This window comes from Nocardia sp. NBC_00403 (genome assembly GCF_036046055.1).
In the GTDB taxonomy this organism is placed as follows: domain Bacteria; phylum Actinomycetota; class Actinomycetes; order Mycobacteriales; family Mycobacteriaceae; genus Nocardia.
Genome location: NZ_CP107939.1, coordinates 6,253,423 through 6,311,093 on the forward strand (window position 1 = coordinate 6,253,423; position 57,671 = coordinate 6,311,093).

46 protein-coding genes and 2 pseudogenes (2 of these 48 only partly in view) are annotated in these 57,671 nt (G+C 65.8%); 22 read left to right on the forward strand and 26 right to left on the reverse strand.

What is annotated here, in order from left to right; genetic code table 11:
* From nuoE to nuoN, 10 genes and pseudogenes are all read left to right on the forward strand, one after another.
* A protein-coding gene (gene nuoE, locus OHQ90_RS27765; RefSeq protein WP_328402378.1) for an NADH-quinone oxidoreductase subunit NuoE crosses the window boundary here: on the forward strand, nucleotides 1-24 show its 3' portion. It extends 690 nt beyond the left edge of the window; the window shows 24 of its 714 coding nt (coding positions 691-714); the start codon falls outside the window, past its left edge; it ends in the stop codon at nucleotides 22-24.
* Nucleotide 25: 1 nt separating this feature from the next.
* Nucleotides 26-1,339, forward strand: a complete 1,314-nt coding sequence (gene nuoF, locus OHQ90_RS27770) for an NADH-quinone oxidoreductase subunit NuoF (protein WP_328402380.1) — start codon at nucleotides 26-28, stop codon at nucleotides 1,337-1,339.
* Between the two features lie 23 nt (nucleotides 1,340-1,362).
* A complete protein-coding gene (locus OHQ90_RS27775; RefSeq protein WP_328413136.1) occupies nucleotides 1,363-3,873 on the forward strand; it encodes an NADH-quinone oxidoreductase subunit G in 2,511 nt (836 codons plus the stop codon).
* Nucleotides 3,866-5,173 (forward strand): annotated as a pseudogene (gene nuoH, locus OHQ90_RS27780) (NADH-quinone oxidoreductase subunit NuoH); the annotation flags it as partial. The gene OHQ90_RS27775 and the pseudogene nuoH, both read left to right, overlap by 8 nt.
* Before the next feature lie 66 nt (nucleotides 5,174-5,239).
* Nucleotides 5,240-5,764 (forward strand): NADH-quinone oxidoreductase subunit NuoI, encoded by a 525-nt coding sequence (gene nuoI, locus OHQ90_RS27785; protein ID WP_328413138.1) that lies wholly within the window; start codon nucleotides 5,240-5,242, stop codon nucleotides 5,762-5,764.
* Entirely contained in the window at nucleotides 5,761-6,615 is an 855-nt protein-coding gene (locus tag OHQ90_RS27790) for an NADH-quinone oxidoreductase subunit J (protein WP_328402382.1), read from the forward strand. The genes nuoI and OHQ90_RS27790 overlap by 4 nt, the downstream gene beginning before the upstream one ends.
* 15 nt (nucleotides 6,616-6,630) lie before the next feature.
* Nucleotides 6,631-6,930: an NADH-quinone oxidoreductase subunit NuoK gene (nuoK, locus tag OHQ90_RS27795; RefSeq protein WP_107656630.1), complete on the forward strand. Its 300-nt coding sequence runs from the start codon at nucleotides 6,631-6,633 to the stop codon at nucleotides 6,928-6,930.
* Nucleotide 6,931: 1 nt separating this feature from the next.
* Nucleotides 6,932-8,821, forward strand: a complete 1,890-nt coding sequence (gene nuoL / locus OHQ90_RS27800) for an NADH-quinone oxidoreductase subunit L (RefSeq protein WP_328402390.1) — start codon at nucleotides 6,932-6,934, stop codon at nucleotides 8,819-8,821.
* Complete coding sequence (locus tag OHQ90_RS27805) at nucleotides 8,818-10,443, forward strand: NADH-quinone oxidoreductase subunit M (protein WP_328402392.1); 1,626 nt, start codon at nucleotides 8,818-8,820, stop codon at nucleotides 10,441-10,443. Before nuoL ends, OHQ90_RS27805 begins: the two co-directional genes overlap by 4 nt.
* 104 nt (nucleotides 10,444-10,547) lie before the next feature.
* Complete coding sequence (gene nuoN / locus OHQ90_RS27810; protein ID WP_328402394.1) at nucleotides 10,548-12,173, forward strand: NADH-quinone oxidoreductase subunit NuoN; 1,626 nt, start codon at nucleotides 10,548-10,550, stop codon at nucleotides 12,171-12,173.
* Between the two features lie 81 nt (nucleotides 12,174-12,254).
* Here the strand turns inward: nuoN and OHQ90_RS27815 are convergent, their stop codons facing one another.
* On the reverse strand, nucleotides 12,255-12,992 hold the full coding sequence (locus OHQ90_RS27815; RefSeq protein WP_328402396.1) for an SDR family NAD(P)-dependent oxidoreductase: 738 nt from the start codon (nucleotides 12,990-12,992) through the stop codon (nucleotides 12,255-12,257).
* Nucleotides 12,993-13,529: 537 nt separating this feature from the next.
* Between OHQ90_RS27815 and OHQ90_RS27820 the strand changes: the two genes are divergently transcribed.
* The 3 genes from OHQ90_RS27820 (at nucleotide 13,530) to OHQ90_RS27830 (ending at nucleotide 16,693) form a co-directional block, all read left to right on the forward strand.
* Nucleotides 13,530-14,807, forward strand: a complete 1,278-nt coding sequence (locus OHQ90_RS27820) for a cytochrome P450 (protein WP_328402398.1) — start codon at nucleotides 13,530-13,532, stop codon at nucleotides 14,805-14,807.
* Between the two features lie 10 nt (nucleotides 14,808-14,817).
* Nucleotides 14,818-16,050, forward strand: coding sequence for a cytochrome P450 family protein (locus tag OHQ90_RS27825; protein WP_328402400.1), 1,233 nt, complete (start codon nucleotides 14,818-14,820; stop codon nucleotides 16,048-16,050).
* A 388-nt stretch (nucleotides 16,051-16,438) separates the two neighbouring features.
* Nucleotides 16,439-16,693 (forward strand): hypothetical protein, encoded by a 255-nt coding sequence (locus tag OHQ90_RS27830; RefSeq protein ID WP_328402402.1) that lies wholly within the window; start codon nucleotides 16,439-16,441, stop codon nucleotides 16,691-16,693.
* A 115-nt stretch (nucleotides 16,694-16,808) separates the two neighbouring features.
* On the opposite strand, the gene OHQ90_RS27835 is transcribed toward OHQ90_RS27830, so the two are convergent.
* Nucleotides 16,809-17,639 carry an alpha/beta fold hydrolase gene (locus OHQ90_RS27835; RefSeq protein WP_328402404.1) on the reverse strand — a complete coding sequence of 277 codons (831 nt, stop codon included), beginning with the start codon at nucleotides 17,637-17,639 and terminating at the stop codon, nucleotides 16,809-16,811.
* 160 nt (nucleotides 17,640-17,799) lie between these two features.
* On the opposite strand from OHQ90_RS27835, the gene OHQ90_RS27840 reads away from it, so the two are divergent.
* Genes OHQ90_RS27840 through OHQ90_RS27850 form a run of 3 tightly spaced genes read left to right on the forward strand, consistent with a single transcriptional unit; the run spans nucleotide 17,800 to nucleotide 20,298 of the window.
* Nucleotides 17,800-18,384 (forward strand): TetR/AcrR family transcriptional regulator, encoded by a 585-nt coding sequence (locus tag OHQ90_RS27840; RefSeq protein WP_328402406.1) that lies wholly within the window; start codon nucleotides 17,800-17,802, stop codon nucleotides 18,382-18,384.
* 5 nt (nucleotides 18,385-18,389) lie between these two features.
* Nucleotides 18,390-19,235 (forward strand): alpha/beta hydrolase, encoded by an 846-nt coding sequence (locus tag OHQ90_RS27845; RefSeq protein WP_328402408.1) that lies wholly within the window; start codon nucleotides 18,390-18,392, stop codon nucleotides 19,233-19,235.
* Nucleotides 19,236-19,290: 55 nt separating this feature from the next.
* Entirely contained in the window at nucleotides 19,291-20,298 is a 1,008-nt protein-coding gene (locus tag OHQ90_RS27850) for a hypothetical protein (protein WP_328402410.1), read from the forward strand.
* Nucleotides 20,299-20,945: 647 nt separating this feature from the next.
* Here the strand turns inward: OHQ90_RS27850 and OHQ90_RS27855 are convergent.
* The 3 genes and pseudogenes from OHQ90_RS27855 to OHQ90_RS27865 all read right to left on the reverse strand — a co-directional run bounded on the left by OHQ90_RS27855 (nucleotide 20,946) and on the right by OHQ90_RS27865 (nucleotide 24,056).
* Nucleotides 20,946-21,793, reverse strand: a pseudogene (locus OHQ90_RS27855) (carbohydrate ABC transporter permease).
* The gene (locus OHQ90_RS27860; RefSeq protein WP_328402412.1) at nucleotides 21,793-22,737 is read right to left on the reverse strand and encodes a carbohydrate ABC transporter permease; all 945 of its coding nucleotides are present in this window, start codon (nucleotides 22,735-22,737) and stop codon (nucleotides 21,793-21,795) included. The pseudogene OHQ90_RS27855 and the gene OHQ90_RS27860 overlap by 1 nt, the downstream one beginning before the upstream one ends.
* Complete coding sequence (locus OHQ90_RS27865) at nucleotides 22,734-24,056, reverse strand: ABC transporter substrate-binding protein (RefSeq protein ID WP_328402414.1); 1,323 nt, start codon at nucleotides 24,054-24,056, stop codon at nucleotides 22,734-22,736. The genes OHQ90_RS27860 and OHQ90_RS27865 overlap by 4 nt, the downstream gene beginning before the upstream one ends.
* A gap of 558 nt (nucleotides 24,057-24,614) precedes the next feature.
* On the opposite strand from OHQ90_RS27865, the gene OHQ90_RS27870 reads away from it, so the two are divergent.
* The 4 genes from OHQ90_RS27870 to OHQ90_RS27885 all read left to right on the forward strand — a co-directional run bounded on the left by OHQ90_RS27870 (nucleotide 24,615) and on the right by OHQ90_RS27885 (nucleotide 26,505).
* A complete protein-coding gene (locus tag OHQ90_RS27870) occupies nucleotides 24,615-25,067 on the forward strand; it encodes an SRPBCC family protein (RefSeq protein WP_328413140.1) in 453 nt (150 codons plus the stop codon).
* A complete protein-coding gene (locus tag OHQ90_RS27875) occupies nucleotides 25,064-25,411 on the forward strand; it encodes an ArsR/SmtB family transcription factor (protein WP_328402416.1) in 348 nt (115 codons plus the stop codon). Before OHQ90_RS27870 ends, OHQ90_RS27875 begins: the two co-directional genes overlap by 4 nt.
* 53 nt (nucleotides 25,412-25,464) lie before the next feature.
* Nucleotides 25,465-25,908: an SRPBCC family protein gene (locus tag OHQ90_RS27880; RefSeq protein ID WP_328402418.1), complete on the forward strand. Its 444-nt coding sequence runs from the start codon at nucleotides 25,465-25,467 to the stop codon at nucleotides 25,906-25,908.
* A gap of 444 nt (nucleotides 25,909-26,352) precedes the next feature.
* Nucleotides 26,353-26,505: a hypothetical protein gene (locus OHQ90_RS27885; protein ID WP_328402420.1), complete on the forward strand. Its 153-nt coding sequence runs from the start codon at nucleotides 26,353-26,355 to the stop codon at nucleotides 26,503-26,505.
* A gap of 25 nt (nucleotides 26,506-26,530) precedes the next feature.
* Here OHQ90_RS27885 and OHQ90_RS27890 read toward each other — a convergent pair whose 3' ends face one another.
* The 9 genes from OHQ90_RS27890 to OHQ90_RS27930 form a co-directional block, all read right to left on the reverse strand.
* On the reverse strand, nucleotides 26,531-27,745 hold the full coding sequence (locus OHQ90_RS27890) for a DUF418 domain-containing protein (RefSeq protein WP_328402422.1): 1,215 nt from the start codon (nucleotides 27,743-27,745) through the stop codon (nucleotides 26,531-26,533).
* A gap of 111 nt (nucleotides 27,746-27,856) precedes the next feature.
* The gene (locus tag OHQ90_RS27895) at nucleotides 27,857-28,624 is read right to left on the reverse strand and encodes a hypothetical protein (RefSeq protein WP_328402424.1); all 768 of its coding nucleotides are present in this window, start codon (nucleotides 28,622-28,624) and stop codon (nucleotides 27,857-27,859) included.
* Between the two features lie 174 nt (nucleotides 28,625-28,798).
* Nucleotides 28,799-30,214: a three-helix bundle dimerization domain-containing protein gene (locus OHQ90_RS27900; RefSeq protein WP_328402426.1), complete on the reverse strand. Its 1,416-nt coding sequence runs from the start codon at nucleotides 30,212-30,214 to the stop codon at nucleotides 28,799-28,801.
* A gap of 562 nt (nucleotides 30,215-30,776) precedes the next feature.
* Nucleotides 30,777-32,252: a S8 family peptidase gene (locus tag OHQ90_RS27905; RefSeq protein ID WP_328402428.1), complete on the reverse strand. Its 1,476-nt coding sequence runs from the start codon at nucleotides 32,250-32,252 to the stop codon at nucleotides 30,777-30,779.
* Between the two features lie 37 nt (nucleotides 32,253-32,289).
* Nucleotides 32,290-32,886, reverse strand: a complete 597-nt coding sequence (locus tag OHQ90_RS27910; RefSeq protein WP_328402430.1) for a DUF308 domain-containing protein — start codon at nucleotides 32,884-32,886, stop codon at nucleotides 32,290-32,292.
* A 46-nt stretch (nucleotides 32,887-32,932) separates the two neighbouring features.
* A complete protein-coding gene (locus OHQ90_RS27915; protein ID WP_328402432.1) occupies nucleotides 32,933-33,562 on the reverse strand; it encodes a maltokinase N-terminal cap-like domain-containing protein in 630 nt (209 codons plus the stop codon).
* 31 nt (nucleotides 33,563-33,593) lie between these two features.
* Entirely contained in the window at nucleotides 33,594-34,262 is a 669-nt protein-coding gene (locus OHQ90_RS27920; protein WP_328402434.1) for a hypothetical protein, read from the reverse strand.
* A gap of 321 nt (nucleotides 34,263-34,583) precedes the next feature.
* The gene (locus tag OHQ90_RS27925; protein WP_328402436.1) at nucleotides 34,584-35,591 is read right to left on the reverse strand and encodes an LLM class flavin-dependent oxidoreductase; all 1,008 of its coding nucleotides are present in this window, start codon (nucleotides 35,589-35,591) and stop codon (nucleotides 34,584-34,586) included.
* A gap of 18 nt (nucleotides 35,592-35,609) precedes the next feature.
* Entirely contained in the window at nucleotides 35,610-35,903 is a 294-nt protein-coding gene (locus OHQ90_RS27930) for an ArsR/SmtB family transcription factor (protein WP_328402439.1), read from the reverse strand.
* A gap of 376 nt (nucleotides 35,904-36,279) precedes the next feature.
* Here OHQ90_RS27930 and OHQ90_RS27935 point away from each other — a divergent pair, with 376 nt between their 5' ends.
* On the forward strand, nucleotides 36,280-37,281 hold the full coding sequence (locus OHQ90_RS27935; protein WP_328402441.1) for a methyltransferase domain-containing protein: 1,002 nt from the start codon (nucleotides 36,280-36,282) through the stop codon (nucleotides 37,279-37,281).
* Between the two features lie 357 nt (nucleotides 37,282-37,638).
* Here the strand turns inward: OHQ90_RS27935 and OHQ90_RS27940 are convergent, their stop codons facing one another.
* The 4 genes from OHQ90_RS27940 to OHQ90_RS27955 form a co-directional block, all read right to left on the reverse strand.
* Nucleotides 37,639-38,115 carry an HAD-IIIC family phosphatase gene (locus tag OHQ90_RS27940; RefSeq protein ID WP_328402443.1) on the reverse strand — a complete coding sequence of 159 codons (477 nt, stop codon included), beginning with the start codon at nucleotides 38,113-38,115 and terminating at the stop codon, nucleotides 37,639-37,641.
* A 163-nt stretch (nucleotides 38,116-38,278) separates the two neighbouring features.
* Nucleotides 38,279-39,055, reverse strand: a complete 777-nt coding sequence (locus tag OHQ90_RS27945; protein ID WP_328402445.1) for an SDR family NAD(P)-dependent oxidoreductase — start codon at nucleotides 39,053-39,055, stop codon at nucleotides 38,279-38,281.
* A complete protein-coding gene (locus OHQ90_RS27950; protein ID WP_328402447.1) occupies nucleotides 39,052-40,005 on the reverse strand; it encodes a diacylglycerol/lipid kinase family protein in 954 nt (317 codons plus the stop codon). The genes OHQ90_RS27945 and OHQ90_RS27950 overlap by 4 nt, the downstream gene beginning before the upstream one ends.
* The gene (locus OHQ90_RS27955; RefSeq protein WP_328402449.1) at nucleotides 39,990-40,724 is read right to left on the reverse strand and encodes an HAD family hydrolase; all 735 of its coding nucleotides are present in this window, start codon (nucleotides 40,722-40,724) and stop codon (nucleotides 39,990-39,992) included. Before OHQ90_RS27955 ends, OHQ90_RS27950 begins: the two co-directional genes overlap by 16 nt.
* 110 nt (nucleotides 40,725-40,834) lie before the next feature.
* Here OHQ90_RS27955 and OHQ90_RS27960 point away from each other — a divergent pair, with 110 nt between their 5' ends.
* Nucleotides 40,835-41,986: an RNA-guided endonuclease InsQ/TnpB family protein gene (locus OHQ90_RS27960; protein WP_328402451.1), complete on the forward strand. Its 1,152-nt coding sequence runs from the start codon at nucleotides 40,835-40,837 to the stop codon at nucleotides 41,984-41,986.
* A 34-nt stretch (nucleotides 41,987-42,020) separates the two neighbouring features.
* On the opposite strand, the gene OHQ90_RS27965 is transcribed toward OHQ90_RS27960, so the two are convergent.
* The 8 genes in view from OHQ90_RS27965 to OHQ90_RS28000 are tightly spaced (each overlapping or abutting the next) and all read right to left on the reverse strand, a layout consistent with a single transcriptional unit that may run on beyond the window.
* Nucleotides 42,021-43,427 carry a nucleotidyltransferase domain-containing protein gene (locus OHQ90_RS27965; RefSeq protein WP_328402453.1) on the reverse strand — a complete coding sequence of 469 codons (1,407 nt, stop codon included), beginning with the start codon at nucleotides 43,425-43,427 and terminating at the stop codon, nucleotides 42,021-42,023.
* Nucleotides 43,424-44,716: an aminotransferase class I/II-fold pyridoxal phosphate-dependent enzyme gene (locus tag OHQ90_RS27970; protein ID WP_328402455.1), complete on the reverse strand. Its 1,293-nt coding sequence runs from the start codon at nucleotides 44,714-44,716 to the stop codon at nucleotides 43,424-43,426. Before OHQ90_RS27970 ends, OHQ90_RS27965 begins: the two co-directional genes overlap by 4 nt.
* The gene (locus OHQ90_RS27975; RefSeq protein WP_328402456.1) at nucleotides 44,713-47,610 is read right to left on the reverse strand and encodes a PEP/pyruvate-binding domain-containing protein; all 2,898 of its coding nucleotides are present in this window, start codon (nucleotides 47,608-47,610) and stop codon (nucleotides 44,713-44,715) included. The genes OHQ90_RS27970 and OHQ90_RS27975 overlap by 4 nt, the downstream gene beginning before the upstream one ends.
* Nucleotides 47,607-49,184 (reverse strand): cytochrome P450, encoded by a 1,578-nt coding sequence (locus OHQ90_RS27980; RefSeq protein WP_328402458.1) that lies wholly within the window; start codon nucleotides 49,182-49,184, stop codon nucleotides 47,607-47,609. Before OHQ90_RS27980 ends, OHQ90_RS27975 begins: the two co-directional genes overlap by 4 nt.
* Nucleotides 49,181-50,902, reverse strand: coding sequence for a fatty acyl-AMP ligase (locus OHQ90_RS27985; protein WP_328402460.1), 1,722 nt, complete (start codon nucleotides 50,900-50,902; stop codon nucleotides 49,181-49,183). The genes OHQ90_RS27980 and OHQ90_RS27985 overlap by 4 nt, the downstream gene beginning before the upstream one ends.
* Nucleotides 50,899-51,165, reverse strand: coding sequence for an acyl carrier protein (locus tag OHQ90_RS27990; RefSeq protein ID WP_328402462.1), 267 nt, complete (start codon nucleotides 51,163-51,165; stop codon nucleotides 50,899-50,901). The genes OHQ90_RS27985 and OHQ90_RS27990 overlap by 4 nt, the downstream gene beginning before the upstream one ends.
* Nucleotides 51,162-52,016 carry a hypothetical protein gene (locus OHQ90_RS27995; RefSeq protein ID WP_328402464.1) on the reverse strand — a complete coding sequence of 285 codons (855 nt, stop codon included), beginning with the start codon at nucleotides 52,014-52,016 and terminating at the stop codon, nucleotides 51,162-51,164. Before OHQ90_RS27995 ends, OHQ90_RS27990 begins: the two co-directional genes overlap by 4 nt.
* Nucleotides 52,013-57,671 carry the 3' portion of an aminotransferase class III-fold pyridoxal phosphate-dependent enzyme gene (locus OHQ90_RS28000; protein WP_328402466.1) on the reverse strand. The gene runs 284 nt beyond the window's last position, so 5,659 of the gene's 5,943 nt are visible here — the last part of the coding sequence; its start codon lies beyond the right edge, outside the window; the stop codon is at nucleotides 52,013-52,015. Before OHQ90_RS28000 ends, OHQ90_RS27995 begins: the two co-directional genes overlap by 4 nt.

The window sequence follows — 57,671 nt, forward strand, 5'->3', positions numbered from 1 at the left end:
CAGCCGAATATGGAGGGCGCCTGATATGACGTTGACTCCGGTTCTCACCCGATACTGGGACGACCCCCAATCGTGGACGATGGACACCTACCATCGCCATGACGGCTACCAGGCGCTGCGCAAAGCCTTGCGGATGGACCCCGATCAGGTCATCCAGACCGTCAAGGACGCGGGTCTGCGCGGCCGCGGCGGCGCGGGGTTCCCGACCGGCATGAAGTGGAGCTTCATTCCGCAGGGCCCAGGCCCAGACGGCACCACCAAGCCGCACTACCTGGTTGTCAATGCCGACGAGTCGGAACCCGGCACCTGCAAGGACATTCCCCTCATGCTGGCCACTCCGCACACGCTGATCGAGGGTGTGATCATCGCCGCCTACGCCATCCGCGCGGCGCACGCCTTCATCTATGTGCGCGGCGAGGTGGTGCCGGTGCTGCGTCGCCTACAGGCCGCGGTGACCCAGGCCTACGAGGCCGGGTATCTCGGCCGCAATATCCTCGGCACCGGCTACGACCTCGAGCTGATCGTGCACGCCGGTGCGGGCGCCTACATCTGTGGCGAGGAAACCGCGCTGCTGGATTCACTGGAAGGCCGCCGCGGCCAGCCCCGCCTGCGACCGCCGTTCCCCGCCGTCGCCGGGCTCTACGCCTGCCCGACTGTGGTGAACAACGTCGAATCCATTGCCAGTGTGCCGCCGATCATCCTCAACGGCACAGCCTGGTTCCGGTCCATGGGCACCGAGAAGTCGCCTGGCTTCACGCTGTACTCCTTGTCGGGCCATGTCGCCCGGCCCGGCCAGTACGAGGCGCCGCTCGGCATCACGCTGCGGGAACTGCTCGATTACGCAGGCGGCGTGCGTGCCGGGCATCGGGTGAAGTTCTGGACGCCCGGCGGCTCGTCGACACCGTTGTTCACCGACGAGCACCTCGATGTACCGCTGGACTACGAGGGTGTCGCGGGCGCCGGATCCATGCTGGGCACCAAGGCATTACAGATCTTCGACGACACCACCTGCGTGGTGCGTGCCGTCCTGCGCTGGACCGAGTTCTACGCCCACGAATCGTGCGGCAAGTGCACACCCTGCCGCGAGGGCACCTACTGGCTCGTCCAGTTGCTCGAGCGCATCGAGGCGGGCCGCGGCACCGAATCCGATCTGGACAAGTTGCTCGATATCAGCGACACCATCAACGGCAAGTCGTTCTGCGCCCTCGGTGACGGCGCGGCCAGCCCGATCATCTCCTCCCTGAAGTTCTTCCGCGAGGAGTTCATCGACCATCTGCGCCTCGACGGCTGTCCGTTCGATCCCGCGCGCACGACTGCCTGGGCCGAAGGAGTCCGATGAGTACAGCATCGCGTAGCGATTCGATGGGGGGTGGCGGCCGGGTGACGGGTGGGCCCGCCACTGTTAACGCCAATGCCAGCGGGCTGGTCCCCGCCGATCTGGTAACCGTGACCATCGATGACACCACTGTCAGCGTGCCTGCGGGCACGCTGGTGATCCGGGCCGCCGAACTGATCGGCATCCAGATACCCCGCTTCTGCGACCACCCGCTGCTCGAACCGGTCGGCGCCTGCAGGCAGTGCATCGTCGAGGTGGAGGGCCAGCGCAAGCCGGTCGCCTCCTGCACCATGGCCGTCACAGACGGCATGGTGGTGCGCACCCAGCTCACCTCCCCGGTCGCCGACAAGGCGCAAGAGGGCGTGATGGAGCTGCTGCTGATCAACCATCCTCTCGACTGCCCGGTCTGCGACAAGGGCGGCGAATGCCCGCTGCAGAACCAGGCGATGTCCAGCGGTCGGCCCGAAACCCGGTTCGACGGCGTGAAACGCACCTACCCCAAGCCGATTCCGCTGTCCACGGCGGTGCTGCTGGACCGGGAACGCTGCGTGCTCTGCGCCCGCTGCACGCGCTTCTCCCAGCAGGTCGCCGGTGACCCCTTCATCGAGCTCATGGATCGTGGTGCGCTGCAACAGGTCGGCATCGCGCAGGCCGAACCGCTCGATTCGTATTTCTCCGGCAACACCGTGCAGATCTGCCCGGTCGGCGCGCTCACCGGCACCAGTTATCGGTTCCGCGCGCGCCCGTTCGACCTGGTGTCGAGTCCGAGCGTCTGCGAGCATTGCGCGTCGGGTTGCGCACAGCGCACCGACCATCGCCGCGGCAAGGTGCTTCGCCGGCTGGCAGGCGACGATCCGCAGGTCAACGAGGAATGGAACTGCGACAAGGGCCGCTGGGCTTTCGCGTATGCCACCGAACGCGACCGGCTGACCACACCCATGGTGCGCGGCTGGGACGGCAAGCTCGCGCCTGCCTCGTGGTCCGAGGCGCTCGCTGCCGCCGCAGAGGGTTTGGCCGCCGCGCACGGCAGCGCGGGTGTGCTGATCGGCGGCCGCATCACCGAAGAAGACGCCTACGCCTACGCTAAATTCGCGCGAGTTGCCCTCGGCACCAACGACATCGACTTCCGTAGCCGGGTGCACTCGGTCGAAGAGGCCGATTTCCTTGCCGCCCGCATCGCCGGGCAGGGTGTCACTGTCGACTACGACAGCCTGGAAAAGGCGCCGATCGTCCTGCTCGCCGGTTTCGAGCCGGAGGAGGAATCACCGATCGTCTATCTGCGGCTGCGCAAGGCCGCACGCAAGCACGGACTGCCGGTCTACTCGTTGGCCGCCTACGCCTCGCGTGGCCTCGACCGCATGTCCGGCACCCTGCTGCAGGCGATGCCCGGTGCCGAGCCGCACCTGCTCGACACGCTGCGCACCGGTGAAATCGCCACCGCGGAAATCTATTCCGCACAGCTGATCGAGGCGTCGCGGCTGCTGCGCCGATCGGGCGCGGTGATCATGGTCGGCGAGCGGCTCGCCGGAATCCCCGGCGCGCTCTCGGCGGCGGTCCGGCTCGCCGACGAGACCGGCGCCGCCCTGGCCTGGGTGCCGCGGCGGGCGGGCGAACGCGGCGCGGTGGAGGCGGGCGCACTGCCCGGCCTGCTCCCGGGCGGCAGGCCCGTCGTGGATCCTCGTGCCCGCCAACAGGTTCGGGCCCTCTGGAACGTGCCCGACCTGCCGGTGACCGTCGGCCGTGACACCGCCGCCATCCTGGAGGCCGCCGCCACCCTCGGCGCTCTCGTCATCGGCGGCGTCGATCTCGCCGATCTGCCGGACCCGCAGGCCGCGCTCGCCGCCGTCGACGCCGCCCGCTTCGTGGTCAGCCTGGAATTGCGTCACAGTGCCATCACCGACCGCGCCGATGTGGTGTTCCCCGTGGCTTCGGCGATGGAGAAGTCCGGCACCTTCCGCACCTGGGAGGGCCGCGCGCGGCAGTTCGACGCCGCGCTGCACGACTCCGCCGTGCGGCGAGCGGCGACTCCCCTGTCGGATCAGCGCGTCATCCAGGCGATCGCGGATGAGATGCAAGTGCCGCTCGGACTGCCCGATACCAATGCGGCCCGTGCCGAACTCGCCGAACTCGGCGCGTGGGACGGCACGCCCGTCGCGCCACCCGCGCATCGTGCGCACCCGGTCACCCAGCCCCAACCGGGCACCGCTGTCCTCGCAGGCTGGCGAATGCTGTTGGACCAGGGCCGGATGCAGGACGGGGAGCCGAACCTGGCAGGTATCGCACGCCCGCCGGTGGTGCGACTCTCGCAGGCAACAGCCGCCGAAATCGGTGCCGCCGAAGACGATCCGATCAGCGTCGTCACCGAGCGCGGCACCATCACGCTGCCGCTGATGATCACCGACCTGCCCGACCGGGTGGTCTGGCTGCCGCTGAATTCGCCGGGAAGTTCGGTCTTCGAACAACTCGCCACCCAACCGGGCGGCGTGGTTCATCTGCGACGTGCGGACGAGAGGATGAAGGAACACCGTCATGAGTGATCTGGCTCTGCTCGTCGCGACGCCCGCGGGGCCCTCCGTGGTTACGCACGCTGCCGCCTACGGGCCCGACGCGTTCACCCTCTTCGGTCACGACCCGCTGTGGCTTGTGCTCGCAAAATCCCTCGCGATCTTCGGCTTCCTGCTGCTCACCCCGTTGATGGCGGTGTATCTGGAACGAAAGATCGTGGCCTGGATGCAGATGCGGGTCGGCCCGAACCGGGTCGGCCCCAAGGGCACACTGCAGGCCATCGCCGACGGCGTGAAGATGGCGCTCAAGGAAGACATCATCCCGACGATCGTGGACAAGCCGATCTTCATCATGGCGCCGATCATTTCGGTGATCCCTGCCGTGATGGCGTTCGCGGTGATCCCGTTCGGGCCGGAGGTGTCGATCCTGGGACATCGCACCGCGCTGCAGCTGACCGATATGCCGGTCGCCGTGCTCTACATCCTCGCGATCACCTCGATCGGCGTCTACGGCATCGTGCTCGCCGGGTGGTCGTCCGGCTCCACCTACCCGCTGCTCGGCGGCCTGCGCTCGACCGCGCAGGTGATCTCCTACGAGATCGCGATGGCGCTGTGCTTCGCGACGGTGTTCCTGCTCGGCGGCACCATGGCCACCTCGGGCATCGTCAAGGCACAGGAGGGCACCTGGTACGTCTTCCTACTGCTGCCGTCGTTCCTGATCTATTGCGTCTCGATGGTCGGCGAAACCAACCGGGCGCCGTTCGACCTGCCCGAGGCCGAGGGTGAGCTCGTCGGTGGCTTCCACACCGAGTACTCCTCGCTCAAGTTCGCGATGTTCATGCTCGCCGAATACATCAATATGGCAACGGTTTCCGCACTGGCGACCACGCTGTTCCTCGGCGGCTGGCGCGCACCGTGGCCGCTGAACATGTGGGACGGGGCCAATTCCGGCTGGTGGCCCGTGCTGTGGTTCACCCTCAAGGTGTGGACGTTCCTGTTCGTGTTCATCTGGCTGCGCGGCACACTGCCGCGGCTGCGCTACGACCAGTTCATGAACCTCGGCTGGAAGCTGCTCATTCCGGCGTCGCTGCTGTGGGTGATGCTGGTGGCCACCGCTCGAGTGTTGGAGGCCGAGGGCTATCACGTTCAGACACCCGCGTTGGTCATCGGCGGGTTGATCATCTCCGTGCTGATGGTGGGCATGTTCCTGCGGGCCGGACGCGCCGACGGCATGCCGCCGCCGGTGGCGGAACCGAGTCACGAGGTATCCGGTGCGAGCGGGTCGACGGTGTTCCTCGGTTTCCCGACACCGCCGATGCCCGACCCCGCGCTGGCGCATCCCATGCCGAAACCCGGCCTGTTCGCTCCGCTTGCCGGATTCGTCGTCACCGCATCGACCATGTTCAAGAAGGCCAACACCGAGTTCTACCCGGAACAGAAGGTACCGACCGCGCCGCGCTATCACGGTCGCCACCAGCTCAACCGGCATCCGGACGGACTCGAGAAGTGCATCGGCTGCGAACTGTGCGCCTGGGCCTGTCCCGCCGACGCCATCTACGTCGAGGGCGCGGACAACACCGAGGAGCAGCGCTTCTCGCCGGGTGAGCGCTACGGCCAGGTCTATCAGATCAACTACCTGCGCTGCATCGGCTGCGGTCTGTGCATCGAAGCGTGCCCGACACGGGCGCTGACGATGACCAACGAATACGAGATGACCGACGACAATCGCGCCGATCTGATCTACGAGAAAGACCAGCTGCTCGCCCCACTGCAGCCGGGCATGACCGCGCCACCGCATGCCATGTATCCCGGCACCGACGAAGGCGACTACTACCGGGGCAACGTGCCGAGTGGCGCCGCCGAGGCGGAACCCACTCACCCGAGGCTGCCCGCCGCCGCGGGCGCGGAAGGAGGCGCGCTGTGAACGCATTGATCCTGGCCGCCGAGCCACTGACCCGAGCCTCCACCGGTGAGGCCGTCAGTTTCTGGATCCTCGCCCCGCTGGCCGTGATCGGCGCGCTCGGCATGGTCTTCGCACCCAAGGCTGTGCACTCGGCGATGTGCCTCGCCTCGACGATGATCGCGCTCGCGGTCATGTACATTGCCCAGGACGCCCTGTTCCTCGGCGTGGTACAGATCGTCGTCTACACCGGCGCGGTGATGATGCTGTTCCTGTTCGTGCTCATGCTGGTCGGCGTCGATTCCGCCGAGTCGCTGCGGGAAACCATTCGCGGGCAACGGCTTTCCGCCGCCGCGGTCGGCCTCGGTTTCGGCCTGCTGCTGATCAGCGGCATCGCCAGCGGCATCCGCAACTCCGGAATCACCTACCCGGCCACCGGATTCGCAGGCCGTGACGTGATCGGCGAGCTCGCCGAGCTGATCTTCATCCGCTACGTGTGGGCCTTCGAGCTCACCGGTGCACTGCTCATCGCCGCCACCATCGGCGCGATGGTGCTCGCGCACCGCGAGCAGTTCGGCCAGCGGCTCGGCCAGCGCGAAATGTCGCAGCGCCGGTTCCGCAGCAAAGGTGACCCGCTGTATCCCACGCGCCGCGCCACCCCACTGCCCACCCCCGGCGTCTATGCCAGGCACAACGCGGTCGACATCCCGGCCAGACTGCCGGACGGGTCCTTCGAGGAATTGTCGGTCAGCACCATCCTGCGGCACCGCCGCACCAGGGCGCTCACCGAAGCGGCCGTCATCTCGGTCGGCTCGACGAGCACACCCGACGGGGCCGAAAACCACGCGCCCGCCGACGATTCCCCACAGAGCTGACGAGGAAGGCATACGGTGAACCCCCAGAACTACCTGTTCCTGTCCGCGCTGTTGTTCACGATCGGCGCCGCGGGAGTCCTACTGCGGCGCAACGCCATCGTCGTGTTCATGTGTATCGAGTTGATGCTCAACGCGGTGAATCTCGCCTTCGTCACCTTCGCCAGGCTGCATGCAAATCTGGATGGCCAGGTGTTCGCGTTCTTCACCATGGTGGTCGCCGCGGCCGAGGTCGTCGTCGGTCTGGCCATCATCATGACCATCTTCCGCGCCCGCCGCTCGACCTCGGTCGACGACGCCAACCTGCTGAAGTTCTGACATGGACGGGACAACAACTCTCGGACTGCTGCCCGCGCTGCCGCTGGCAGGCGCCGTCATCCTGCTGCTCGGCGGGAAGTACACCGACAAGTGGGGTCACCTGCTCGGCACCGTCGCGGCGCTCGCGTCGTTCGTGGTCGCCGGGATGGCATTCTTCAGCATGCTCGACCGCGATAATGCCGAACGAGCCATTCACCAGGACCTGTTCAGCTGGGTGCCGGTGCCGGGACTCGAGGTCGATTTCGGCCTCCAATTGGACCAGCTGTCCATCTGTTTCGCACTGCTGATCACCGGAGTCGGATCGCTGATCCACATCTACTCCATCGGCTATATGAGCCACGATCCGGCGCGACGACGGTTCTTCGCCTATCTCAACCTGTTCCTCGCGGCGATGCTGCTGCTGGTGCTGGCGAACAACTATCTCGTGCTCTATCTCGGCTGGGAAGGCGTCGGCCTCGCGTCCTACCTGCTGATCGGCTTCTGGCACGAAAAGCCGTCCGCCGCAACAGCGGCCAAGAAAGCTTTTGTGGTCAACCGAGTCGGCGACATGGGCCTGGCGATCGCCATGTTCGCCATGTTCACCACCTTCGGGTCGATCAACTTCACCGACGTGTTCGGCGCAGCGTCCGCCGCCAGCGAGGGAAAGCTCACGGCGATCGGATTGCTGCTGCTGCTCGCCGCGTGTGGCAAGTCCGCGCAGGTGCCGCTGCAGTCCTGGCTCGGTGACGCGATGGAGGGCCCGACCCCCGTGTCGGCGCTCATCCACGCGGCAACCATGGTCACCGCGGGCGTGTATCTCATCGCTCGGTCCGGCCCGATCTTCGACCTGGCACCCAATGCCCGGCTCGGGGTGGTGCTCGTCGGCGCGGTGACGCTGTTGTTCGGTGCGATCGTCGGTTGCGCGAAAGACGACATCAAGAAGGCACTCGCCGCCTCCACTATGAGCCAGATCGGCTATATGGTGCTGGCCGCCGGGCTCGGTCCGGCCGGCTACGCGGTCGCCATCATGCATCTGCTCACCCACGGCTTCTTCAAGGCCGGACTGTTCCTCGGTGCGGGTTCGGTGATGCACGCAATGGACGATGAGACCGACATGCGCCGCTACGGCGGACTGCGCACGCTGCTGCCGGTCACCTACATCACCTTCGGGATCGGCTATCTCGCCATCATCGGGGTGCCGCCGTTCGCCGGGTTCTTCTCCAAGGACCGCATTATCGAGGCGGCGTTCAACCAGGGCGGTGCCAGCGGTTTGGCGCTCGGCGCAGTGACGCTGCTCGGCGCCGGACTGACCGCGTTCTATATGACGCGGGTGATGCTGATGACCTTCTTCGGCGAACGCCGCTGGAAACCCGACACTCATCCGCACGAGTCACCCGCGGTGATGACGGGACCGATGATCCTGCTTGCCGTCGGATCGGTTGCCGCGGGCGGGCTGTTCGTCCTCGGATCGTCGCTGCAGAACTGGCTGGAACCCGTTGTCGGAGCACACCACGGTGAAGAGGCGGTTCCCGCCGCTGTCATCACCGCATTCGCGCTGATCGTCGTCGCCGTGGGCGTCGTGTTCGCCTACTACCAGTACGCCCAGCGTGAGATCCCCGAAACCGCACCGGAATCGGTGAGCACGCTGACCGTCGCCGCTCGCAAGGATCTCTACGGCGACGCATTCAACGAAGGCGTATTCATGCGGCCGGGCGCCTACCTGACCCGGGTCCTGGTCTTCCTCGACAGCCGCGGCATCGACGGAATCGTCAACGGCACTGCCGCACTGATCGGCGGCCTTTCCGGCCGCATCCGGCGCGTCCAGTCCGGATTCGTACGCTCCTATGCCCTGTCCATGTTCACCGGCGCGGCCCTGGTGGCCGCCGCCCTGCTGGCGGTGAGGATCTGGTGACCGATTTTCCCTGGTTGACCTTGCTGTGGGCGTTGCCCGCGGTCGGCTCTGTTGCGGTGCTCGTGCTGCCCGCCGCCCAACGCACGCTGGCGCGCTGCCTGGCCCTGTGCGTCTCGATCGCGGTGCTGGTGGTCGGCATCATCTTGGCGGTGCGCTTCGATCCCGGTGGGGCGCAATATCAGTTCGTCGAAGACCACGAGTGGATTCCGGCCTTCGGCGCCGGATACACCCTGGGCCTGGACGGGATCGCGCTGGTACTCGTACTGCTCACTGCGGCGCTGGTGCCATTGCTGATTCTCGCGGGCTGGAACGACGAGCGCGAGGTCGGCAGCGGCCGCCGCGTCGTGCACACCTACGTCGCACTCAGCCTGATGGTCGAAGCGATGGTGTTGATCTCCTTCGTCTCGCTCGACATCCTGCTGTTCTACGTGTTCTTCGAGGCCATGCTCATCCCGATGTACTTCCTCGTCGGCGGCTTCGGACCGCGCAGTGCGGATGTGCAGCTGCGCCAGCAGCGGTCGCGGGCGGCGGTGAAGTTCCTGCTCTACAACCTGTTCGGTGGGCTGATCATGCTGGCGGCGGTGATCGGGTTGTATGTGCTCACCGCGCGGGAAGGGCTCGGGGCGGGCTCGGCGGGCACCTTCGACTTCCGTACGGTGGTCACCGCGGCCAACGCCGGACAGCTCGGCGCCGGTCCCGCCGTGCTCAACGCCCTGTTCCTCGGGTTCATGTTCGCGTTCGCGGTGAAGGCCCCGCTGTGGCCGCTGCACACCTGGCTGCCCGATGCGGCGGTCGCGGCGACGCCGTCGAGTGCGGTGCTGATGATGGCGGTAGTCGACAAGGTCGGCACCTTCGGCATGCTGCGCTACTGCCTGATGCTGTTCCCGGATGCCTCGGGCACCTACGCGCCACTGGTGATCACCCTCGCGGTCATCGGCATCATCTACGGCGCGCTACTGGCCGTCGGCCAGACCGACGTGATGCGGCTGATCGCTTACACCTCGATCTCGCACTTCGGATTCATCATCCTCGGCATCTTCGCGATGACGAGCCAGGGACAGACCGGGGCGACACTCTACATGGTCAACCACGGCATTTCGACCGCCGCGCTGTTCCTGATCGCCGGATTCCTGGTGTCGCGCAGGGGTACCCGGGTCATCGCCGAATTCGGCGGGGTGCAGAAAGTCGCGCCGGTGCTCGCGGGCACCTTCTTCATCGCCGGTCTCGCCACGCTGTCGCTGCCCGGTCTCGCCCCGTTCGTCAGCGAATTCCTGGTCCTGGCCGGCACGTTCAGCCGCTACCAGGTCGCCGCCGTCATCGCGACCGGCGCACTCGTGCTCGCCGCGCTGTATGTGCTGTGGCTCTACCAGCGCATGATGACCGGCCCGGTGAAGGAAGGCAACGAGCGCCTCTACGATCTGGTGCCCCGCGAACTCGCTGTGGTGGTACCACTGATCGCCGCGCTGCTGTTCCTCGGCGTCTACCCGAAACCGCTGCTGGACTTCATCAATCCGGCGGTCGGACAGACGCTGACCACGATCGGCCGCCACGACCCCGCACCGTCGGTGCCGTCGCTGCCCGAAGCGGGGGCGACCGGGCATACCGGAGGTGCGCACAAGTGAGCGCCGCCGAGCGTCGACCGGACCGCCTCAGTACCGGCTGTGGCGCGCACTTCGGTGCCGCCAGGCAGGTCGCCACCATGTTCTACGTATCAAGGACGGCATAAGTGACTTCCTACGAATACGGAACTGTGCTCGCCGCCACGGTCCCCGCACCGAGCATCGAGTACAGCAAGCTCTCGCCGATGCTCATCGTTTTCGGTGTCGCGGTGGTCGGGGTGCTGGTCGAAGCGTTCCTGCCCCGACCGTATCGGTATGCGACGCAGGTGGTGCTCGGGCTCGCCGGTCTGCTGGCGGCTCTGGTTGCCGTCGTACGCCTCTCGGGCACCAATGCCACCGCGATGGTCGGTGCGGTGTCGATCGACGGCGTCACACTGTTCCTGCAGGGCACGATCCTGGTGGTCTCGATCCTGGCGCTGCTGCTCATCGCCGAGCGTGACGCGCAGCCGCGCGCCGAAGGACGTTCCGGTCCCGGCACCTGGAGTCTGGCGGCGGCCACCGTCGGACGCAGCTTGGACGCGTTCACGCCGCAAGCCTCCGCGGTGCCGGGAGGCGCGGGCGAGATGGCCGCCATCCGAGCGGGTGTCGCGACGACCGAGGTGTTCCCACTGACCATGCTCGCGATCGGTGGACTGCTGCTCTTCCCGGCGTCGAACGATCTGCTCACCATGTTCGTCGCGCTCGAGGTACTGTCGCTGCCGTTGTATCTGCTGTGCGGGCTCGCCCGTCGCAAGCGGCTGCTCTCCCAGGAAGCGTCGCTCAAATACTTTCTGCTCGGGGCGTTCTCGTCGGCGTTCTTCCTCTACGGTGTCGCCCTGCTCTATGGCCAGGCGGGCACCGTCCGGCTCGGCGGTATCGCGGATGCGATAGCGCAGCATCCGGAGAACACCACCCTCGCCATGCTCGGTGTCGGCCTGCTCGCGGTCGGCCTGCTGTTCAAGATCGGCGCGGTGCCGTTCCAGTCCTGGGTGCCCGATGTGTACCAGGGCGCGCCGACGCCGATCACCGGATTCATGGCCGCCGCAACGAAGATCGCCGCGGTCGGCGCGCTGCTGCGCCTGCTCCAGGTCGCGGTGCCCGGCCTGCGCGACGACTGGCGGCCGGTGCTCGCCGCCATCGCCATCGCCACCATGCTCATCGGCGCGGTCATGGCGATCACCCAGACCGATGTGAAGCGCATGCTCGCGTACTCCTCGGTTGCGCACGCCGGTTTCATTCTCATCGGCCTGATCCCCGGCACCAATGCCGGTGTCGCCGCCATCCTGTTCTACCTGCTGGCCTACGGCGTCGGCACCGTCGGCGCCTTCGCCGTCGTCAGCCTGGTTCGGGACAGCTCCGGTACGGAAGCCACCGCCATGTCGCAGTGGGCCGGCCTCGGCCGCCGCTCCCCGGCCCTGGCAACGGTGTTCGCGCTCTTCCTGCTCTCCTTCGCGGGCCTGCCCCTGACCAGCGGCTTCGTCAGTAAGTTCGCCGTCTTCCAAGCGGCGGCCGCCGGCGGGGCCACGCCTCTCGTCCTCGTCGGTGTGATCTCCAGCGCGATCGCGGCCTTCTTCTACATCCGCGTCATCGTGCTGATGTTCTTCACCGACCCGCCCGAAGCCGCCCCTGCGGTGATCACCCCCTTCCTGACCACCGCGGTCGTCACCTTCACCGCAGGAGCAACCATTCTGCTCGGCATCCTGCCCCAGTCGATGCTGGACATCGCCGAACGCGCGGCGACCTTCGTTCACTAGTCACGCACCGACCGGTACCGCCGCACACGCAAGAAAGTGCGGCGGTACTGCCGTGTTCGGGGCAGTTCGCACGCGGGAACGTCAGTGCAGATACGAAGCTCCGTTGACATTCAACACCGCGCCCGAGGTCCAGGTCGCTTCCGCCGAGGCGAGATACCGCACCGCCGAGGCGATTTCCTCCGGCTCGGCGACCCGGTCGAAAGGGCTCTGAGCTCGGACTTCGTCGGTGACGCGGTGCACGACACGTTCGGTCGCCACGAAACCGGGCGCGACCGAGGCGACCGCGATGCCGTAGGGAGCGAGATAGACCGCCAGCGATTGACCGAGAGCGTGCACGCCCGCCTTGCTCGCGCCGTATGCGGGGTAATCGGGTTCGCCGCGGAACGCGCCCCGGGAGCCGATATTCACGATGCGGCCCGCGACACCGCGGTCGATCATGTGCCGGGCCGCGCAGTAGGAGACGTTGGCGGTGCCGAACACGTTGACATCCATGGTCGCGCGCCATGCCTGCTGCCAGTCCGCATAGCTGGTCTCCGCCAACGGATGCGGGATGTTCACCGCCGCATTGTTGACCAGAACATGCACGGTGCCCAGCCCCGCGACGGCCGCGGCGACGATCGCCTCGGCCTCCTCCGGTGACCCGACGTCCCCGCCCACGAGCACATGTCCCGTTCCCGGCAGCCCTCGCAACGTCTCCTCGGCATCGTCCTTGCCGGTCGCGTAGTGCACCGCCACTCGGTCGCCGTTTTCGGCAAACGCGTGCGCGATGGCCCGTCCGATCCCCCGCGACGCACCCGTCACCAACACACCACGACTCATTCGTCCATCACCATGCCCCCAGCCTGCCATCACGACTCGTCGTGTACGTCGCCACGCCCCGGCGGCCACGGCAAACCGGATGTGATCGATAGCAGCCCAGCATATTTGCCGGGCCGTGCGCGCCCGGATCGATGGCCCGTACTGTTGCGGCGTCGAGACAAACCTGACGGTCTTACTGCTAATGTGGGCCAGTCGTCGAGTTTCGGACGACTGGAAGGGCTTGCTTTGTTCGGTCGGTGATTGTCGAAATCATCTGTCCTGCAGGGACTGTGAGACGACGATGGTGAGACTGCGGTTGGCCTCGCCAGAACTCCGGTCCTCGGCACTGATCTCTTTGCCGGGGTCACGATGGTCGGCAACTGCGAGGAAGGCTGAACGAAGCGATGTGGCGGGAGGCTGTACGTCGATGATCGAAGCGCGCAGCATGCCGTCGAAACCCCGGCGAACCCCTGACCTCTCTCGACACACGTGACCGAGGCGCATGCCCGCATTCACCGATTTCGTCGAGTTTTTGATCCATCGTCTGGAGTCACGCCTATGACCAAGCCGCACTCGCCGTTGTCGGCCGCGCCCAACGCAACCACGAACGGAACCTGCCCCGTCGCGCACGGCTCACCGATCCGTACCGATGGTCCCCGTGTCTCGCTGCACACTCCGGAATTCGCCGCCGACCCGCACCACGCCTACCGCGAGATGCGCAGGCAGTACGGTTCGATGGTGCCGATGGAGCTGGCCCCGGATGTGCCGGCCACCTTGGTGATCGGTTACAACACCGCACTGCGAATCCTCAACGACCCGGACCATTTTCCGGCCGACCCGCGGACCTGGCAGCAGCACGTGCCCGACGACTCCCCCATCAAGCCGATGATGGAGTGGTATCCGAACGCGCTACGCAACAGCGGAGCCGCGCACGCGCGCTATCGTCAGGCCTACACCGCGAGCATCGACGGAATCGACCTACACGCTCTACATTCCACGGTCGAAAAGGTCGCCGTTCCACTGATCAATACTTTTTGCGAGGCCGGTTCGGCCGATCTGGTGTCACAGTACGCGTTGCCGCTGGTCTTCGAGCTGCTCAACCAGTTGGTCGGCTGCTCGACGGAGCTCGGACAGCGGGTCGCGACCGGAATGGCCGCACTCTTCGACACGGTCAACGCCGCTTGGGGCATGCAGACGCTCAGCGAGGCGCTGATGGAGCTGATCCAGCTGCGCCGCGCCGAGCCCGGGGACGATGTCACCTCGCGGCTCGCGCACCACCCCGCCGAACTCGACGACACCGAAATGCTCTCCCAGCTGATCAGCTTCTACGGCGCCGGTATCGAGCCGCAGCAGAATCTGATCACCAATACCCTGCTGCTGATGCTCACCGACGACCGGTTCGGCGGCGAGGTCCTCGGCGGGAGCCTATCGACTCGCGACGCGCTCGATGAGGTGCTCTTCAACGACCCTCCGATGGCGAACTTCTGCATGAGTTACCCGAAGCAGCCGATCCTCATCGAAAACACCTGGCTGCCAGCACATCAGCCGGTCCTCATCAGCCTTGCGGGCTGCAACAACGACCCCGAGATCCGCGGTGGTGACCGCACTGGCAATCGCTCGCATCTGGCGTGGAGTGCTGGGCCGCATGCGTGTCCGGCAAAGTCGGTGGCCTACATGGTCGTGCAGGACGCTATCGATCAGCTGCTCGACGCCCTTCCTGAGATGCAACTGGCCGTGCCGCAGGACGAATTGCTCTGGCGGCCGGGTCCTTTCCACCGGGCGATGGCCGCACTGCCGGTCGTGTTCCCCAAGTCCCCTCCGTTGAACCTGGTGTAAGGAGCGTCTGATGGAGCATGAACCGATAGTCCTGGACACAGCCGGTCTCGACATCCAAGGCGAGTCCGCCCGGATCCGCGCGCGCGGGCCGGTGGCGCTGGTGGAGTTGCCCGGCGGAGTGCCTGCGTGGTCGGTGACCGACGCTGTGGTGCTCCGTAGCCTGCTTGCCGACCCGCGGGTATCGAAGGACCCGCGGCAGCACTGGACGGCGTACATGAACGGCGAGATCACCGAGGCGTGGCCGTTGCAGCCGTGGGTGGCGGCGGAGAATATGTTCACTGCATACGGCAGCGAGCATCGGCGGCTGCGGAAGTTGGTCGCGCCGGCATTCACACATCGTCGGACTGCGGCACTGCGGCCACGGATCGAGGAGATCACCGAGAATCTGGTGGCACAGCTCGCGGCGACACCGCGTGGCGAGTCCGTCGATCTGCGTGCGCGATTCGCCTATCCGGTGCCGATCCAGGTCATCAGCGAGCTGATGGGTGTACCGGACCATCTCGGCGCCAGCATCCACAAGTGCGTCGACGGGTTCTTCGACACCTCGTTCACACCCGCGCAGGCTCAGGCCAACTACCTCGAGATGTACCAGCTCATCAGCGAACTGGTGGCCTACCGGCGCCAAACGCCCGGCGAAGACATCACCAGCGTGTTGATCGCCACCCGTGCCGAGGACGACGGCTCACAGCTGACCGAGAAGGAACTCGTCGACACGCTGATGCTGGTCATCAACGCCGGACACGAGACCACAGTCAACCTGCTCGATCAGGCGATCTTCGCACTGCTGTCGCATCCTGGTCAGCGCGCTGATGTGGTCGAGGGCCGAGTGCCCTGGTCGGATCTGGTGGAGGAGACGCTGCGCTATGAAGCGCCCGTCGCCCATCTGCCACTGCGTTATGCCGTCGACGACATCGACATCGACGGCATCCGCATCCCCAAGGGCGACGCGATCCTCGCCTCATACGCAGGCGCGAGCCGTGACCCGAAGGTGCACGGCGCGACTGCCGACGAGTTCGACGTGCACCGCGTGACCAAGGACCAGCACGTAGCCTTCGGCCACGGCGCTCACCATTGCATCGGCGCTCCCCTCGCCCGCATGGAGGCCGCGATCGCGCTGCCTGCGCTGTTCAAACGCTTCCCCGACCTGCGCTTCGCTGTGGACCCAAGAGAACTAGCGCCGGTAGGCAGCTTCATCTCCAACGGACATGCACAGCTGCCGGTCTACCTGGATTCGGCGGAGTAACTCGCTGGTGAGTGGGGTGCCGTCCCGGACGAAGCCCCACTTCTGCACGAAATCGGCGGCCCCACAAAGAATCCCAGGGCTGCGATTTCTGCGCGACAGCTGCGGGGGTGGCCGCGCGTGCGACGATCGCAGCGGTCGGCTGTCTCGAGCCTTTGTCTCGTCGGCGTGTCCATTGGCGAGATGCATGAACAATAGTGATACCTCCTGGACAAATAGCCCAGTGACCTGGGCCACCGGGCGGAAACGTCACTGTGCGTGAAATATGCGGTGCGGCATGACGGTCGGTCGGCGGGTCGGTCCCGGAATCTCGGTGCGAACCGGAGCGGTTGGGCGGCGATGGCTGCGCTGAGCATGGTGGCGGCCGAAGCGCTCCAGCCGGGTACCGCGGGTGGCGGCCGACGAACCGCCGGTGACGGTGGCGTCCGATCGACAAGAGCAGCAGCTGGCGACCCGTGACGGCGTCGCGGTGTCGTATGTCAGTTTTCGATTTCCGCTACCGTCCGGGGTTCCCGCGCACTCCGAGGCGTGTGATGGCACCGGGTACCTGAGATATCGGCCAGTGGGTGGCCCGGAGAACTCGCGCGTGGCCGACGCGGTGGTCGTGCAGCAAAACGTCGACTCCATCATTCGCGGTCCGACCTAGGTCGCCTGGGTGGGTATTGCGGGACAGTAACGTACCCACCCACGGCCACCGGCCGGGTCGGAGCCGGCCTCTATGCGCCGACCCGGCCACACCTATTTCGCCGTCCGCCAAGTAATTACGCCCGCAGCACTTCGCGCAACCGGGGGGCGAAGGCAGCCGGGTCCTCCACGAAACCGGTATGGCCACCAGGGAACAACGTCGGTTCTACGCCAATTGCTTCCCCCAGCGCCCGTACCGTGCGCTCGCACAACTGTCCGGTCGAGTCGACGCCGAGACCGAGCACAATGCGTGCGGCCATCGTGCGCAGCGACGACCTATCGGGTTCCCATGAAATGCCCGGGCGGAGCTCGTGCGCGAACCAGTAACTCTCGCTGGCCCGCTGTCGCGGCTCGCGCTCCCCACCGAAGACCTGCTGGAACACTGGCTCCGGCATCTGAATGTTGGCCTGCGCCATGAACTTCCGCCAGGCGCCCAACCTGTCGCCGGCCTGGTAGGTGGCGATCATATCGTCGGTTTTCGCATGCTGCTGCGCACGGTCGTCGAGCAGCGCGAGCAGTGGTGGTTCGTGCGCCACGACCGTAGTGACCAGATCGGGATGCGCTTGAGCAAGGGCCAGCGCGGTGATTGCGCCGCCGCTGGAGCCGAACACCACGGCCGGGCCCGCGTCGACGTGGGCAATCAGGCGGGCGAGGTCGTCGGCCCGTAATTCCGGGGTCGAGTCCTGCGTCGGGTCATCGAGCACGCTGCCCTGGTGGCCGCGCGGATCGGTGGTGAGGACGGTGTGATCGGTGGCGAGCAAATCCGCGAGCGGCGCGAAAGCCGAGGCATCCATGGGAGCACCCACCAGCACGACCAGTGGTCCCGTGCCACGCAGCTCGTAATGCAGGCGGGCGCCGGGTACATCGAGTGCGGCCGTGGTGGCAGGGACGGTCGGAGTCTGGGTCATCTGTTCTCCTCGAGGAGTAGTCCTACGTGTGAATGTATTGAAATGTATTGACTACGGCCGCCCCGAAAACTCATCGGTCGGGTGGATATTCCCTGGACAAAACCACTTGCGCCTAGGGCTATTAGGTTTTAACCTAGGAGTCCTAGGTAAGGAGATGGGTATGTCCCCACGCGCCGGTCTCACAGCCGACAAGATCGTCCTCGCGGCGGCCGAGCTGGCCGACGAGGTCGGCTTCGACAACATCACCGTGTCTGCACTGGCACGGAAGTTCGATGTCAAGGACGCGAGCCTGTACTCGCACATCAAGAACATCAAGGACCTGCGCTGCCGGGTATCCATCCTGGCCGCCGAGGAGAAGACGACCCTGATCGCCGCGGCGGTCGCCGGTCTCGCGGGCCGCGACGCGCTCGCCGCCTACGCCAACACCTGGCGTCGGTATGCACTCGCCCACCCTGGTCGCTACGCGGCGACCCAGATGCCGGTAGACCCCGCCGCGGCGACCCCCTCGCCGGGCCTGCGCCGTGCCATCGACCTGACCTACCGGATGCTGCGCGCCTACGGCCTCGCCGAACCCGACCTCACCGACGCGGTTCGCCTGCTGCGCAGCACCTTTCACGGCTACACGAACTTGGAAGCCACCGGCGGCTTCGGGCACTCGCGCCCGACCGAGGCCTCCTGGGACCGCATCATCGACGCACTGCACATCGCACTCGAACAGTGGCCGTCGACCGATAACAAGGAGTAGAAGTAATGCGAAGCGAGACATTCAAGGTCCCCGGTGCGACCCTCTTCTACGAGATCCGCGGCAGTGGCCCGCTGCTGCTGATGCTGCCGGGCAGCGGCGGCGACGCCGCCATCTTCGACCAGCTCGCCGAGCCGCTCGCCGAGCATTTCACCGTCGTCGCCATCGACCCACGCGGCTATTCACACAGCACTCTCGACGATCCGGAACGCGGGGATCTGACCGCCGAAGTGATGAGTGACGACGTCTACCGCCTACTCGAACATCTCACTCCCACAGGCGAAGACGCCTACGTCTTCGGCGGCAGCGGTGGTGCGGTCGTCGCGCTCGATCTGCTCGCGAATCACCCCGAACGCCTTCGACTCGTCATCGCCCACGAACCCCCGATCTTCGGAATACTCCCCGACGCGGCCGCACATCGCGCGTTCATCGAGGAGGTCTGCCGGCTGCTGCACACCAAAGGCCCCGCCGCGGCAGGCGCTCGGTTCGCGGCAGGGGTCGGCGTCACCATGAAGGGCTTCCCCAACCCTGACGACCTTCCGCCCCGCCCGGCCGGGTTGATTCGCCGGCTCTTGGCCAACGGACCAGTAATGATGGCGCACGAACTGCGACCGATCACCTCGTATCTGCCCGACGAGGCCGCGCTCGCGACCGTTTCCGACCGCCTCGTCCTCGGTGCGGGCGAGCTGACCCGCGGGAAGCTGCCGCACCGCCCGGCCGCTGCCCTCGCCGAAAACCTCGGTCTGCCGCTGACGATATTCCCGGGCGGTCACAGCGGATTCACCGACGAACCGGAGGCGTTCACACAGCTTTTGCTCGACCTGCTGCTGGGTGCCCGCAGCGCCACGAGCTGAACCGGCCGGGCCCACTGCAACGGCGGTGGGCCGGTCTCGGCCTAGGGTTGACGGTATGCGCGCCAACAAAGGTTTAACCTTCGGCATCTACGCCGCGAGCCAGGTAGGCACCAGCATCGGAGCCCCCGACGATGTCGCGGCGATCGACACGCTCGTCGCCGCGCTGCAGTCCGGCAAACCGTTCGTCGTCCGCGAGTACCTGCATTATCTTGGCGCCGAACCGGAGCCGGAACGCGTCGCGGTGGTGGATCCGGAACGTGAGCTGCGCGGTCTCACCCTGCCCGACGAGTGGTACGTGGACCAGCGCCGCCAACTCGATCTGGTCCTCAGCTATCTGCCGACCAACGCCGACATCCCGGGCTGGCTGGCCTTCATCGATCGCGCCATCCACCGCTACGGCGCGATCACTCGATTCCTGCAGATCACCCTCGAACCCAATTTCCCCATCCCCTGGATCGACGGCAGCTCACCCGCGGTTCTCGACGCACTCACCCACGGTATGGCCCACGCCCGTCGCGCACTGAACCGCCTCGGCCACACCCACGTCGAACTCGGATTCTCGGTGGCCGAACCGCCCGAATGGCTCGGCGGCGACACCGACTTCTGGCAGCACCTGTCCAAGATCCCCGCCGCGGACTTCGCCGACCACGTCGATTACGTCGGCCTCGGCCTCTACCCCGATGCCTTCTCCCCCGTCGCCCCTGCGGGGACACCAGGCAACCTCATCGAACTCACCGAACGCGCCATCCGCCACCTCCGCGAAACCAGCCTCCCCACAGCACATCTGGATTTCGCACCACTGCACATTGCCGAAAATGGCAGCCCCACCGGACCGGACCGCTCCCCCCGCCACCAAGCCGACAGCCTCGAGCAGATGCTCGAAACAATCATCGACGCCGCGCCTGTTCACAACATCACCCACTACGAACTGTTCGGCCTACGCGACGCCGACTCCGCAGCCCCCGAACCCACCAACCAGCTGGGTATCACCACCGACGACTACCGCCCCAAACCCGCATTCACGCTGTACCAAACGTTGATCGACGAGCACTCGCTACCCTGATAGGAACTACCTTTCGCGTTCACTCGCCACAGCCGCGACCAACCCCTCCAGGTTGTCCGCCGCAACACCCTGTTCCTGCTCGACGCTGACCCGGGCGGTCACCAGTCCGGCTGGGACTGTGGATCTAACGATGTTTCCGGCCTGATTCGCTGAACAAGGTTCAGCGGGAAGGTGCCGTGATGACGACACTTGATGGGCGCGGGCGGCTGGCAGGGCACCTCGGAGGGCCCGGTCTGCCCCGCCATGGAGAAGCTGCCCGAAACCAGCCCGGACGCCGTCGGCGCATGATTACTTCTCGATGCGAACGGCCGAACTAGGGCCCGAACTTCGGTCCGCGGCTAAAAAGCAGGCGGGTGTGGTGGTTACGAGGATCCGGCGCTGCCGGTGGGGAGGAGCATTCTCCACGGCCAGAACGCGTCGCCCGAGCCGGTGGAGTCCCGGCAGAATCCTTCGTGACAGGTGAATGGCCCTTGGACGTCGGTAGCCGTCGAATCGGGAGGACCGCCGGCGAGAAGGCTTGCCATGGCGAGAGCGGGCGCGGCGACGGAGAGTGCGAGTCGAGCACGCACGTGGTTGGACATATCCTGTTCCTTTGAAATGCCTTGTGGGCAAGGTGATCCGGAGATTTTTGGAAGGGTTGGCGCGGTTTATCGTCCGCCGAGTCCGGTGGTGGCGATGCCGCGAAGAAAGGCTCGTTGGGCGATCGCGTAGACGATGACCAGCGGTAGCAGGATGAGCATCGCCGCGGCCATGAGCACGGGCCATTTGGATACGTATTGGCCCTGCATCCATACCAGGCCGAGAGTGAGGGTGCCGATGCTTTTGCGTTGCACCATCACCAGGGGCCACAGGAAGTCGTTCCAGACGTTGACCCAGGTGAGTACGGCGAGCACCATGGCGGCGGGTTTTGCGTTGGGTAGCAGGATCCGCCGTAGATCTGCCAGGGCGAGCACCCGTCGAGGACGGCAGCCTCCTCGAGATCCTTGGGCAGCGTGCGGAAGAACTGCCGCATGAGGTAGGTGCCGAAGGCGCTGCCGAACAGGCCCGGAACGATCATCGCCCACGCCGTATCCATCCAGCCGAAGGCTCTCATGAGGATGAACTGCGGGATGACGGTGACCGTGAGCGGGACCATCAGCGTGGCGAGGTACAGGACGAACAGGGTGTCGCGGCCGGTGAACTGCAGTCGGGCGAACGCATATCCGGCCAGCGAACAGAAGAACACCTGACCGGCGGTGACGGCGCCGGCGTACACCACGGTGTTGAGCAACATCCGCCAGAACGGCATCAGCGTGAACACGTCCGCGTAGTTGGACCATTGCGGATGCGCGGGAAGCAGAACGGGCTCACCGACCTCGGCTTCCTTTTTCACCGAGCCCGACAACGCCCACAGGATCGGAAACAACGCACACCAAGCCGCCGCGATCAATGCGGTATAGAGCGCGACGCCGCGGACGACGCTGAGCTTGATCCTTCGTTCGGTCGACCCAGCCATCAATCCTCCAGAGAGTACTTGCGCGACAATCGCAACTGCAGCACCGTGAGCACGAGCAGGATCGCGAACATCACCCAGGCCAGTGCAGAGGCATAGCCGAAGTCCAGGAACGCAAAGGCGTGCTGGAACAGCATGATTCCGAAAACGTAGGTTCCGGTCTCCGGTCCGCCGTGGCCGCCGGTGAGTACGTACACCTGGTCGAATGCCTGGAAGGCGTTGATGACCGAGATGACCACCACGAACGACAGCGCGCCGCGGATCAGCGGCACTGTGATGGAGAAGAACCGCCGTATCTCCCCGGCGCCGTCGATTCTGGCCGCCTCGTACAGCGGTTCCGGCACACCTTGCATCGCGGCCAGCAGGACGACGATGGCGAACGGCACGCTCTTCCACACACTGACCAGACACAGCGAGACCATCGCCCAGTTCGGGTCGACCAGCCAGGGAACCGGACCCAACCCGATCCAGCCGAGCATGATGTTGAGCAGCCCGCCATCGGTGTTGAACACGAACTGCCACACCACGGCCATGACGGCCGACGAAACAGCCAGGGGCAGAAACAGAATCGTCCGGAAGAAGCCGATACCTTTGATCTTTCGATTCAGCATGGCCGCCACGACCAGACCGATCACGACTGTCGGCACGAGTGTTCCGAGGGTGAAGATCACCGTATTACGCAACGCGATGAAGAACAGCGGGTCCGCCGTCAGCAGGGTGCGGAAGTTCGTCAGCCCGACGAACTGTGGCGGCGTGAACAGGTCCCATTTCTGCACACTCATATACAGCGAGAACCCGAGCGGGAACGCCATGAACACCGCGATCGCCGCCAGGTTCGGTGCGATGAACGCCAGCCCCCACCGCCGGCGGCGCCGAGCCCGCGCGCGGCGCTCCGCCGAATCCGCCGGAGCGGGCTCCGCGGTGATGGGTTTCACGAGCAGAGTCATGGTTTGCGCAGCACCTCATCGACATCGCGGGACAGGCCGGTCTTCAATGAGGTCGCGGGCTTCGTTCCGCGCAGCACAGGCCCGAAGCTGCGGTCCATCAGTGTGTCGATTTCCTCCCATACCGGGGTGACCGGCAGGTAGCCCGACTGGGCCGGACCGTCCGTGAGCACCGCGAGGTTGCCTACTCTGGCGTGGGCTTTCGCGAATCCCGGCGAGTTCACCGCGGACCTCAGTACCGGCACGAAAAGGCCGGACTCACCGATGAGGGCTTGGCCGACCGGCCCGGTCACGAACTTCACGAACTCCCACGCCTGTTGTTTTCGGGGGCTGCTCGCCGCGATGGCCAGTCCGGTCGTTCCGATATTCGAATGGGCGCCTCGGCCTTTCGGACCGGCGGGCAGCACCGTGACGTCGAGATCCAAACCGTCGGCGTGGGTGAACGTGCCGTAGCGCCAGTGTCCCCCCATGGCCATGGCGGCCTTGCCCAGCGCGAACATGTCCATTGTGGACATGGATTGTTTGTCGGCCGGCGTCGGCGCCACCTTGTGCTTGTTGGACAGGTCCGCGTAGAACTGGACACCGTCGAGGAAGGCGTCGTCGTCGAAATTGATGTGCGCGGGATTCATCCGCGGGGTCGACCACGGCGTGCCGTTGTTCATCCCGAACAACCCTGCCGAGTAGTACGGCACCCAGGTATCGACGAAACCCCACTGGGTGACCTTCCCGGATCGGTCCCGTTTGGTCAGAGCCCGCGCGGCGGCGAGGAACTCGTCGAAGTTCCACGGCTGATCCCACCGCGCCGGCGGCGGCTTCAGCCCGGCGTCGGCGAACAGCTTCTTGTTGTAGAACAGGAAGTTCCCCGACCATTGCTCTGGGAACGCATACTGTCCGCCCTCGAACTGGAACGTTTCGTACAGTGCGCCGACGCTGTCGGTCTTCAGCTCTGCGGCGAACGCCGGATCGGAAGCGAGCATGGTGTTCAGATCGAGCAGCACCCCCCGGTCCGCCAGCCCGGCATAGGTCAACTCCCACGCCATCAGCACATCCGGGCACTTGCCGCCCGCGCAGAACGTCGACATCTGCTGCATCGGATCGGGCCCGGACAACACCGTACGCACGCTGATCTCGGGACGCCGACGCTGAAATTCGTCGATGATCTTCATCCGGCCCTTCACCTCTTCCGGATTGGCCTGGAAGAAGAACGTCAGCGCATCATCGTCGTCGTCACCACACGCCGCCGCTGGCAGCGCCCATGCCGCGACACCCAACGCGCCGGCACCACGAAGAAAACCTCGCCGCCCGAACGACTTGTCGAACATGCGGCTCCTGGATTTCCGTGACAACCGGTCATATATGCCTACCCACTTCGCGTCCCGCTGTTTAACGTACCGCTATATCGCGGCATATCTCAATGTATGTCAGCGCTGCCGAGCCGCCTCCGGTCAGCTCGGCCGGAGGGCCGCAAGCGTGGTACGTCAACGACCACACGCTCGTTCGTGACGACACCAGGCGGTGGCATCTGTTCGGGATCACCCACCCTCCAGGGCAACGACCCTCCGTAGTCACGATGTTTGTTGCCCCCAGTCAGTGGCGGTCATCATCCTGTCGACCGGCGGCGAGCCATCGTTGGTGGCGAAGATCCAAACTTCACTAAGGATTTCACGCACCGGAGTCTTGGACCATGCGGTCCTAGATCTGGCCGATAGCCAGGTCGAGCGCGCCGAACCGGCGCCCGCGCGCCTTGGGTGCGGTGACAGGCCGCCGGCATCGGCCTCGTGCCGGTCGTCGACAATAGGCAACCAATGGTTGCGCAATGACCGATGGCCGACTAGCGTGATGCGCAACCAAACGTTGCACATAGAGGAAGTGGGATGAGTATGGAGTACGGCAGCATCGAACGAGAGATCCACGTCGACGCCTCGCCCGAGGTGGTCTTCGAGGTCGTCAGCAGCCCTGAGCACATTTCGCAGTGGTGGACCGACGATGCCGAGATCGAAGCGACTCCCGGCGCGGTCGGTGAGCTTGTCTGGGGTGACAGGGTGGAAGTCGTCCCGATCACCGTGGTGAACGCTGAGCCGCCTCGATTGTTCTCGTTCCGCTGGTGCTATCCCGAGGGCAAGGTCGACGACTCCGCCAACTCGATGCTGGTCACCTTCGAGCTCACCCCGTCGGGCACCGGGACCAGGATTCGGCTCACCGAGACCGGGTTCCGGGAGATGGGCTGGGAGGCCGCGAAATTGGAGGAGCAGTACCGCGAACACAGCGTCGGTTGGGACACCTTTGTTCCCCGACTCGGGGAGTACCTCGCGCGGCTGGTGTCGACCCCGTGATCAGCGCCGTCGACGACGACCTGTGGTCCGCGGTCGGGGATCCGACCCGTCGGCGGATGCTCGACCTGCTCCTGGCCGACGGCGATGGCACCGCTACCAGCCTCAGTGAGCGGCTACCGGTGACACGGCAGGCCATCGCGAAACATCTCAGCGTGCTCGACCGCGTCGGCTTGGTGTACGCCACGCCCGCCGGGCGAGAGAGGAGGTACCGAGTGGACGAGGCGCAACTTGCTCGTGCGGTCGCACAACTGTCCTCGGTGGGAGCGGCGTGGGACGCCAGGCTCCGACGTATCAAGCGGATCGCCGAAGCGATTCAGCGCGAGAAAGACCAGCGCGGCATATAGCCGTGAATTCATTTAGATCCTACGGGAAACAGCACTGGAAAGAGGAATCGAAAATGGTGGACATCCTGCACAGGGTTGGAATCACATCGGCTCCGGCCGAGGTCTACGCGGCCTTGACCACCACCGAGGGGCTTGCCGACTGGTGGGCGACCAACACCCGAGGTGAAGGCAACGACGTCGGCGGTGTGCTCCAATTCCGGTTCAGCGCCGGCGGCTTCGACATGAAGGTCCTCGAGCTCGTCCCGGACAAGCGCGTGTTGTGGGAGGTGGTCGATGGACCCGAAGAATGGATCGGCACACATGTGAACTGGGACCTCGATCAGGTCGACGACTACACCATCGTTCTCTTCAAACACGAAGGCTGGAAGGAGCCGGTGGAATTCATGCACCACTGCAGCACCAAGTGGGCGGTGTTTCTGATGAGCCTGAAGTCGCTGATCGAAACCGGGAAAGGCGCTCCGGATCCCCACGATGTCCAGATCAGCGACTGGCACTGACGGTCCGCTCGATTCGGAAGGAAATCCGGGGGTCTCGCACCATCGCCGGAGTCACGACAGCACCTCCACCGACAGCATCGCTGCCGGTGGAGGTGGCGTCATGCGATGGCCGGATCGACCCCTCACCCGACAACGCCAACGCCGCCATTCCGGTTCAGCGAACCTGTTGCTGCCCACCGCCCGTCGCGCCGGGCAGGATCTCGCTTCCGGATTCGCGGAAGCGCATGATGGGGGATCGGCGGCCTTGAAGTCGCACGAACCCTTGGCTGTGAATGGCACCGGCGGCCCCAGCAGCGCGTATGACGCAACGAACCCATCGGCGTCGGCAGCACAGGGACTCGATAACAGATACCAACATGCCGACCGATATCGTGAGCTATCACGACACGCCCACGGGAAGAGTGCAACTGGGTGCGCTCGGCCTGACGACAGGCACCCCACCGAATGGTGCAACGCAAGCAGCGGCCAGTCCGAAACCCTTGGGGCACGCCAACTGCGGCGGCAGGAATCTACATCACGCAGGCCGAGTACGTCACCGGCAGCGGCAGCGGCAGCCGCACCGTCGATTGGTACTTGGAGATCGTCGAACGACCATGACAACCACGTGTGTCACGCCGCCCATTCATTGTGGCGACCGCGTGTGTACCCGTCGCCACGACGGGATCGACAGGTAGGTCGCCGCGCGTAGCAACCACTCGACGGGACCGTAGGAATGCGTGCGCAGCCACCAGCTGCTCACTGCCAACTGCGTGGCGTAGGTCAGTAGGGCGATGCCGATGACCCCGGCGGGCGGGATGGTGTCGACCAACGCGAAACCGTAGCCGGTGTAGACCGCCATCAACACCACCGATTGCGCGATGTAGTTCGACGCCGCCATTCGGCCTGCAGGCGCGAGCCATCCAATGACGCGAGCGGTGCGCGCCGACTGCGCAAGCAGCACGATCCCGGCGATGTAGGCGAAGGTCATCAGCGGGTTGATCAGTTCCTGCACACCGCCCCAGAAGGACGGCACCGGGCACCAGTCCATCGAGCCGGCGAACGACACCGCCGAGACCGGAAGGCCGACACCGAGACCGAGCCACAGCGCGCGAGGCGACCAGCGGCGCAACGTATCTCGGTCTTCGAACAGTTCGCGTCGGCCTGCCGCCATGCCGATCAGGAACAAGCCGAGACTGGTGATGCCCTGAGCGAACCAGATCAGCACCAGGAATCCCGGTGCCAGCGACACTTGGGTGGCAAAGGTGTCGGCCGAGCTTCCAGTGAACCCCTCGTGAATCTCTGGTAAGTCGAATACCTCTGCGAGGCCGCTGATCACGTCGGCCGAGCCGGGCAGAAAGGCCCAGACAGACCGCGCCGCGTAGAGGATCGCGCCGGTGATGACGGCGGTACGTGGTGGCAGCTTACGCAGCAGGATCAAAATCAGGCACAGGACCGCATACAGTGTCAGGATGTCGCCGATCCACAGCAGGAAAACGTGGGCGAGCCCGATTGCCATCAGCGCGGCGCAGCGCCGCAGCAGCTGGTTGTTCGGCGACGCGCCGGCCCGTTGCGCCGCCGCGACCTGCAGTGTGAACGAATAGCCGAACAGGAATGCGAACAGCAGGTAGAACCGGCCCGAGAACAACGCTTCCACCAGCCCACCGATGACGTGGTCGATGGCGCCGTCGAAGCGCGGCTTCGGATCGTCTTCGGTGCCGCCCGCCGACCAGAGCATGGTGGCGACAGTGACATTGGTGACCAGAATGCCGAACAGCGCGAACCCACGAAGCATGTCGACTTCCGCGATCCGGCGACCGGACGTGGTGGCGGGCAGAACCGATTCGGTGGCTCCGGACATGATCTGAAAGTAGCCGCCCGTCTTGGAACGGTCGTCCCCCCGAGGTCGGATTCCACCCCTTACCCGATGCGCCGATGACCGCGACCTGCGGCGTATTGACACTGGCCGACCTCAGGCCAAATCCGCTACCTCCAGGTAGATCTCCCGTTCGACGGCGACCTCGGCGAGGAACCCGTCCGCGCCTTCGGCCGAGGCCGTCGCATGGAACGCCGCCACCGCGACCTCCCCGGTCCGCAACCGCTGCCCCGTGAACTCACGCTGCCCGAGCATGATCGGCTGCGCGTTCTCGAACTCCAGGTCTCGCACGTCGACCGGCAGCGGTACACCGAGCATGTCGGTCACGGTGCCGGGAATCAGCCGCGCCACCACAATCTGGTCGAAACTCGGCCGCCGCCCGATCCGATGCGCCAGATATAACCGCCCGGCCCGCCCGAAACACAGGTGGGTGAGCAGTTCACCGCCACGATGAGGGTGCGGATCCAGCTGCGCGAACGACACGACCATTCGTACCTGCGCCAGCACATCCTTTGCGATCGGCACCCCGCCACGCTCGCGGTGACCACGAATCAGGGTGCCGCGGAACGTCGTCCGCGGCTGCTCCCGACGCGGGTCCAGCTCGGCGACGGCGAATTCCTCCGTATCGAAGCAGTGGACGCCGCCGAACCCGATGCGCCGATCGGCGCCGAGAGCTCTGCGGCCGCGCTCATCCAGCTCTACATCGAGCACCACCTGAATGTCGTATGGCGACACAAACATTGGACGATGCGAGAAATAGCAATCGATACCGGTGCCGAACACCACCATGCCATTGGTACCCGCCACGGTTGTGGTGTCGTGCTCGTCGGTGAACCTCAGCGTGCGGGTATGGGTCCCATTCATGAGGAGGCTCCTTTCCCTCCAGCCCCTCGGCTCAGGATGCCGCGAACCGACCGCGCTGCAACGAGTGTCGTGCTACTCGAATCAGCGCGATCCGGCTACTCACCGGTCGGGATCGGAAGGTGGGCGGGACCACCGACGGCGTCCATTGCCGCCGTGGAAGCAGCGATCGACGCTTCAATTGTAGGTCTGTGTGACACTGTCGAGCAGGTGCTCGAGTGTGTCATAGGTGGGCGTCTCGATCACGTCGATCAGATCGGCGGGCACCGGGACGTGGTTGTCCGCGGTGACTTTGGCGAACGGGGCGGTGTCGCCGGTGCGGAAGCCGTGTTCCGCGGCGAGCCGCTGCAGCTGCGGGTCGGTCGACAACAGCCGCCCGATTCGGTCGCCTTCGGCGTTGAGCGGCACCAGTGTGTGTTTGGACAGCACCGTCGGCGACGGGTAGGTCAGCACCATCCCCGGCTTGACCTGTCCGCGCGCCGCAGCCTCGACAAACTGAGCTTCATAGATCAGCACCAGCGGGGTCGGGCCCATGCCTGCGGAGAGGTACTCCTTGAACGGGCCTTCACTGGAGTTCTCGGTGTAGCCCTGGCGGGCGAACAGCTTCGACACCGAGGACAGTACGGCCTGCTCGGCGGCGGGGCCCTGCACGATGGTGTTGTCATTGGCGACGTAACTGGCGATGGCCAGGTACATGGCGGCGGAGTTCGAGCTGCGCGGATCGGTCGTGGACACCACGATGTTCTTGCGCACCGGATAGGCCGTGTTGCCCGGCAGGAAATCCCACTGGGTATCGGTGCGGGCGAGCTCGAGGTAGCGGGCCATGTCGAAGGTGGCGACCGGACCGGGACGCACGACACCCGCCGCGGTCAGCAGATCCGCGATCGGCTGGAAAGTCGCGATCGCCATCGGCGAGGAGAATGGCGTGTATTTCGCGGTGATGTTGCGGGCACGCTGGATGCGTTCGGCGGCGGGACCGCTCGACGGGAAAGCGAAATCGTATTTGCTCAGATCGACCGAGGTGGCGATCTGACGGGAACCGGCCGGATCGACCTCGATCTTCACACCGTTGCGGGCCAGCGCCTCGACAACTTTCGGGTCGGAGAAGAACGCGATCTTCTCCGACCCGACCACGCCGTGCAACGTGGCAGGCGATTGCGCGACAGGCCCTGTGATAGCAGGTGAATCTGTTTGGCGCACAGCAATTGTCACCACAATGGCGGCGACAATAGCGGCAGCCGCGATCGACAGCGCCGCGGTGCGCTTGCCGGCGAAGACCGCGCCGATGGACTGTCTCAGATCCGTGTTCCGCAGTCTGCCGGCGCCCGATTGCGCTGTCGAGGGAGCAGATTCGGCCACCGAGAAGACCGTGCCGTCCTCGGCCGAGGACGGCGCCGCCTCCAGTTCCCGCCGGGCAATACGTTCGACCAGAATGGGGACGAACTCTCGAACGGGATGGCCGTCGAAGCGACTGCGCGCGGCGCCGACCACGGTCTCGACGCGCTCGACAGGGTAAGTATCGGTGAAGCTTTCGACCAGACGATCGGTCAACCGGCGGATCGCCTGCTCTTCGCGAACAGTAGGAACACCCACCACAATCTCCTCGGCCTCGAATCGGTCTGGAGTCGCGAGAAGGTCACCTGGCCTGCCCGCGCCGCGCCGAACGCTACCGGCATTTCCGGGTGGTCGACACCGCGGCGTTCACCACTCTTGGAGACATTCGACGCAATAATTCGTGCGCCGACGGACTGTCGGAATATCCGGATTCAACGGCCTTTTACCATGTCAGAGCCTTGCCGGAACAGCGATCTCCGCGCCGAAGGGCAAGTTCGGCATCCGCGAGACGACTTCCGCCCGCCGTCCTTGTGGCACGCAAAGTTCAACGCCCCCACGGATACTCGCCACCAGACGTTGCCCTGATGTTTGCAGTGCCGCGAAGACACCCCACCATGGCGAGGGCCGCCGGACCGAGCAGTACGAGCCGGGTCACGTAACCAGCATTTGCTCTGTCACAACCCTTTTCGGCCATGCCCGCCCGACCCCGACGAAACCGAGGACGGCGAATCACGACCGCCCACGGTCCGATCAGCCAGATCAGCATCGCCACGGTGGCGACGAGACCAGCCGCCGATCCGACGTCGCGATATGAGTGGAACTACACCTCTGGTGTCGGTTCGATCAGTGTGCGCAGGTCGGGCAAATTGCCGATGCGCTGGGTCGCGGGCCGCTGTGGCGCGTCGGTCTGCGGTGATCCGGTTTCACGCAGTCGCGCGCGAATCTGCGCCGGCGTCTTGCGGCCCGAGCTCGCGGCAGAGATGCCCTGGTAGGAGGCGACAGCGCCGACCACGATCGGCGACGCGCTGGAGGTGCCGCTGAAGATGTCGGTGTACCAGAGGTCCTCGTCGGAGCCGCCCTGCAGGTCGCCGTATCCGGTGGTGGTCACCTCACGCCCCCAGCCCTGCACGTCGACGCGAGAGCCGTAGTTGGAGAAGGCCAGTCGCGACCGCGCCGGTCCGTGATCGCGGCCGTGGAATCCGGGTGGCGGAGCGCCCGCACCGACGACAATGGCGCCGGAGTCCACGCTGCCACCACGGAACGGATTGCGCCACGACACCGGGAACTCGGCAGGACGCGTGTCGTACAACGCATCGTCCAGGTTCTCGGCCCCGTTTCCGCCTGCCTCGACCACGATGACACCGCGGCCGATGGCGTAGCGGATCGCGGCGTTGTCGTCGGGCCACCATTCGATCGCGATGTAGCCGCGCTGATCGGGCCGCCCCGCATAGTTGAATCGAGGTCCGGGCCGGTGCAGCTCGAGCAGGATGATGTCTCCGGCGCTCAGAGCGTCCGCGGCCGTGCGAATCGCGGCCGCGGAGCCGGCTCCCCCGAAGATCGACACCGCCCGGATACTCGCCTCGGGCGCAATGCCGGTGATACCGAAGGCATTCACGTCGCCGCTGATCTCACCGGCCACCGCAGTGCCGTGGTCGCGCCAACCCAGGTCGGCGGACGGACTGCCGCCGATCACGCCACCCTGGTTGTCGAGCAAGTCTTCATGGGTGAACCGCCAAGCGCCCTCGACGTCGACGATGCGAATCCCGGTGCCGCGGCCGCCCGGTCGAGTCCAGGCCCAGCGTGCGTTGACGCCTTGCGGCGCCGCGTCCAGATAGCCCTGGCGCGCTTCGAAATTCGGAGTCACCGGCGGTGCGTCGACGAGCGAGGGTGCGACATCGACACCCGCATCGATCGGCGGCGCGATGGGCGGTTCGGCGGGCGGCTTGATGTAGGCGGCAGCCACCGAGTCGTCCGCGCGCAGCCAGGCGGCAACGGCTTCCGGATCGGCAACGCCGTGCACCGAGAAATAGTTCAGATAGTCCGCACCCTCCGGCTCCCCCGCGGTATCGGCCAACTTGCGTCGGAGTCGACTGGCGGGCCCGAAGATTCGGACAATCTCGGCACCCGGGGGCAGCAGGTCGGCCACATGCGATTGGGTGGATCGGCTGGTGTCCAGTGCGATCTCGTCGATAGCCGATGTCGTGCGTTCGGTGACGACGATCAGCTCCGCGGCCGACCGGGTCGCCCCCGCCTGCGCCGACCCATCCGAACTGTGCCGCCGGTGTGTTGATGCCATGCGCACAGTCAATCAATTGCCCGCCCCGCCCGCCAGCTCAGTTGGGCGCCACCGGAACCCGAGCCGACTCCGGCAATCTCACCAGACCGCCGCGGCCACGGCCTACCGAGAGGATCTCCAATGCGCCGAACACCGTGAGCAGACCGCCGGCCACCAGCGCCAAGACGTCCAGCGAATCGAAGGGCACCACGATCACCACGATCCCCATCACCATCGTGGCCACGCCGAACAGTTCCTGCTTACCGCCGTCGCGCAGCCCGTCGTGCCACACCGCCACGGTGGCCTGGGTGACCCCGCGGATCGCCCAGCCGATGCCGACCCACAGGGCAAGCAACAGCACCGAATTCCCGCTGCGCAAGCACAGCACCGCCAGGCACACCGACATCGCGCCACTGACGAAGATCAGCACCCGCAGCGGCATCGCGAACCGCGAGCCGATCGCGATGGTCATCTGCAATACGCCACTGAGCACCAGATACAGCCCGAAAAGCAGCTCCGCGATCGCCACCGATTTGTGTGGCCACACCGCGATGACCACACCGAGGATCACCGAGCAGGTACCAGCGACAAGAACCGCCTGCCTCGCCGCATGAAAAAGCACACCGCCACGCCCCGCACTCTCGTTTTCGGGCATAGCTACATGATATGACCCCGATGTGCAGATAGCCGGTTGTTTGCAATCACATTCGCGCGGTGAGAATAATCCCGCGCGTGTCGGTGCCGTCCGGAAGGCGCCACGGCGCGGTGACGTGCGGACTCTGCGACACGCCGCCGGAGCGCAGAAACCGCTCGACACGCAGGATCACACCATCCTTCGTGGCGATGTCGGTGCTGTCGGCCCCATCGACCACCGACGCCGATTCCACGGCCTGCGACACGATGTCGGCGGCGGCCACGATGACCGAAAGATCCGTTGTGTCGCTGTCGTTCTGGGCCTGCGGCCGCGCCTTCCCTGCCAACATCGCGATCAGCTGCGCAACCAGCACCGGGTCATGAATTCCGTCGTAGATCCACCGTTGCCCGAGCACGCCGTGCAACGAAGTGCCGACGAGGCCGTCCTCGGCATTCTCGAGCGGGCCACCTCGATAGGTGAGCGGAACAAGATAGACAGCCGGCTCGACACCGGAACTATCGGCGATCACCATGAATTCGATGCCGACCTCGCCTGCCGGATCATCGAGACGGAACCCGCCGGCTTTGCTCAGCTGCGGCGGCCGCCCACTCGCGTGATACCAGGTCCGCGTCGGCAACCAGGATGCGAGCAATTCCAGCTTGCCGGGCGACATGGAGGTCTGATGGATAACGGCCATGCCGAACCCTAACCTGATCGCTCGGTAGGCCTCAGGCGGCAGCGAGCTCGGGCTCGTGCGCGACCGTGGCGCTGCGCCAGAGTTCGACAGCGATCCAGCAGGCGCCGACAGTCACCAGCGCGCCCCAGCCGACCCGCCCCGCATGCGGCAGGTAGAAGTGTGGCAGGTAGACGACCATGGAGACTGCCATCGGAACACCGCTCCAGCGCGCCAGGATCCCCGATCGCCAGATCGCCACGGCCGCGAGAATCGCCGCGGCGGCTATCAGTGCGAGACCGAGGGCGAAGACGGTGACCGCGATGGAGTCCATCCGAAAGTCGTTGCCCACCTTGGTCAACGAGGCATCACCGTCGGCCACGGCGCGGGCGCCGATGGCCTGCAGCCCGTACACCTCGGCACCATAGTAGGAGATCGTCAGCGCCGAGCCGATGTAACCGAGGGTGGCGGCCAGGTAGGCGAGCTGCTCGCTCCGGTTGTCCTGCAGCCGATTTCGCAATGCACCCCAGCCGAGCGGAATGAGAATCAAGCCGAGGATGGCTGCGACATGTCCGACTGCCCATCCGGTCGACGCCCACGAGGCGGCGCCTTCGAGGGTGTCCTGGTCTTTGCGCGGGGCGGCGGTCTCGTAGACGAGGAAGAGGACTCCGGCGAGCGCGAGGCCGACAGCGCCGATACGAGTACGTGATTGATGGCCGTTCACTGGAACTCCTGACGATCCGAACAAGAACAGAGAGCACTGCTCTAGATTGAGGCCGACGATTCCACACTCCAACGGGAAAAACAAGAGCAGCGCTCTCTTTTTCGCACCGGCAACTGGTCTCATGAGCCAGATCGCCGGCAGATCCACCGTCGCTCAGAGTTGCCGTGCCGCATACTCCAGCTGCGGACTGCGAAGCGATGGGCGGTGCCGCCGACCCGAGCAGCCTCCTGCGCCACTGGCGCCTGAACCCGATTCCAGACCCGGCCTGACTGTCGCCACACCGGAAGCGTTGAGACTTCCGGAAATTCGTCGCTCAGCCGATTATTCGGCGACCAGCGAAGCATCCGCGACGGCCCGCCCGATGAGCTCGACCGAGCGCACCCGGTCACCGATCTGCGTGGCGTGGTGGGCCAGGATCAGCTCGTCGGCCTGGATGGGCGCGGCGAATTCGTCGAGGTAGTCACGTACTTCGGCGGGCGTGCCGACAGCGGTGTAGCGGGTCATCGAGGCAAGCTGACCGCCATTGGGCGAGGCAAGAAACGCGTCGATCTCCGCATCACTGAATGTGTTGCCCGCAGCGCCACGAGACACCATCGCCCGCGCCCGAGCCCGATACGCGATCGTCTTCTGCGCCGCCGCCTCGTCGTGGTCCTCGGCCGCGAACACATTGACACCGGCCATCACGTACGGTTCGGCCTGCTGATCCGACGGCCGAAAACTGTCGCGGTAGACCGCGACCGCCTGATGCAAAGCGTCCGGTGCGAAGTGGGACGCGAAGGCGTATGGCAGACCGAGCTGCGCGGCAAGCTGCGCACCGAACAGCGACGACCCCAGAATGTAGAGCGGCACAACCCCTTCCGCCCGCGGAACGGCCTGCACGCCCGGTATCCGCGACCGACCCGTCAGATACCCCTGCAGTTCCAGCACGTCCTGCGGAAAAGAGTCCGCCGAATTCGGATTACGCCGTAGTGCGAGCATCGTCTTCTGGTCGCTGCCAGGCGCGCGGCCGAGCCCGAGGTCGATCCGCCCGGGAAACAGCGTCTCCAGGGTGCCGAACTGCTCCGCGATCACCAGCGGCGAGTGGTTGGGCAGCATGATGCCGCCGGAGCCGAGCCGAATGGTGTCGGTGTGCGCCGCGACATGGCCGATCAGAACGCTCGTTGCACTGGAGGCGATGGAAGCCATGTTGTGATGCTCGGCGTACCAGACGCGCCGATAACCGGAGCGCTCGGCGGCCCGGGCCAGCGCGACGCTGTTGTCGAAACTATCGCGCGCGGTTTGGCCCGGCGCGATCGACGCGAGATCGAGAATGGATAGTGCGGTGGGCATAGAGCTGCCTTTCCTGGGTCAGAGCACGCGTTGAAGTTGTTCGGTGAAGGCAGTGATACGGGAGTCGTCACGTCGGTAGTAGGTCCACTGCCCCCGCCGCGTAGCGCACAGAAACCCGACGCGCTGCAGGATTGCCAGATGCGCCGACATGGTCGAGGCCGAAGTCCCGGCTTTCTGCTGGAGCAGGCCCACACAGACCCCAAGTTCGGCTGCCTCTCCCGCTCGCTCCGGGAAGCTCGCATCAGGATCCTTGAGCCACTCCAGGATGCGCAGCCGGGTCTCGTTGGCCAAGGCCTTACATTCGTCGAGCACACGACCACCCTTCGATATTTCGCTAATTAACGAATTTACTCCGGACCCAGCCGGTCAGCATTGTGATACCCCTCACTTGCGAGCAGCCCGGGAGGGGAGCTCCGGGTAGACACTCGAGCACGCCGCTATCGACACAGATCAGCCCGTCGGACCACCTTCCATTATCTATAAGTATTCCTTATCGAAAAAGGCCCACAAAGTTTACAACCTCCACAAAACCGAACCGCTCGGGGCTGCATGCCGAAGTCGGGTGAGCGTGCCCGTTGGTGGGAAGCGGTTAGATTGGCGCCATTGCCGGTGAGCGGAAAGGTAAGCGGTGTGGGTGGATTGAGGACCTGTAGCGACATGCGTGAGCATCGACCGCCCTCGATGCATAATGTTCATTTCCGTACGAAGAGCGATTGCCGATAGCTCGATCAAGGATTGCTCCCGAGCAATACAGGCTCGCGAAGGGCATCGATCGGTTCGCAAGATCTTCCTCAAGCATGAGTCCGATTCTGGATCCAGTTCGAAAGGTTTATTCGACGTGTCGATTACGCATCGTCCCGAGGTCGTGGAATATTACGACAACACATGGCTCGACTATCGTGCAATATGGCTGAACAAAAAGAACCTCTCGATGCATTTCGGTTACTGGGACGAGGGAACCGAAAGTCATAGCGATTCTCTGCTCAATATGAACCGGGAACTCGCCGCATTCGCGGGCATACAACCCGGAATGCGTATTCTGGATGCCGGGTGTGGAGTCGGCGGGTCCTCGTTGTGGTTGGCGGAGAATTTCGATGCCGTGGTGGTTGGCATCACTCTCAGCGCTGACCAGGTGCGTCGAGCGCAAAGGTTCGCCGAGGAGCGGAATCTCGCTGATCGCGTTACATTCCAGGTCGCCGATTACTGTGACACCGGACTCGACTCCGGCGCTTTCGATGTGGTCTGGGCCGTGGAAAGTTGCTGCCATGCACAAGACAAAGCAGCATTCCTGGCCGAGTCATACCGCATGCTTCGGCCCGGAGGGCGGCTTGCAATCGCGGACGGGTTCCGGGGATCCAGGAAACCGTCCATGGACAATGAACTCCTATTCCAGCGCCTGGTTAATTCTTGGGCGGCCGACGATCTCTGCGCAATTGCCGAGTTAGTCGAACTGGCAGAAAATGCTGGATTTTCCGACGTAGGAACGCGTGATATCTCGTCGAATGTTTATCCGTCCATCCAGCGTCTCTCCTTTGCGGCGACATTGTGGCAACCGTTGGGCTGGATGCTCGCCAAGCTCCGGATACGGCCGTCCGTCACATACGACAATGTCGTCGGAGCCAAATTGGTGGGACAAGCGTTTCGACGGCATCTCCTCTCGTATGCAACGGTTACGGCACGCCGACCTTGAGTAATACTCGGATCGCTATTCGCTCAAGGGTTTACATGCTGATTTCGATCTGTTCGTGGGCGTCCGGTGATCGCGGGGCAGGGGTGTGGCCGAGGAAACCCGTATCCAATTCCATATAGCCGAGTTCGTCGATGCATAAAAGATGCCGGAATCCAGAGCGCGGGAGCGAGCTTCGCTTGGCCGATCAGGTCCATGGTGGCGAAGGAAGGTGATCAGCGCGGTGACACCGGGAGTGCTGAACCGTTCGTCGCCTCGAAGGAATGCGGAGAGTCGGTGACGCTGGAGGACCGTGGCGCCTGGTGTACCGCGATGTCGAGCACTCTAGTGCGAACCAGCGGTTCGTACCCTGAAAAAGGTCTACAACGCGGGAACCCGCGCGAAACCCAGAGGGGGCGTTGGGTTCGAGCCGGTCCGCAGGACCGGGCGGAAGTCCGGGAGGGCGGCGAGAACATCGACGTTGCGGGCGGCGTAGCAGCGGACGCGGGGAAGCGCGCGCTGGACCTCGGCGCGTTCGATGGGCTCGGCGTCGATGAAGCCGATGGTATCCAGGGCGAGGCCGAAGGTTGTGGCGATCCGGACGAGCGAGGAGGACTTACGACCCCAGCCGATTTCGATCGCCGAGAACATCTCGTAGAGGCCGTGGCGGTACAGCTTGTCGAGGGTTCGTTCCCGGTCGCTGCGGCTGGCGACGGCGTGCCAGATACCGCGGTCGCTCAGCACCTGGAGTGCGCGCACAGCCTCAGGGCGCGGTATGGTGCTCGTCGCATCGCACACGACACCGTCCCACAGGGTGTTGTCCAGTTCCCAGACAAGACATCTCAGAGCCGGTCTCATCGGCCTGCCCCTATCGCTCGGTCATCGCTGCCTTCCCACCGTGCCGGGCACAGCAGATGGGTACTGCACACCATCCAGGCACGGGTACCGGGCAAGCCCTCGGTTTCTCGAGAGGCTGTTCCGGCTCGGGTGATCCTACCGGTACCGCCGAGGGTTGCTCCTGTCAAAAGCCGTAGTAACGCAGAACTAAACGTTCATAAACCCTGGCGGGGACGAGGCGGCGGGTCCAGAACGACAGCCGAACGTCGGTGCCGCACAGATAGGTCTGCCGCGGTCGGACCGCTTCGAGAATGCTGCGCACCTTCCTGGCGACCGCGTGGGCGGGCTGGCCTGCCGCGAGGTATCCGCTGACCCGTTCGAGCACCGCGCCGCGATCGGGTGTGTAGGCGTCGATGGGGTCGGCCACGCGCACCGCGGCATCGATGATCGGCGTCACCGTCCAGCCGGGGGCGAGCACCGAAACGTGGATTCCGAAAGCCGCGGTTTCCATGCGCGCAGCCTCACCGAGGCGTTCGATGGCGGCCTTGGTGGCCGAGTACCAGCCGCCGTAGGGTTCGGCGACCGCACCCGCGCCGGAGCTCACCACGACCACCCGACCGTGACCTTGCTCGCGCATGATCGGCAGCACCTCGCGCAGCACGCGGTGGGTGCCGATCACATTGGTGTCGAGGATCGCGGCGGCCTCGTCGGGGTCGGTTTCCTCCACCGACCCGATCACGCCGTAGGCGGCGAAGGTGACGACGGCGTCGATGCGGCCGTGCCTGGTGTGCGCGGCCCGCACCCAGCCGCGTACCGCCTCGGCATCGCGGACGTCGACGACGGCCGTGTCCGCTCCCACGATCCGGTCGCTGCCCTCGACCGTATAACCCACGCGCGCAAGGTATTCGACTGTCGCGGCGCCCATCCCATTGGCGGCGCCGGTCACCAGGACCACCGTCATACGACGCACACTTTCAGCGCTTCGGGCAACACCTCGAGCCGCGCGGATTCGACGATCGTGATCTCGCCGTCGAGCTCGAGCGGGGCAGCGTGCGCCGGCCGCAGTTCGACGACGCTGTCGCGATGACAGGTCGCCAGCGCCGACCCCGAGAATTTCCCATGGTAGAGCCCTGCGATGAGCCCGAGGATTCGGGCGCGGCCGGCAGCCTGCCAGATGTTCACGTCGAACCGGCCGTCGGCACGGGTGACCGGAGTGTCGTAGTACATGCCGCCCGCGAAGTGCACGCTCTTGAGAACGCCGACGTTGGTGATCGGCGCGACGTGCTCCCAGTCGCTGCCGCGCACCTGGACGGGCAGCGGACGGTGCGTGGCGATATTGCTCAACGCGGTCGCGATGATGGCGGCTTCGACATTGCGCGATTTGAGCCAGCCGATCACGCCGCGTGCGTGGTTGAACGAATGATTCCCTGCCGCAACGAGTCCCATGCTCGCGTTGAGCAGGAAGTAGCGGACGGCGCGGGTGCCGTCGGGCAACAGCATGGTCGCTTTGCCGACGTCGACGAGTTCGGCACGTTCGGTGTCGATTCGCGCGGGGACATCGGCGATGACGGCTGCCGTGCGCATCGGTTTATGGAAGTCGTTGGAGCTGCCGAGTCCGATGGCGCCCAGGGCCAGCGCTTCCGCGCCCCGCCGTGGTCGGTCGGTGGCCGGATCCATGAGCGCGTTGAGCACCAGATTGACCATGCCGTCACCACCTGCGGCCACGACCACATCGGGTGTCACACCGTCGGCGGCCTCGATACGGGCGCGCACCAGTTTCGCGGCTTGTTCCGCGTCACCGGGCATTTCGACTTCCAGGTCCGTATGGCGTTCGCGCAGTGCACGTTCCACCGGCCGCCATCGGTCCAGTGCCGTTCCGGCATTGGACTGTGGATTCAGGACGACGAGCATGACTCCTCCTCGATACCCAGCCACACGCGTAGCCGGCGCCAATCCCCGGTGCGGACCAGACCGGTCTGTGCACAGTTCGGTGGGACAGCGGATTCCGACGCACCGACCAGGAAAACGGGTATGCCGATCCGGGCCGCCGGCGCGTCCTTGGCGGCATCGTTGCCGATCATCACGCACTCCCCTGGTTCGGCGCCGAGCCGCTCCAGGAGTTCGCGATAGAACTCGATGCGCGGCTTCGAGCTGCACATGTTCTCGCCGCTGGTGTGGAAGGTGAAGATCTCGGGTTCGTAGCCGCCCCAGCGCAGCCGGGTGGTCACGGTGCTCAGCGGCCATAGCGGGTTGGTGGCGACTACCTGCGTTATGTCCTTGGCATGCAACAGATTCACCGTGTCAACCGCTTGCGGTTGCGGAGAGAAGCACCGGCGCAAGCGCGGAAAGTCGACCTCGGCCAGTCGGTGCAGACGTCGCGCCGCAAGTGACTGTTCGATACCCATCCGCTCGGCCAGCAGCCGGACCATGAGATCGGTGTTGGTGTACTCGGTGTCGTTGGCGCGGACGGCTCCCAGCACACCGTTCAACGTACGCAGGAACCGGTGCGGGGGCATCAGATCGCGGAATGCGCGCGCCGCCCCCAGCGGCATCAGCACCTGGAATGTGCGCTGGTGAAGGCCTACGAGGGTGCCATCCAGATCCCACAGCACCGTGTGGTAGCCGGTCATCGGGTGTTTGGCGCGGATACTCCCTCGTTCATGAGGGAGATGAAGCGCCATCCTCCTGTCAGAGGTTGGGTCGCGAGGATTTGTCGGTGGTATTGGTTAGGTTGTCGAGTGTGGATGAGGTGGTGCGGTATAGCTACCGACTGCGCCCTGGCGCGCAGGCGGAGCGGGCGCTGGTCTCGGAGTGGCATCGGTGCCGGTTCCTGTGGAATGAGGCTGTGCATCAACAAAAGTCGGGTGGACGTCCCAACTTCGGAAAGCTCGGTAAATTGCTTACCGAGGCGCGTGGCCGGACCGCGTGGTTGCGGGAGGGGTCGCAGGTCGCCCAGCAGCAGACGCTGCGCACCTACGCACTGGCCCTCGAACATTCGTTCAAGGTGAAAGGACGGGGTCGGCCGAGGTTCAAACCACGTAAGACCGCGCTGCTGTCGCCGCAATACACCGTCCGCGGGTTCACCATCCGAGCCGGCAGGCTGCTGCTCCCGAAAGGGGTGAGCATCCCGGTCGTGTGGTCCCGAGAACTGCCGTCGGATCCGACGTCTGTCCGTATCACGCGGGACTGTCTGGGGTATTGGTATGCCTCGTTCGTCGTGCGGCGTGAGGTGGAAGCCGTGCCGACGGTAGAGGGTGGTGTCGGTATCGACTGGGGTGTGAACGTCACGGCCACAACCACCGACGCCGAGTTCGATCTGCCCTTTCTGGGGCATCGGAAACGGTGCGCGGCGGAACTCGCGAAAGCGCAACGCCGCATGGCCCGTCGGCACAACGGCAAACGCGGCCCACAGTCGCGCGGCTACAAGCGGGCCACCCGCGAGGCTGCCAAGCTGCACAAGAAGGCGACCCGCCAAACCCAGCACGATTCGCGGGTGTGGGCGAAACATCTTGTCGCCGACCATGCGCTGATCGCTGTGGAGGATTTCAGGCCGAAGTTCCTGGCGAAGTCCACGATGGCCCGCAAAGCCGCGGACGCGGCGATCGGTGCGGCCAAGCGGGAGTTGATCGAGCGTGGTGTGCGGGCTGGCCGGAAGGTGGTGTTGGTTCAGCCCGCTTACCCGACGATGACGTGCAGTGACTGTTTCGCGAGAACCAAGCGACTCGAACTGCGCGAGAGAATTTTCCGATGCCCCGACTGCGGTTACACCGCGGGTCGGGACCGGAACGCTGCCAGAGTGATTCTGGTTGTGGCAGAACGCGGCCACATCAGTGTCGAGGACGTGAGACAAGCGGGTCACCTCCTTCAGGTGGGTGGTTCGGTTGCGGTCTGAGCTGTGAATCTCCTGCCTTCAGACAGGGGAAGCGTTAATCCTGACTATCCAGGACCGATTGGAGATCGGCGCGGGTCAGGCCGAGTTGCGCCGCGTATTCGTCGATTCCCGGTCGATCCCGGTGCGCCGCAGCAATACCCGCTCTCCCCGCGAGTTCCAGACCATAAGCGGCACCGAGGTCGAACACGGTCTTCGCCAAGGCCGCCGGGAACAGCCAGCGACCGAGGTCGCGCTGGAAAACCCGGGTGAGCCGGTACGGTGCGGCGACCCTGGCACCGAGGCCCGAGAGCGTCGACGGTTCCCGCAGCGAGCTCATCTTCGCCGCTTCCCCGCTGGGCACAAGCAGTAGATCCGACCACAGCCGCCCGAACGCCGCGCGCTTCTCGTGCGCGAGCGCCGTCATGTTGAACTCGGTGTAGGCCTTTTCGATTCGTGAGGTGTGTGTCGAGCGGCTACGTAACAGGGTGTGCAGGTCGGCGGTCTTGCGTGCGGTGTCGTATCGGGTGAACCGGTTGATCCGCGGGGCGATCCGCGCGAGGAGGGCCGCGAAGTCCGGAATCGGAACCAGGCGATGCGTCAGCGAGAGTGCGTGATACATCAGGCTTTCACTGCCCGCCTTCGCTATCTCGGCGGCGAGCAGGTCGTAGTCCAGGTCCGATGCGGCGTGGCGGGCGAGGTTCCAGATATCGGCGAGTTCGCGGACCCCGGTCTTGTAATAGGGCAGATGAACACCCAAGTGGTGCAGGTTGTCCTCGTTCGACATGGCCCAGGCCGGCACACCGTAGAAGTCGATGCGACGCACACGATCCCAGATCGCGGGATAGTCGATGCGATACCCGGCCAAGGGAGTGATCAGGCCCCAGTGCGTGCCGACGACCAGCGCGCCGTCCCCGGAGACGAACGACGGGAGATGATGCGAGCGCTCGGCGCGCACTTTCGGCGCCTTGCCGAGCAGCTCGGACGTAGCGAAAAGACCCATCTCGCGATAGATCTCGATAACCGTATCCACGTGGTCGAGTTCGACGAGGATGTCGAGGTCGTTCATCCGCTTGTAGCGCGGATCATGGTAGATCTCCGAGGAGAACAACATGCCCTTCAACACAACGCAGCGCACACCGCGTTCGTCGAACCGGCGCAACAATTCCAGCGCACCCTCCAGACGCCGATAATTCGCGGCGGCGATACGTTCGATGAGGTCGGCGAATCGCGCACGCACCTCCTCGGGGACGAAGTGGTACAACTCTTCGGCTGCCAATCGCCGCTGCACCAGCGGCACGGTCGCATTGACCCGTGCGAGCTCGAAAACCTCGAACCAGTCGGATATTTCGTGCGCGAGCTTGGCCAGTTCGGCACGCTCGTCGGTGCTCGGCGCAGCCAGCGCCGCGTGCACGAGCAGCCGTTCGGCGGCACTTCCGCCCGCGGCGATCTCGGATGCGGTCATGGCCTGCCTTCCTGTTCGGGATGAAAACCGAAGCGTCGAGCGACGGTCGAAATCTTTTCCAGCGCGAAGTCCAGCTGGTCGCGGGTGAGGGTGGCCATCATGCTGACGCGCAGTCGTTGCTGGTCGCGGGGGACGGCCGGGAACTCGACACCGTTGACGAAGACGCCCTCGGTGTGCAGCGCGGCCACCACCTCCGCCACCGCCAGCCGCGGCGGCACCAGGATCGGAATGATCGCGGTCTGCGGGTCGACGGCGAAGCCCATGCGGCGCAGTTCCTGCACGAAATAGCCCACATTGTCGTGCAATTGGCGGATGCGTTCTGGGTGCGCGTCGATGAAGTCGATCGAGGCGAGCACCGAGGCGACCACTGCGGGCGCCAACGAGGCCGAGAACATGTAGGAGCGCGCGAAGAAGCGCAGAGTGTCGACCAAATCGGTGGATCCGGCGACGAATCCGCCGGTGGTTGCGAACACCTTCGAGAAGGTGCCCATGTACAGCTCCACCGAGCCGTCGCCCATAGCGAAATGCTCGGCGGTGCCGTGCCCGCGAGCGCCGAGCACGCCGGTGCCGTGCGCGTCGTCGATGGCCAACCAGGCGCCGAAGGAATCGCACAGCGTCCGAATGTCCGGCAGCGGCGCGATATCGCCGTCCATCGAATACACGCCCTCGACGGCGACCACGATATTCGCACCCGGGTTGCGCCAACGGATCTGCATCAGCCGGTGCCGAAGATGCCGAAGATCGTTGTGATCGAACGCCATCGAGCGCACCCGGCCGAGCTGGATGCCGTCGTAGAGGCTGGCGTGGCTCTGCTCGTCATAGAGCAGGATGTCGCCCTTGCGCAGCAGTCCGGTCACCCAGCCCACGTTCGCGGCATAGCCGGAGGAGAACACCAGCGCGGATTCGCAGCCCTTGGTCTCGGCGAGGCGTTCCTCCAGCCGCCGGTGCACCGAGGTGGTGCCGTTGAGCAGTGGTGGCCCGCCGCAGCCGATGCCGAAGTCGCGGGTCGCCGCGACGGCCGCCTCGACGATCTCCGGTTCGTTGCCCAGGCCCAGATAGTTGTTGGAGCCCAGCATGATCAGGTCACGGACCTCGGTGCTGCCCGGATCGCGTACCTGTACAACGGCCCCCGCGGGACCGGTGATCTCGCGCAAAACGAATCCGGTGCCGCGTGCCTTGGTGACGTAGGGCCGGAATTCATCGAAGCGCTGTTCGAAGGTATGGGCGGCGGGATCGAGGTAGTGCTCGAGGCTGAAATTCTCGCCGTGGACGGCTTCGGTGGAGGTCATGGCCCTTCCTCCTGAACGATGGTTGCGGTTCCGGCCTTACCGTCGAGGATCAGCGTGTCCCCGCTGGACACCCGGCGGGTGACGCCCGCGACGCCGACGACGGTGGGGATGCCCAGCTCACGGCCGATTATGGCGGTGTGGGAGAGCACGCTGCCTTTCTCACTGACCAGCCCGCCCGCCGCGACCATCAGGAACACCCAGCCGGGGTCGGTGGTCGAGGCGACGAGGATCTGGCCGTCGAGGACAACGTCCGGGTCCGGTGTCGCGAGAACGAGCGCGGGTGCTTCGACTCGTCCCGGTGCACAGCCGATTCCGCGGAGCACGGCACCGGAGGTCACGGTAGGAGTCGGGTGATCGAAGGACGGGTCGTTGATGGTGGTGGCGGCGATGCCCGAGGTGATGATCCGGGACGGCAGTTCCTCGGTGTGCCAGACTTCGTGGTCACGTTTGCGGGTGGCGACGGTGCGGGCCGCGTTGGTGTCGACCGCGGTGCCCCGGGTCAGTGCCGCGATCTCCTCGTAGGTGAGCCAGAAGATGTCGCGCGGCGCTTCGAGCAGACCCGTTGCGTGCAGCTGCCTGCCGTACTCGCGGAACACCCGTTTGACCAGCCCGAACGAGCGGCTGCGGCCAAGGCGCATGTTCTCCCGCTGCTTCACGTGCTCACGGGCTCGAGCCAGCGCGAATCGGAACACCATGCGCCTGCCGAACTTTCCGCGGAATACCGTGGCGGCGGTGTCTTCGGCCGCACGCCGAATGAGTTTCTCCCGCGCCGCCATCTCGTCGATGTTCTGACCACCGCGCAGGTAGTTGCGCAGCATCGGCACCAGCCGTTCGGGGTGTTCGCCGAGCGGGTCGGTTTCCAGTTTCAGTTCGTCGACGGTGCGATCGCCGAACAGGGCGATGTGACGCAGGCAGGCGGCGTGGAAGTCCGTGAACCCGGGCTGTGCCAGCGCTTTCCACACCTGCGGCGGTGCCAGCGGGCCCTCGAACAGTTCGCGCAGGGCCGCATCGTCGCGGACGATGGCGGTCAGGGTCAGTGCCGAGCGAACCGGGTCGACACTGTCGACGCCTTCCTCCCCACAGAACAATTCATTGCGCAGGGTGATCGCTTCCGCTTCGCCGAGACCTTCCCGTTCGAGGAGGAGACCGACGACATGGAACATCTGTTGGGCAATGAAATCGTTGAAAATCTGTACCGAGTACGCGGGGACGAGCTCGTGCAGGCAGCGTTCCATCCACTCCAGCAGTGCATGCGGATCACGCTCCCGCTCCGGTGTTTCCGGCGCGAGCCGGTGGTCGATGTCTGCGGTGAACGCGGCGAGCTCGACGAAGAATGCCCGCAACCGGCGTTGCAGCCGCAACCAGCCGAAGGCGATGATCGCGATGACCCGCAACCGCAACAGGTACATCCGCACGCGGGCCATGCCGCGTTTCGGTGCGGCGGGGCGCTGGTAGCGGTTCTCGATATTGAGCGCCGCTTCCCAGCCTTCGATGGCGAATTCCATTCCGGGGATCTGCAGGAACAGCCGATACCAGTTGCTGATGTTGTAGTAGATGCGGCCGTGCGCGGTGCCGACGAGGTACGGATAGAGGCTCGCGGCATTGCGCTCCACGATGGTTTCGGTGGCGCCGAAGTCCCGGTGGCAGGCGCGGAAAACCTGTTCGTAGGCGGCCCGCAGAATGGAGAACGTCAGCGGGCTGGACATACCGGGATAGGACTCGGCGACATTGACATTGTCGAAGATGGTTTCGCGCGCACCGGTCGCAGTGACCGGTCGTGCCTGGAGTAGGAAGAGGGTGCCGTCGGCGTCATATGCCCACTCGACATCCTGTGGCGCACCGAAGGTTTCGGCGAGTCCGGTGGCGGTGGCGGTGAGGTCGAGCACCTGGAGGTCGGTCAATGCGGCGGTGGCGACGGTGTCGGCCAACTGCCCGATCGTGGTGCCGGAACCGGATTCGGCGACGACTCTGCTCTGTTTGTCCGCCACGACCCGTGAGGTGATCGTGCGCGACGCGTTGTCCACGAAGAAGGTGTCGCATTCGACGGTGCCCGCAACCACGCCTTCCCCGAGGCCGAGGGCCGCGGAGACCACCGCTTCGGCGGGGTCGCCGGTCTGTGGGTTACAGCTGAAGACCACTCCTGATACGGCGCTGTCGACCAGGACCTGAATCAGGACGGCGCAGTCGATGGCCGCGTTGTCCAGGCCGCGATGTGCCCGGTAGAAAAGGGATCGCTCCGAGTACGCCGAGGCGAGAACATCGAGCACCGCCGCCGCGACGCCCTCGGGCGCGACGTTCAGGAGGGTGTCGAGCTGACCCGCGAAGGAGTCCGTTGCCGAATCTTCGCCGCTGACCGACGAGCGCACCGCCAACCGCACTCGGCCTCCCGAACCGACGACGCTGTTGTTGCGGGTTCCAGCCGTCTCCGAAGCCGAGTGCCCTTCGGGCCCGGGCGATGTTGCGGAGTGTTCGACGACGGCCTTGCCGTGCTGGGCATCGGCCGACTGTGCGACCGTGCGCGCCGCGCGGGCGGTCGATCGCGGGCCGGGCTCGACGAGCGCGTCGACGGCGTCGTCGAGCTCGGCGCGAATGTCATTCGGGAAGGTCCGAGCGGTGATCAGTGCGCAGATCGCCGCCGACACCGACCGCAGCGACGTGGGATCGGTGTGGTCGAGGGTTGCCAGTAGGTCGGCGATGGAGCCGGCGACCGGGGCGACGATGCGAGCACACGCATCCGTGCTCAGGACCGCGAAGGCTGGGACTCGGTGGCCGGCGGCCAGCAGGCGTCCGAGGTTGGCGGCCTTCGCCCCTACCCGACCGGTATTCGTCTGCGCAGTGGCCGAATCCGCCAGTACGGCGGCCTGCACGACCGCGCCGAGAGTTGTTTCGGTCATTGCGCAGCCTCCTGGATCGTCCTGGCGACTGGGACCGACGGCTTGCGTCGGGTCAGCCGCACCAGAACCGGGTCGGGGGTGTTGGAGATTTCCGGGTTCTCCCGAACCCGGATGCCGTTCACCAGCTCGATGTCGTAGCGGGACAGCAGCATCGCGATGCCGACCCGCACCTCCATGAGCGCCATATGCTGGCCGACGCACAGGTGCGCGCCCCAGCCGAACGGGAAGTAGTGAAAGGGCGGACGAGCCCTGCTTCGTTCCTTGGTGAACCGGTCCGGGTCGAAGGTCAGTGGTGAGTCCCAGAATTCGGGCCACCGGTGGTTCACGAACGGGCTGATCACCACGATCGAGCCCGGTTCGAGGTCGAAGCGGTCGAAACTGTCCCGCTCGAGCACGGTCCGGCTGAAGGCCCAGGCGGGCGGATGCAGACGCATGGCCTCGTCGATCGCGTGGCCGGTCAGTTCGAGGGACGGCAACGTGTGTGCGGAGATGCTTCCGACTCTGTCTGCGCCGCTGGGCCGGTCGACGCCGGGTTCGGCCCCCGATCCTCCGAGGCCCGACACGGCACTCGGCACACCGACACGGTCTACGTCGGCCAACCCGTGAGTGCCGGGCACTCCGCTCGGCCCACCGACACGAGCTGCGCGGTTCGACTCCCGCCCCCGCTCGGTCGACGCTTTCGGCACCGTGTCGATTTCGGCACGGATCCGGCCGAGTACCAACGGATTTCGGCACAGTTCGTAGATGGTCCACGCCATCGCGCCGCCGGTCGTCTCGTGACCGGCCAGCAGGAAGGTCAGTACCTCGTGGCGCAGTTGTTCATCGTCCATGGCATGGCCCGCGTCGTCACGGGCCGCGAGTAACCGGGCCAACAGCGATGTCGCGTCCGTTGATTCGGCCTGGCGGTGCTTGTGCACGACGTCGTCGACGACGCGATGCAGTCGAGCGCGCACGCCGTTGAAGCGTCGATTGGCGGGCGTCGGCACGCTGGGCGGCAGCTGAACGGGCGCGGCCATGTGGCCCATCACCCACGAAACCCCCTCGCGCACATCGTCTTCGATCTGTGGCAGCACACCGTCGATATCGGCGCCCATGACCGCGCGGCAGACCACGTCGGCGGCGAACCCCATCACCTCGGGGACCAGATCGAACACCTCGCCGTGCGCGGCGAGCGCGTCCAGTCTGGTCAGCATTCGCTCTCCGCATGCCACCATCAGCGGAATCTCGGTCTCCACGTGACGGCGAGCGAAGGCCGGTTTGATCAATGCGCGCTGCCGCTTCCACAGTTCGCCGCCGCTGGTGAGCAGGCCGGGGCCGAGCAGGTGGTTCAGGCTCTGATAGCTGATCCCCTTTGCGTATTTGGTCGCATTGCCGACCAGCACCTGGTTGATGTGCTCCGGCTCGACCAGCAGATGCACATGTTGGTGCGCCAGTCGCAGCCGCACGCTGCCACCGTGAGCGACGGCCTGTTCGTAGAACAGCGTCAGCGGGTCGTTGCGGTATTCGAGATAGGCGCCCAATGGGTGTCGTAGCGTGGGGCCATCCAAGCGGCGAACCTTCGCCGAAGCAGTCATGCGGCACCCCCGGCATCGATCAGGCCGTCATCGAGCAAGAACAGGCGTCGCGCCTCGGCACGCTGCACCTTGCCGCTGGTGGTCTTGGGAATACTGCGCGGTGGCACCACCCGCACCCCGGCAGGCAGCACTCCGGTCCGCTTGCTCACTGCGACGCGCACCGCCCTGCGCAACGCGTCGTGTTGTGCTGCGTCCGAGCCGGATTCGACAATGAGGTGCAGTTCCTCCGACAGACCCGCGGTATCGGCGTGACCGACGGCCGCGACACCGCCGAGCCGGACACCCGCCACCTCCTGGGCCGCGATCTCGAAATCGGTGGGCAGGTAATTCGCGCCCCGGATGATGATCAAATCCTTGTGTCTGCCGGTGATCCGCAATCGGCCGTCGCGCAGGTACCCGATATCGCCGGTGTCCCACCAGCCATCGCGGGTGGCCGCCTCGGTCGCCTCGGGCAAGCGGAAATAGCCGACCGTGGTCGACGGGCCGCGGAATTGGACGCGTCCGACGATGTCGTCGCCGCACGGGACCGCATCCGCGTCGACGATTCGCACCTCGGTCCCGTCCACCGGCGCGCCGCAATCCACGATCTGCATCGCATCCGGGTCACCGACCGGAACATCCAGCGCCACACCGCTTCCGGTCAATGCTTCGCGCGACACCGAGTCGAAGGCCACCGGCGTGTGCGGGCGGGCGACGGTGACCGCGAGGGATGCTTCGGCCATGCCGTAGCAAGGCACCAATGCGTCCTTCGGCAACCCCCATGCCACGAAGCGGTCCACGAAGTGCTGCACGGTCGGCGGGTGAATCGGCTCCGCGCCACAGAACAGGAATCGCCAGCTGGACAGATCCACCTCGGCCAGTTCCGCATCCGGCACCCGTGCCGCTGCATAGCCGTAGGCGAAATTCGGTGCGGCAGTGAGGGTTCCCCGATAGCGTCCGACCGCCCGCAGCCAGTCCCCCGGGCTGCGCAGGAATCTGCTCGGCGGCATCAGAACTGCGTCGAAGCCACGGAACATCGGTGTCAGGAAGCCGCCGATGAGTCCCATGTCGTGATGCAGCGGCAGCCAGCCCACCCAGGTGTCGCCGCGACCCATTGCCGCAGCCGCGGCGATCTGCTCGCAATTGGCAGCCACGTTGCCGTGCGTGATCTGCACCCCCTTTGGTGTGCCCGTCGAACCCGAGGTCGCTTGAATGAACGCCAGATCGCCGGGGGCAGGCAACCGCGGGGGCAGCGCGGGCGCATCCGGTGCGCAGGCCAGTGCGTGCAGCACTGCACCGTCGATCGCGGCCACGGAGTCCGGCATCGGTGCGGCGTTCAGCACTGCCACGCTCGCCACGACCGCCGCCGGTTCCAGATAGCCGAGCAGGCGGGTGAACTTGTCCAGGAAAATGTCTGCCGAGCCGAAGCCACCCGGCGTGGCGACGGCCGTGGGTACCGCACCGAGCAGCAGCGCACCGAAGAACGCGGTGACGAACTCGGGTGAGGTGGGCAGGCACAGCATGACGCGGTCGCCCGGACCGACGCCTTCGGCAGCCAGACCTGCGGCGACCCGGGCCGCCGCCGCCGCAAGTTCGTCGTGCCGCCAGCTCACGTCGCCCGCACCGTCGACGGCGCGCTCCGGGACGAAGACGGTGGCGGGAGCGTCGGCCCCCAGTTCGGCATTGGCCAGTAGCGCGTGCACGATGCTGGGCCGCTGGGGCTCGAGCCCGCCGATCATGACTGGTCCTTCACGTAGTGCACGATCTGTCCGATCGTGTTCAACTGTGCCGCAGCATCTTCGGGAATATCGATCCCGAACGCCTGCTCCAGCTGAATCGTCAGTTCGATGGCTGTCGGGGAATCCAGGCCGTAGTCGATCAGTGGTGTGGACGCGTCGAGATCGTCCGCCGAGACCCACAGCACCTCGGCGACGACGGCGCGCACCCGCACCTCGACGTCGGCCGCCGGGATTCCCGCATTGTCGGGAGTCCGTGTGTTCAACCGAGTAACTTCCCTTCCGTCACACAGGCGCGCACCGACTCCTCGATGTCGACACCGTCGCCGGTGTCGATGCGGTGGAATCCCACTTCGGGAAAGGCCGCGGCGAGGGTGTCGCGCACCCGTAGATATCCGTCACGCAGGGCTGCGAGCCGCTCTGCTGTTTCATGGGCCTCAGTGGGCCCGTCCCCCGAGCGTTCAGCGCACCGCGCCGCGGCCTGCTCGGGCGGAGCGTCCAGCCAGAGCACGGCATCGGGCAGTGTGGTGCGAAAGCGGGCAGCGAAACCGGGCACGGACGCGGTCACGTCCCGTCGCACCAGATCCGCGATTTCCGACAGCAGATCCCAGATATCGGGTGAGCTGCCGATGCGGGTCGACTCCGACCGCTGCCAGGCCAGGATGTCGGCGAAGGTGCCGGGCCGGTGCCGCTCCAACACAGCGGCGATCTCGTCCTGCCGGTCGTGGCCGTTCCAGTCCGGACGCGCGAGCGCGACGTACAGCGGACCGTAGACGAGCAGTTCGATCAGTGGATGCCGTTCGAACACCAGCACATCCGGCGACCAGGTCTGCACGAAATGCCGTTCGACCGGGCCGAACAGCGTCATCTGCAGGTACATCGCGGTGGCCTTCATCTCCAGACTGGAGATTTCGTCACAGCCGACGCTGAATGCCTTGAGCTGCTCGGACAGCTCGGTCAGCGGCACGTTTCTGGTGTTGTGGAAGTCGGGGCATGTCATCGACGCGAAAGACCCGTCCCCGGCCGGTGCGAGCTCACGCAGGCGGGCCATCACCGAAGACTTGCCCGCGCCGTCGATGCCGACGATGGCGACGCGGCGCGTGGATGTCGGGGTCATCGGTCGTCCTCCCGCAGCTGTGCGAGCACGGCCTCGGTGATGTCGGCGGGCGCAGCGGTGCCGTCCAGGCGCACCCAGTCGAACTCCTCCGACAGCGCCTCCAGGGCATCATGGCTGCGTTGCTGGAAGGTGAGGAAGGCTGCCTCGTCGCCGTAGCCGCTTTCATAGTCACTGCGTAACTGCTTGCGCCCCAGTGCATCCTGCGGGCTGACGGCCAGGTAGAAGGTGCGGTCGGGCTCCGGGAAGCCCGCCGCAAGTTGCCGCAGCACCGCGGGGTCACCGCCGTGCGCCACCTCGGTGGCAAAGTACTTGTACCAGTAAGCATTCGCCAGCATGATGTCCACGCCGCGCTCGGCGGCCAGATCGAACGACAGCTGCATCGCGTGGAACAGAAAGTGCGCGCGACTCAGCGGCGACAACAACTTCAGGTAGCCGTAGATTTCGGCGGGGCCGCGCCACGGCAGCTTCGAGGAGACCTTCGGATCCAGGAACGCATCCCAGATCGTCACCGCAGCGACGGTCTGCCCCTGTGCCTCGAACTCCGCGGCGATTCGTGCCACCTGCGTGGTCTTGCCCGAGCCGTCGCCACCGGCGATGCAGATCAGGCGTTTGCGTGCGCTCAGTTGCTCATCCCTACTGCGAGTCGGGTGCGCCAGTGGCGCGGTGTCTTTCGGCGCTCTTGTCCCGGCATCCGGCACGATCGCCACGGCTGCGGTCGGCAATTCCGTCGCGTCGGCCGTCGGCTCATCGACCGGCACCCTCGCGCGCGGAGCCGCCGTTGCTGTCCCAGGCTGCGCCGCCGTGGATGTCGTGGAATGCGCCGCCGAACCGGTCCCTGGGGCGGCGGCCGACTCCGTCGAGGCCTCGCGGTCGAGCACGCTGACCACACCCGCGCGGCCGTCCACCCGAATCCGTTGCCCCGACCGAACAACCGAGGTGGCCCCGGCGACATTGAGCACCGCGGGAATGCCGTACTCGCGCCCGATGACCGCCGCGTGCGAGAGCATCCCGCCGACCTCGGTCACCACCGCCGCGACCAGGCCGAGCGCCGGGGTCCAGCCCGGGTCGGTGAACCGGGTGACCAAGATGTCGCCCGCACGCAGCTGGTCGATGTCGGCCAGTGACGTGATCACCCGCGCAGTGCCCTCGGCGATACCGGGGCTGCAACCGAGTCCGGTCAGGTCGCCGTCACCGATTTCACGGATCGCGCCGACGGTGACGCCGCCGCCGAGCTCGTGCGGCGGCAAGAGATCACGATATCCGGCGTACACCGCACGGCGGTAAGCGATCTGCGGTGCCAGTGTGGCGACGTCGATGCGTCCGGCGGCGAGATCGGTGAGCTCATGGATGGACAGCTGGAACACGTCGTCTGCCTGCTCGATGGTTGCGGCCGCCGCCAACCGGACCCCGGACTCGACGACATAGGCGCGCACGATCGCGTAGCACTGGGAGGAGAACTCCCGCATCCGTTCGCGCGCAACGAGGTACCTGCGCATCCGGTCGACCTGCTTGTCCAACGCCTTGGCGTGCTTGAGTCGGGTGATCGGCTTGGCGCGCACTCGCGTGCGCACCGCCGCGAGCTCGTCTTCGTAGCGCCTGCGCTGATCCACCAGCGTCACATCGGGATCCGCGGGCGGGGTGCCGTGTTCGAGCATCGTCGCGATCATCGATCGCACCCGCTCGGGCGCCTCCGACCAGCGTGGGCTGGTGAGGTCGAGTTCCGCGTCGGCGTGGAACCCCTGCTCATCGAGGAACGCGTCGAGTGCTGTGGTCCATTCGGCGCTGTCGAGGCCGTGATCGGTGGCCACCCGATGCAATTCGACGATGCCACGTTGCAGCTGCATGTGGCTGATATCGGCGAGCCCGCCCATCAGATCGATAACCGAGGTGCTGCCGCCGGACGCGGCGTCGACCTTGTCGAGGAGTTGTTTGAAATCGGTCTGCACGCTGGAGTTGTTGTAGATGGTGGTGAAGTAGGTGCGTTCGGTGGCCGCATGGAAGGTGAGCAGGCAATCGGCCAGGTCCGCGACGAAAGTAGCCTCGTCGGTGTGCGGCAATTCGCGTACCCGATCCCGCCATACCGCGTACTTCGCGGGCCATTCGGCGGCGAATGCGGCGACCTCGTCGAGCTGCGCACGGTAGCTCTGCTGTACGGCAAGCGCGACCGGCAGTGCGCGGGCAATGGTTTTCGGGTTGTTCGGGGTGCGGACTGGCCCCTCGGGCCCATACTCGTTGAGCACACCGAGGTCGTCGTCGAAATGCTGTTCGTCGAAGCCAGGGATGCGCCGGAAGCACTTCTTGACCGCGCTGACATTCCAGTAGGCCCGGCCGTAGTACATCGCCATCCAGTCGGGTTCTTCGTTCGGGTCCGCCAGCCTCAGGCGCTCGAAGAACTGTTGCATCGAGAACTGGAATGCGTTGTCGTACAAGGAGAACATCATCGGCGTGCAGACCCGCGCCGAGACGCCACCGTCACGCAGGTCGGCGTCGGAGAACTGGTCGATGTCGGTGCGCCAGGAGATGGCCGTGATGGCCCGGGCTTGCAACAGCCACAGCTTTCCCGCGCCATCGATGGCCCATTCGATGTCCTGCGGGCGATGTCGATGCGCCTGCACCGCAAGCATCAGCGCCGCGAGTTCGGCGATGGCGGCCGACGCCAATTCGACGTCTTCGCCGCCTGCGTCGCGCGCTACCAACTCACCGCCGAACAGGCGCAGCGTGTACCTCGTCGGCGTGACGTGCCCGGCGACCAGGCGTTCACCGAGGCCGTTGCAGCATTCGACCACCGCGTGGTCTTCGATACCGGTGAGTGCGTCGATGCTGAAACCGACACCGGCACACCGGGCATCGATCATTCGTTGCACGAGCACCGCCACCGACGCACCGGCCTCGCGGTAGCCGTGCCGGGACAAGTACGCACTGACGCGTTCGTTGTGCACCGACTCACGGCATTGCGTGATATACCCGCGCAGCGTCGCCGCATCGGTGATGTCCAAGAAGGATTCGTACTGGCCGGCGAAGCTCGCATCGTCGAGGTCTTCGAGCACGCCGCTGGAACGCGCGGCGACCGGGAATCCGCCGACTGCCTGCACCCAGCGTTGGAGATCCTCGTCGGCGACCTCGGCGAGGTCGAGATCGGCGGTGACGACGAATCCCGGCGGCACTTCGAATCCGGCGACGATCAGTTCATGCAGTGTGCCTGCCTTGCCGCCGGCCTTCTCGACCGTGAAATCGGCGGCGCCCAGGTACATCGGGCCCGGTAACGGGGTGGAAGCGGGGTGGGGCACGGTGGGGGCTCCTGTCGGAAGCAGAACCGGGCGCACATCGTGGCGGGCGGCGAGGTCGCGGGCGGCGCGCACGCCCGCCGCGGACAGGCCACCATAGGAGGGACTCGCCGTGTGCGGCTCGAAGCCGAGCAGAATGGTTTCGGCCATACACGCGTAGACGACCCCGCCGGGCAGCCCGGTTTCGGGAAACGGAGGTGTCTGGCCGAGCGGCAGCGCCATACGGCCGCCGGAGACCAGGGTGATGTTCGGACGATCGGACACCGCGGGATCCACGTCGCCGGGGACCGCGAGATCGACCACCAGCACTCGATGGTCGTCGGCCAGCGACTCGGCGGTGACCACAGGCACGGCCGAGTTGGTGGCGGTCAGAACAATGTGGCAGTCGCGCAGCGTGGCCAGGTCCTCACTGACCTCGACCGTTCCCTCCAGCGTTGCGGCGACCCGGTCGAGTCGCTTCGCCGATCCGGTGCGCCCGATCAGGGTCACCGAATCTGCCAGTGGGGCAAGAAGTTCGGCCATCACCGCGCCGATATTGCCGAGCGCGCCCAGAATGCCGACCCGTCGTCGACCCGGCTCCAGCCGGGCGAGCTCCGCGCGTACCACCTCGTAGGCGGATGCTGCGGTGAGCGAGTTCCCCGAGGTCACCGTGACGGCGTCCTCCACCACGTCGCGGGAGGCATCGGTGACGATGGAGGTGTAACCGCCGAGCCCGATCACGGTGGCGCCGAGCTCGATTGCCTGCTCCACCGCTTCGAGCACCAGATCGCGCACCCAGGCCCGATGCCCGGCCCGCAGGCATTCGATGATCTGCTCGGCCGAGATCGGCACCGCGATCAGGCACACCTCCACCTGGGCGCCGGTCGGCGAGGTGACTATCTGCCTGGTCAGTTCGAACGGATCGGCCACTCCGCGCACGCGTTCGAACAATGCGGCGAACTGGATGTCCGACCATTCGGCGAGTTCGGGAGCGAACCGTCGCAGGTCGGCGGCCTCGGGTAAGTTGGCAAGAAACACCACCCTGGTCGGTGCGTTCCAGTCCCTCGCGACCTCGTGGGTGCGCCTCACCGAGGGCGATGCCCGTTCGGGCAGTGGCCAATTCGTCGTCACCGGGCTCGACAAGTGTGCGAGCAGGGGGGCCAGGTCGCCGCGATGCAACAGTGCCGCCACCTCGTCCAGCGCCGTCGCCAACCGAGTTATCTCGGACTCGGCGAGGAAGGCCGAGGGCTGGATACGCAGGGTGGTCGGTGCGGACAGGGTCGGCAGCATTCGAATGTCGTGGGCGTGCAGCAGGTAGCCCGCGACCATGTACCCGAACATGTCCGGATCGCAGATTTCGCGCAGCAGTGCGGATTCCGGCTCCGGAGGGATGAATTCGATGCCCTGCAGCAGCCCGCGGCCGCGCACTCCTGCGACCGCGCGCGGCCAGCGACTCGCCACCGCATCCAGCCGGGCCCGCAATCGAGCTCCAGCGTCGGATATCCGGATCTGGTTGTCGCGCAGCAGGTCCAGGGCGGCATCGGCAACCGCGCACGACAACTCGTCGTCGGCGAAAGTGGACGTGTGATACCTGCCGAAATCACCGATCGACTGTGCGCGATCGACGAGCAGCGCAGAGATCTTCACCAATCCGCCACCGAGCGACTTGGACAGCAGGTAGTAGTCGGCAACCACACCCGAGGGCGCCGACGCCAGGAATGTTCCGGTGCGGCCCATCCCCGACTGGATCTCGTCGAAAACCAAGGCAGCCGTGTGCAAGTCGGCCAGCGCACGCAGCGCACGCAGCGTCTCGGCCGGCACCACGCGGACACCGCCCTCGCCCTGGATCGGTTCGGCGAACACCGCCGCGATCGGCGAGATCGACATCCAGGACCGCACGGGGCGACCCCCGCTGTCGATGCCGATTCGGCACACCGGCCGCAGCTCGCCGGCGAACGCCGCGGCCACTTCGCGCGGCGACCACGTGTCCAGCCTGCGTCGTTCGGGGCCCGGCACCACCAGATCTGGTGGCGTGTCAGCCTGCTCGGTCAGGGCGAATGCGCCTGCCGTCTTGCCATGGAATGCGCCCGCCAGCGAGACGAAAATCGGTCCGCGACGGCGCATCTCCTCGATCTCGTGCAGCGAGTCGGTGAGCAGCTGGGCCACTGATCGGCGGTCGTCCGCGGCATCGTCAGCCCCTGCGACGACGATCGGGCGCACGTCGTGCAGCCCGTCACGGCGCGCGCGACGCAGGGTGCGACGCAACTCGGTCTCGAGGTCGGTGAGTGAACGGGCATGCGCCACCGCCGCGTGCCTGATGGCCGCTTCCACCGCTTCCGCACCCGTAGCACCGAAGGTCACGACGTACTCGCGATCGGTGGCCGTGCCGACC

What these genes read in the sequence shown, in the direction of transcription:
- nuoF (WP_328402380.1), top strand. Translation starts at nt 26, where the DNA reads ATGACGTTGACTCCGGTTCTCACCCGATACTGGGACGACCCCCAATCG.
- OHQ90_RS27775 (WP_328413136.1), top strand. Translation starts at nt 1,363, where the DNA reads ATGGGGGGTGGCGGCCGGGTGACGGGTGGGCCCGCCACTGTTAACGCC.
- nuoI (WP_328413138.1), top strand. Translation starts at nt 5,240, where the DNA reads ATGTTCAAGAAGGCCAACACCGAGTTCTACCCGGAACAGAAGGTACCG.
- nuoL (WP_328402390.1), top strand. Translation starts at nt 6,932, where the DNA reads ATGGACGGGACAACAACTCTCGGACTGCTGCCCGCGCTGCCGCTGGCA.
- OHQ90_RS27815 (WP_328402396.1), bottom strand. Translation starts at nt 12,992, where the DNA reads ATGAGTCGTGGTGTGTTGGTGACGGGTGCGTCGCGGGGGATCGGACGG.
- OHQ90_RS27820 (WP_328402398.1), top strand. Translation starts at nt 13,530, where the DNA reads ATGACCAAGCCGCACTCGCCGTTGTCGGCCGCGCCCAACGCAACCACG.
- OHQ90_RS27825 (WP_328402400.1), top strand. Translation starts at nt 14,818, where the DNA reads ATGGAGCATGAACCGATAGTCCTGGACACAGCCGGTCTCGACATCCAA.
- OHQ90_RS27835 (WP_328402404.1), bottom strand. Translation starts at nt 17,639, where the DNA reads ATGACCCAGACTCCGACCGTCCCTGCCACCACGGCCGCACTCGATGTA.
- OHQ90_RS27840 (WP_328402406.1), top strand. Translation starts at nt 17,800, where the DNA reads ATGTCCCCACGCGCCGGTCTCACAGCCGACAAGATCGTCCTCGCGGCG.
- OHQ90_RS27845 (WP_328402408.1), top strand. Translation starts at nt 18,390, where the DNA reads ATGCGAAGCGAGACATTCAAGGTCCCCGGTGCGACCCTCTTCTACGAG.
- OHQ90_RS27850 (WP_328402410.1), top strand. Translation starts at nt 19,291, where the DNA reads ATGCGCGCCAACAAAGGTTTAACCTTCGGCATCTACGCCGCGAGCCAG.
- OHQ90_RS27860 (WP_328402412.1), bottom strand. Translation starts at nt 22,737, where the DNA reads ATGACTCTGCTCGTGAAACCCATCACCGCGGAGCCCGCTCCGGCGGAT.
- OHQ90_RS27865 (WP_328402414.1), bottom strand. Translation starts at nt 24,056, where the DNA reads ATGTTCGACAAGTCGTTCGGGCGGCGAGGTTTTCTTCGTGGTGCCGGC.
- OHQ90_RS27870 (WP_328413140.1), top strand. Translation starts at nt 24,615, where the DNA reads ATGGAGTACGGCAGCATCGAACGAGAGATCCACGTCGACGCCTCGCCC.
- OHQ90_RS27880 (WP_328402418.1), top strand. Translation starts at nt 25,465, where the DNA reads ATGGTGGACATCCTGCACAGGGTTGGAATCACATCGGCTCCGGCCGAG.
- OHQ90_RS27885 (WP_328402420.1), top strand. Translation starts at nt 26,353, where the DNA reads ATGGTGCAACGCAAGCAGCGGCCAGTCCGAAACCCTTGGGGCACGCCA.
- OHQ90_RS27890 (WP_328402422.1), bottom strand. Translation starts at nt 27,745, where the DNA reads ATGTCCGGAGCCACCGAATCGGTTCTGCCCGCCACCACGTCCGGTCGC.
- OHQ90_RS27895 (WP_328402424.1), bottom strand. Translation starts at nt 28,624, where the DNA reads ATGAATGGGACCCATACCCGCACGCTGAGGTTCACCGACGAGCACGAC.
- OHQ90_RS27905 (WP_328402428.1), bottom strand. Translation starts at nt 32,252, where the DNA reads ATGGCATCAACACACCGGCGGCACAGTTCGGATGGGTCGGCGCAGGCG.
- OHQ90_RS27910 (WP_328402430.1), bottom strand. Translation starts at nt 32,886, where the DNA reads ATGCCCGAAAACGAGAGTGCGGGGCGTGGCGGTGTGCTTTTTCATGCG.
- OHQ90_RS27915 (WP_328402432.1), bottom strand. Translation starts at nt 33,562, where the DNA reads ATGGCCGTTATCCATCAGACCTCCATGTCGCCCGGCAAGCTGGAATTG.
- OHQ90_RS27925 (WP_328402436.1), bottom strand. Translation starts at nt 35,591, where the DNA reads ATGCCCACCGCACTATCCATTCTCGATCTCGCGTCGATCGCGCCGGGC.
- OHQ90_RS27935 (WP_328402441.1), top strand. Translation starts at nt 36,280, where the DNA reads ATGTTCATTTCCGTACGAAGAGCGATTGCCGATAGCTCGATCAAGGAT.
- OHQ90_RS27940 (WP_328402443.1), bottom strand. Translation starts at nt 38,115, where the DNA reads ATGAGACCGGCTCTGAGATGTCTTGTCTGGGAACTGGACAACACCCTG.
- OHQ90_RS27945 (WP_328402445.1), bottom strand. Translation starts at nt 39,055, where the DNA reads ATGACGGTGGTCCTGGTGACCGGCGCCGCCAATGGGATGGGCGCCGCG.
- OHQ90_RS27950 (WP_328402447.1), bottom strand. Translation starts at nt 40,005, where the DNA reads ATGCTCGTCGTCCTGAATCCACAGTCCAATGCCGGAACGGCACTGGAC.
- OHQ90_RS27955 (WP_328402449.1), bottom strand. Translation starts at nt 40,724, where the DNA reads ATGACCGGCTACCACACGGTGCTGTGGGATCTGGATGGCACCCTCGTA.
- OHQ90_RS27965 (WP_328402453.1), bottom strand. Translation starts at nt 43,427, where the DNA reads ATGACCGCATCCGAGATCGCCGCGGGCGGAAGTGCCGCCGAACGGCTG.
- OHQ90_RS27970 (WP_328402455.1), bottom strand. Translation starts at nt 44,716, where the DNA reads ATGACCTCCACCGAAGCCGTCCACGGCGAGAATTTCAGCCTCGAGCAC.
- OHQ90_RS27975 (WP_328402456.1), bottom strand. Translation starts at nt 47,610, where the DNA reads ATGACCGAAACAACTCTCGGCGCGGTCGTGCAGGCCGCCGTACTGGCG.
- OHQ90_RS27980 (WP_328402458.1), bottom strand. Translation starts at nt 49,184, where the DNA reads ATGACTGCTTCGGCGAAGGTTCGCCGCTTGGATGGCCCCACGCTACGA.
- OHQ90_RS27985 (WP_328402460.1), bottom strand. Translation starts at nt 50,902, where the DNA reads ATGATCGGCGGGCTCGAGCCCCAGCGGCCCAGCATCGTGCACGCGCTA.
- OHQ90_RS27995 (WP_328402464.1), bottom strand. Translation starts at nt 52,016, where the DNA reads ATGACCCCGACATCCACGCGCCGCGTCGCCATCGTCGGCATCGACGGC.